The organism is Rheinheimera hassiensis, assembly GCF_022436675.1.
Classification (GTDB): domain Bacteria; phylum Pseudomonadota; class Gammaproteobacteria; order Enterobacterales; family Alteromonadaceae; genus Alishewanella; species Alishewanella hassiensis.
The window spans coordinates 114,260-171,730 of record NZ_JAKUJZ010000008.1 but is presented as its reverse complement, the minus strand read 5'-3'; the positions used below and the strand labels follow the sequence as shown (position 1 = coordinate 171,730).

Below are 57,471 nucleotides of genomic sequence, written 5' to 3'. Positions count from 1 at the left end.
TTTCTCGACAGGAGTTTAGCCAAAATGGTAGCGTGTCAGCTGGCTATGAAATGTAATTGATTGCAATCAAATTGAAGCTAAGTGTGAAGTTTTATAACTCGCAGGTAAGATAATGCCTGCAGGCTAACCGCGATAATGTTCAGCACTGCACCGCGTTATTTTTTACGTTGCTGCCTGCTTCTGCCAGATGTGAAAAGCAGGCTTATTAGGATTTGTAATACGATGCTGGATTCTAAAGAATTATCGGCCGAAACCTGGCTGGACCGTCTTGATCGGTCTGCCTACGCATTGCCATTGTTATTTGTGCTGTCGATGATGGAAACGCTGATTATACCGATACCGATAGAGGCGATTTTAATTCCGTGGATGCTTAGCCAGTCGCGGCGGCGTTGGACCATTGCCTCTGTGGCACTGGCTGGCAACATCACAGCTGCCGCGCTGGGATATTGGCTGGGTGCGCTGGCGATGGAGCAATGGGGTGACACCTTGATCAGCCTGTTTGGCGGGGCACAGGCTTATGACAGCTTTGCTGAGGAAATACACAATAATGGTTTTGTGTCAGTGTTGGCGGTAGGCGTAACGCCTACGCCACTACAAATAGCGATGCTGGCAGCCGGCGCTACGGGTTATTCATTCTTGTTGTTTTTAATTGCGGTGACGTTGTCGCGGTCGGTGCGTTATTTCGGTCTGGTAATACTGGTAAAAGTCGCCGGTGAATCGGCACTAAAGCTGTGGAAGCGTTATTCGCGTCAGATTGGTGCGGCTTTGCTGGTGCTCGCTGTTGTCTGGCTGTGGTTTCTGTTCAGTTGAGCGAGCAGGGTAGTTATGTTGATACGGCATTGTCCTGTTCAAATAAGGTGAGATACAGGCGTAAGTCCAGCTCCAACTGGTGATAATCGGGCTGCATATGCTGACACAGCTTGTAAAAAGCTTTGTTGTGGTCTTTTTCGCGTAAGTGCGCCAGTTCGTGCACCACCACCATTTGTAGTAGCGGTAGGGGGAGCTGCTTTAATAGTGCGGCTATTCTGATCTCATTTTTGCTTTTTAATTTGCCACCCTGCACCCGGCTAATTTGGGTATGAGTACCCAGGGCGTTGTTAATAATATGAATTTTGGGGTCGAATATCACTTTGCTAACCGGCTCGCTGCTGCGTAGCCATTGCCGTTTTAGCTCCTGCGTAAATTCATACAAGGCTTTGTCGGTTTGCACGCTGTGGCTTTGGTTGGGGTATCGGCGCTGTAAGGCGCTGCCTAGCTGGTCTTCAGCTAGCAACTGGCGTACTTGCTGTTGTAATGTGTCGGGATAGTGGCGCAGGTAAATCAGATCTTGCATTGTTAAAGCTCAGTTATGGCATGTTGGGTATTGGCTGCACTTCAGTTGTGCTGCTAATCAGATATTGAAAGTTGCCAGACAGATAAAATAGCATTTTGTGGTGGCATGACCAATGCGTGGCTAAAGAACTCATCAGTCTCAGCCGCTTTAAATTATGGCGTTGCATATATATAACCACAATCAGGCTCTCTGTTCAGCTTTGTTTTTAGCAGAAGTGACAGTATGATGAAAAACCTGTAAAAGGTACGTTTTGATATATTTGTTGCGAACACAGGCTTAATGAATATTCTGCAAAGAAATAATGTGCAAACTGTTGGCGATCCGGTGGCGCCGGTGCTGTTGTATGGCCATGGTTTTGGCTGCGACCAGACCATGTGGAATCAGATAACTCCTGCGTTTCAAAACAGCCATTTTCAACTGCTGTTTGACTATGTCGGCAGCGGCCAGTCAGATATCAGTGCCTATGATGTCGGGCGCTACGCTACTTTGCAGGGCTATGCGCAGGACATTATTGAAATTTGCGCAGCGTTGGGCTTAACCAACAATGTTGTTTTTGTTGGCCATTCGGTTAGTTGTAGTATTGGTATTCTGGCGGCTATAGCCCGGCCGGGACTGTTTTCTAATATGATTTTGCTTGGCCCATCACCGTGTTTTCGCAACTCCCCGCCGCATTATTTCGGTGGCTTTGAGCCATCCGATTTGCACGAGCTACTGGATTTAATGCAGCAAAACTATCTGGGCTGGGCCAACTATCTGGCGCCTGTAGTCGCTGGCGAAGCGGGCATTATTAGCGGACAGCTGTCAGACAGCTTTTGCTCTACCGATCCGCTGGTGATGAAACAGTTTGCCAAAGCCACGTTTTTTGCTGACAACCGCGACGATTTCGCCAAAGTGGCAACACCGTGTTTAGTGTTGCAGCATAAACAGGATGCGCTGGCTTCGGTTGCAGTAGGCGAGTTTGTGCACCTTCAGCTAAAAAACAGTGAGTTGGTAGTATTGGATGTGGCGGGCCATGTTGCTCATATGAGCCACCCACAGCTGGTTATTGATGCCATGTCGCAATATCTGGCTGCGCAGGATGGAGGTAGTTATTACAGATGATATAAATTTTCTGCCTTGTCCGCTGGTAATTACAGACGAGGTGGGAATTGTGCTGCAGGTAAATAGCGCATTTACCAACGAATTTGGCGACTGTGCTACTAATGCCAATATCAGTGAGATCTTCCCAAAAGCGTCACAGATTTTTTTGCAAACCCATGTTTGGCCACTATTACACCGCCAGGGCTGTGTGAAAGAAATTTATCTTAAAGTACGCGCCCGCACAGAGCCTCGGCTGCCTGTATTACTTAATTGCAGCCGTGGCGAGTTTCGCCAGCAGCAGTGTTATCGCTGGGTTATTTTTCCTGCACGTGAACGCTCCCGCTTTGAACGGGAACTGCTGAAAACCCAAAACGACACCATGATATATGCCCAGAGGTTACAAAAAGCCAATGCCAGGCTGCAAGCTGTACTAAATTCAGCCACTGAGTTAGCTATTATGGTATTAAGCCCGGATGGCACCGTGCGTTTTAATAACTCTTCTGCAGAAACTTTACTGCGTTATAAGGCCGGGAGCCTTGCCGGGCAAAACATTATGACGCTGTTTGGGCAAACCGATACTGCCAGTGAAGCACTACACCGTTTGCGGGCGATATTTACAGCAAAAGGTAGAGCGGGCTTTGGCAAAGCTGAAATCCTGCAGTTAGATACCAGCATGACCGACAAGAATGGCAATAACGTCGAAGTGGCGGTTAGCATAAGCCCCGTTTGCCAAAAAAGTACGACGAATGTGGATGAACTGTTGTTGGTTGCAACCGATAGACGCCAGCGTAAACAGCTGCAGTGTAACTAAGCTATTTAGCGTTATAGCATCAGCGCTAAGGCAGTTTGTATTTGTTCATCGCTTAGATTTTGCTGCTGCATAGCTTTATTCAGGCTTTGTTGGGCGCTGCCAAGGGCGCTGTTCAGCATGCCTAGCTCAGTTTGCAATAGCTTTAGTTTTTCCCGCTGTTGTTCTGATTGCAGCCCATCTTGTGTTGCTTTATCTATTTCGGCCTGCTTATCGGCAATTTGCTGCTTAAGATCGCGGATAGTTTTTAATATTTGCTTAATAATATCCGGCAGATTGCTGTCATCAATATCTTTATTTTGCTCTGCTTGTTTTGCTTTAGTTTTGCCCAGCTCTGACAAGCTGACATAAGCACCCTGCATAGTATTGTTATTGGTAGCAGAGGTGGTTGCACCGGCTGCCGTTTGTTTTGGCTGGTTGAGTTTTAAGCTAACAGGCTGGGGTTGCAGAGTATTAATTTGCATAAAAGGCAGGCGGCTTAAAGTATCGGTGGCCATGTATCGGCTGCTGCCCGGAAAACTTTAGTGCCACGTAACAGAAAAGCGGTTTTTAGTAGCCTTCAGCGCCTTCTTCATAACAAATGCGCAGGCCGTTTTCCATGGTACAGCGTACTTTAGGCTTGTTTTGCTCAGGGGTCAGTACATCTTTAATTTTTTTTACAATGGCAATATCTGCTTCAAGGCCAATTTGGCTAAGAGTGCTAATGCGTTCTTTACTTGAGCCTTGCTCCATTACTGGACGGTGTTTCTCAGCTTTGTTTTCGGCTGCCCCATCTGCAATCATACCGAGCACAGTGCAGCCGTTAAGAGTTAATAGCAAAATAACTGTGGCCAGGTGTTTCATCAGGCACATATAAAACTCTTATTGGGGCATTATTTAGTGGATGCAGGATTTTTACATGTTCAGCTATTAAAATAAACATATATGAGATTTATTTCCGCTGTTTAACCCGCTTTTGTACAACCCCTGAAGTTGAGCAGGTAACTTCAGGGGTTGTAGATGCTATACCAATGAATATGGCTGGCCGTCTTTGCAGGTAAACTGCTTATTACCTTTATGGGCGCAGCTAACCTGGCGGCCGGTTACCATGCTAAACCAGACGCAATCCGGCTCTGAGGTTTGTAGCTGAATATCATCAATGCTGGCTTTATCCTGACAGCCATTAATGCCGCTGCGGTTTAAAATAAGCTCAACGTGGCGGCCATTGTTGTTCAGCACAATAGAGCAGGGCGCTTCACGGTGGCCGCTTAACGCAACAAACTGCGCCGGGCTTTGCAAACCGCTGGTACTTCCGTCGGCAAAAAATGCCAACAGCTGCTGGTAGTACACTACGTAACTGCATACGTCTTTGTGCGAACCTTGCTGCAGCGGAAAGGTTTTGTCTAAAAAGCCTTTTGAGTAATCCATTACCTGTTTGACATGGCGCTGGTTCAGCTCGTTAATCACGCTAAGCTCGGTCGCCATCCAGGCGGTATGGCTCTGTGATGGAGTGCTGTGGTGTTGGGCCAGTGTTGTCATGATGTCATCCTCGTCTCTTGTAATCAGTTTAATTAACCGATGTTCAGGTGCTGCCATCCCTGCGCTGTCAGCATCTGAACATCTACTTTACTGATCATCCGCGTTAAACGTCAGACCAGTTGCTATCGGTTAAAAACTAGTCTAGGCTAAAAATCAGCATAATTTCACAATAGAAATTTTACAGTGTGAATTTTACAAAATGAAAATAAACAAAAGCCTGCTCAGAAAGTCGCATTTCCTCGGAACCAAGATAAGAAACCTGAGGAAACGCAACAACTTAACTATGGAAGATTTATCCACCCGCTGTATCCGTGTCGATCCGGAGCAGGCGCCGTCGGTGTCTTATCTGTCAATGATTGAACGCGGTAAGCGCGTACCCGGCATTGAAATGCTGGAGGTGATTGCTGAAGTATTTCAAAAAGACATCGACTGGTTTCTCGATGGTGAAGATGCTGGCGAGGACTTAACACCGCAAAAAGGCAGTAAAGGCGGCATCAGCGGTATGGCGCTGGAACCGGGCTTTCTGTTTTCCAACGATATTTTGCAAATTGCCATTCCGGAGATGTTGTCGCAAACCGGCACTAGCGGTAAGCAGTTTGCCCAGTTATTAATTCGTGCACATCAGGAGCACAACCAAAATCACTTTCCTGAACTGGAGCGGGCAGCGGAGGGTGTCGGGCAAAAACGCATGCCGTTGAGTGTCGAAGACTTACTGGCAATTATTAAACAGCTGGGCTTAAACATTAAGTGGTTTAAAGAGGCACCAAAAGAGCTGTTGGACGAGCTGGGGGTATTGTCAAAAAACGTATCCACGTCGTTTTTTACCCCGCCCAATACCTTGCATTTAAACAGCTTACTGCAGCAGTTTCCTACGCGGTTAAAGTACGAACTGGCGGTGCATATCGGCCATGCGGTGCTGCACAATAAAGACGGCGTAAAAAGCAGCATGATGGTGGGTGGGGCGCGTGATGATGACTTGTCGGATTCCACTGCCGTGCAACCGCAGGATATTTTGCATGCCTGGCGTGATTTTGAATCTAGCTTTTTTGCCGGAGCTTTGCTGTGCCCCAAGTTGCCGTTTCGCCAGTTGCTGGACCGCCACGGTTATGAGATCAGCACGCATCAGCAAGCAGGGGTATCGGCGTCTGTGGCTATGCGCCGTATGACGGCGGTATCACCCTATACGCACTGGCATTATTTTGATGCTTATACGCCGGGTAAACTCAAAGCCGTGTATCGCGGCAATGGTATACCGCTGCCGTGGGGCAATATGCGTCAGGTTGAAGACCCTTGCCAGCATTGGGCAGTGTTTCGGATGTTTGATGTTGAAGGCGTAGCCAGCAGCGCGCAGTTGTCGTTGCTGGATGTTAACGGCGCGCCGCGTATTTACTGCTGCGAGTCAACCAAAGTCAGCGATTTGGCCGGTAATACCCATGTATTGTGTGCCGGTATTGATTTAAACCCGGCGTTGCTGGCGCAAGGCGTTGATGCTGATAGCATGGCTGCAGAGTTAAAGCAGCTGTGCGTTGGCAGCAGCGGCGGCGCTAAAGTGCCTAGAGTTATTCAAACCGCGCTGACCAGTGTGGCGAATATTCTGAATATTAACTGGGTGGCCCGCAGCTTACAAAAACCGGTGCAGCTGATTTGCGCCCGCGGTAATAGCTGCCCGCGCAGTCCGGGCTGTTATCAGTGTGAACGTGCCGACGAATAATTTCAGTGAGAATCGGTTTGCCCTAAGCCAACCGTTGCAGGCCAGGATGGCCGAATCGAGCCCCCAGGGATGGGTTTACGGCGTGTTGGCGTGGGCAAACCGGTTCGACCTGCGAAGAGAGCAGGGTTCAGCGGTTATTTTCTCCCAATAACTGCAAATTCTCATCCAATAGGCCTACCAGCAATGCCTTGCCGCTGGCATCTACCCGGAACTGACCATACGGTGCCTGTTCATACTGTGCGCCTGTACCTTCAGCAAAAAAGAATGCATTAGGGCCAACACTAATAATACCGTCGCGCCAGCGCAGCAATACTGCAACCAGCTGTGGGTCTTGCGGCAGGTTGTTACTCAGGCTGTGTAAACTGGCGCGTTGTTCGGCATCGACATTTAGCCAGGCGTATTTATAGTGCGTAGCATCTTCGGGTAATTCGCGATCAATCGCATAAGCCAGCGCCATATAATCGCCCTGCATAATTGACCGTGGGTCCAGCGGTGCCAAAGCGATGTTAACCACCCGGCCGGTTTTTAATGTTTGCTCAAACTGCCAGATAGCAAAACCTGCTGCGGCAAGAATAAGTAGCAAAGCCGCCGCAATAGCACGGCGTTGTAAGGTGATGCTCATACAAGTCTCCGCTGATAGCGCTGTAACAATAACCAGGCTGCCAGTAGCGTTATACCGCTAAGGGCTAAGATGCCGGATTTATGTAACAAATTAAGCTGTAAACTGTAGTAAAACTGGCTGATGGCCAGCAACATGCTAAGCAGACATAACGCGTACCAGTTTCTGCTGCAGCCATAAAAACAGGCCAGCATTAACGCTGTGCTAACCAGTAAACCGGATGCCGGGTACAGCAAAATACACAGCAAAACGGTTATTGTAAGCAGTGCCAGACGGCTGGGCACTGTTGCCAGCCGGCTTAGCCAGAATACGGTTGAAATTAATAATACACTGCCAAGTGCGCTATACAGGGCACGGGCCATATCCAGCCTGTTATCCAGCCAGTAACCGGCGTCCAGCCACAATAAAGACTGGCCGAATAACGTTAGCGCCAGCGCTGCCAGAGTTATAACTTCCAGCAGGCTTTTAATGGTAGTAGCCCGGGCAAAGCCGGCCCATTTTAGCCGGCTGCACCATAACAGTGCGGCCGCCATAGCCAGCAGGCTGCTGACAACTGCAAGCAACGGGGCGGAACTTACCAGCGATAACAGGCACAACAACGCTATGCTGAGGCTGGCCCGCTGATGCAACTGGTTTAGCGGGCTTAGCAGTAGCAAGATGCTGATAACCGCACAGGCATAGCGCGCGGTTTCATCGTTTAAGCCTGGCACATCGTAGATAACGTATACCAGTAACCCCTGGCCGGCCAGCGCAATGGCTACCGCCATTTGCTGTAAAAACTCTTGCTTGCGGCTTGTCAGCCAGATAGCTGCAGCCAGCAACATAACGGCGGCAGCAATGCGCACCGGGTTATTATCGGCCAGTGCCAGTAACGGGCCTAAAAAAGAGCCGATAATCAAAATAGACGCTATCCAGGCGGCTATGCCAAGCAGAATCTGCAGCCACCAGGGACTGGCCGCTGCGTGCAGTTGCTGCGCTTTGGTGGTATCAATAATACCGGCGTGCTGCAGTTGGGTACTGAGTTTCGTATGGTTGCTCATGTTGTTTTCCCTACTGCTGTTTGTTGGAGCTTTTTCAGCCAGATAACAGCAGCGACGCTACTGCCAATAACAAACAGCGCTAACAAATTCATGGCAAAAAAGTCATCAGCACTTTCCAGCAAGCTTGCCAGCATTGCGGTTGCCACGGTAATTGCGCTAAAGGCCAGTAAAGCCAGGATCAACACATCACGGCGCTGGCGCCAGTACCACAGTGTCAGCACGGCAGTTAGTGGCAGATACACCAGCAGGTTAAGCTGGTATCCGTTGTCCCACGCCGCAAGACCTGCACCAAGCGTTAATGGGGCTACTAATATCAGCGCCGAAAGCCGGACCAGTGTTTGATTAGCTTTAACCCCCAGCCGTGGCAGCGCAAACTCGGCAAATAGCATAATTACCAGATTTGCCAGCGCCAGTCTGAGTATCATTGGAGCGCCTGCCAGCAGCCAGAGAAGCTCGGATTGGGTCATTAAATAACGGCCAAGCGCGAGTTCCAGCACCACAAACCAGAGTAAATAACAGGCCCGGCTTTTAGATAGCAGCACCAGCGGCGTAATAAGCGCAGCCCAACTGGCAAATAGCTGCCAGATATCTGCACCTGTTTGGTAAGTCTGGCCAATCAGTGCCAGTAAGGCACCTGTCAGTATGGCAGCACTGAGTAACGCCGCACGCTGCACCAGGCTGGCAGGGGCGCTGCGTTTAGCAATAACGCCGGATAGTACCAGCGCACCGGCGGCCAGCGCAAACTTAGTAAAGTAATGCATAAACGGCCAGTTATGCGCGAGGAAGAAAATTACGGCAGCGCCCAGCAGTACCACAGTGCCGAATAGTAAAATAAGATTAGCCTGCGCTAACCAAAGGCCCGTAGCAGGTTGCAGTGGGGTCTGGCTGCCCGCTTGCTGCAGCTGCTCGGCACTTAGCTGGCGTTGTTCACGCCATTGCAGCAGTTGGTTGGCATGTTGCAGGTTGTCCATGCTTTTGGTCTCTCGAATGGTTTATTGGCTAGCATCATAGCGTTTTTATAACTTGTTACAACTTCGTAGCAGCGTTGGTTTGGCATCAGTTATACAACGGAGTAGTATAAAGCTGCGTAATTATAAGTAACCCCATCAGGATAACAACAATGAAGAAACTTACTTTAGCTGCCGCCTCTGTGGCGCTGGCGCTTGGCCTTACGGCGTGTAACAAACAGGACACCACTCAAACTCAAATCCCGGCTGCGGCGGCTGTTGAAGCTAAAGCACCGCTGGTATCGGGTATTGATCAGCAGTATTTTGACCCTGCGGTAAAATTCAGTGAAGACTTCTTCCTGGCCATTAACGGCAAATGGCTGGCTGAAACACCTATCCCGGCGGATAAAGCGTCTTATGGCTCCTTCCATATTTTGAACGACAACTCGCAGCAGGCAGTAAAAGCCATTATTGATGAAGTGTCGGCCCGTGCAGATTTAAAAGCCGGCTCAGACGAGCAAAAACTGGGCAGTTTTTACAACAGTTTTATGGATGAAGCCACGATTGAAAAGCTGGGTTTAAGCCCACTGCAGCCACAACTGGATGCCATTAAAGCGCTAACAGACAAAAGCCAGTTAGCGGCGCTTTTTGCCAGCCTGCAACGTGATGGTGTAGCCATTCCGTTTGGCTGGTATGTTAATAACGATGCAAAAAATTCTTCCGAGTATGCGGTATATCTGGGCCAGGGTGGTTTAGGCTTACCTGACCGTGATTACTATTTTAAAGATGATGAAGCCTCATTAAATATTATTAACCAGTATAAAGCGTACTTAACGGATATGTTTACTCTGGCAGGCCACACTGATGCTGCTGCGGCTGCCGAGCGTGTTTACGCGCTGGAAAAAGCGCTGGCAGAGCACCACTGGACCCGGCTGGAAAGCCGTAATGCCGATAAAACCTATAACAAAATGTCTGCCACTGACCTTAACAGCAGTATGGGTAGCTTTGACTGGGCGGCATTTGCCAGTGGGGCTAAGTTAAGCGCGGTAACAGATATTATTGTTAGCCAGCCGTCTTACTTCGAAGGTTTTAGCAAGGTGCTGGCAGACACTGATCTACAAAGCTGGCAGGATTATTTAAGCATCAAAGCTATTAATGGCTATGCCGATAGTTTAAGCAGCAACTTTGCCGAGCGTAAATTTGCCTTTTTCGGCACTACCTTAAGTGGTATTGAGCAACAACAACCTCGCTGGAAGCGCGCGGTAGATGCCTCGGATCAGGTGTTGGGTGAGCTGACCGGCAAGCTGTATGTCGAGCGCCACTTTAAACCAGAAGCCAAAGCGCGGATGGAAGAGCTGGTTGCTAACCTGATTAAAGCTTACGAAATCTCCATTAAAGAACTAGAATGGATGACCGAAGAAACCAAAGTGGCTGCGCTGGAAAAGCTCAGCACCTTTACGCCAAAAATTGGTTACCCGGATAAATGGAAAGATTACTCAGCGCTGGAAATTAAAGCAGATGATTTAGTCGGCAACTTTATGCGTGCCAGCCACTGGGCCTATGATGACATGCTTAACAAGCTGGGTAAGCCAATCGATAAAGGCGAGTGGTTTATGACGCCGCAAACGGTAAATGCTTACTACAACCCGGTAAACAATGAAATTGTGTTCCCTGCCGCTATTTTGCAACCGCCATTTTTTAATATGGAAGCTGACGACGCAGTGAACTACGGTGGTATTGGCGGCGTTATCGGCCATGAAATTGGTCACGGTTTTGATGACCAGGGCGCAAAGTATGATGGTAACGGTAACTTACGTAACTGGTGGACAGAGCAAGACAAAGGCCAGTTCCAGGCGCGTGGAGCTAAGTTAATTGGCCAGTACAACCGCTTTGAGCCATTACCGGGCGTTACGGTAAACGGCGCTGTGGCACTGGGTGAAAACATCGGTGACTTAGGTGGTATGACAGTCGCGTTAAAAGCCTACCATTTGTCACTGGAAGGTAAAGACGCTCCGGTTATGGATGGCTTTACCGGCGATCAGCGCTTCTTTATCAGTTGGGCGCAGGTTTGGCGTACTAAGTTTCGTGAAGAAGCCTTGCGCCGTCAGTTAAGCACCGGGCCGCACTCACCGGCGCATTACCGTGTTATTGGTGTGCTGCCGAATATTCCGCAGTTTTATACGGCGTTTGATATTAAAGAAGGCGATAAGATGTATTTACCGCCGGAGCAGCGCGTTAAGATCTGGTAACCGTAAATCCATTGGGTAATAAAAATCTGCTACACTGCACAGGCTGAGTAGGTAACTGCTCAGCCTTTTTTGTGTATTTGTAAGCTGTTCAAATTCGTTCCTGACGAATTTGTCGCCGGCTCAGACACTCTGTGGCGCCCGGCTCGGGATTCCAACCTCTATTATAAGCAATGAGGTCTGACCACTATAATAAAGAATATATAACATCCGGTTTTATATTCACAGAATTTATACCCACTATAAGTAGGGTGGTTAACGGCCTGATGTCAATCTGGCCCGAATTTTCATATAATTACGCCCATTCATTTCAGTGAAATGACGCCGCAGTAGCAAGACTGCCGGCAACGACCAAGAGGATCATACTGTGCTACAACAATATCGCGAACATGTGGCCGAGCGCGCAGCGCAAGGTATCCCGCCAAAACCGCTCAATGCAGAGCAGGTAGCCGCCTTAGTTGAACTGTTAAAGAACCCGCCAAAAGGTGAAGAAGACACCTTAGTTGATTTACTGGTAAACCGTGTACCACCAGGTGTAGACGAAGCCGCTTATGTTAAAGCCGGCTTTTTAGCTGCGCTGGCCAAAGGCGAAGCGTCAAGCAGCCTGATCAGTGCCGAATACGCCACTGAGCTTCTGGGTACCATGATGGGCGGCTACAATATTCAGCCGTTAATCAGCCTGCTGGACAACGACAAGCTGGCGCCTATGGCTGCCAAAGCGCTGTCGCACACTTTGCTGATTTTCGATGCTTTCCATGATGTGACTGAAAAAGCCGATGCCGGCAATGCGCATGCTAAACAAGTAGTGCAAAGCTGGGCTGATGCGCAGTGGTTTGAAGCCAAGCCAGCCCTGGCAGAAAAAATTACTGTTACCGTATTTAAAGTGTCTGGCGAAACCAACACTGATGACTTGTCACCGGCACCGGATGCCTGGTCACGGCCGGATATCCCACTGCATGCCTTAGCCATGCTGAAAAATGCCCGTGAAGGCATTAACCCGGATCAGCCAGGCACGGTTGGCCCAATCAAGCAGTTAGACGAGCTGAACACAAAAGGCTTCCCGCTGGCCTATGTTGGCGATGTAGTAGGTACCGGTTCATCACGTAAATCAGCAACTAACTCAGTGCTGTGGTTTATGGGTGACGACATCCCTTACGTGCCAAATAAGCGCGGTGGTGGTTTTGTACTGGGTGGCAAAATTGCGCCAATCTTCTTCAACACTATGGAAGACTCAGGCGCGCTGCCGATTGAAGTTGATGTTTCCAAGCTGGAAATGGGCGATGTGATCGACATTCTGCCGTTCGAAGGCAAAGTGGTTCGCCACGGCACTGACGAAGTGCTGGCAGAATTTAGCCTGGCAACCGATGTATTAATTGACGAAGTACGTGCCGGTGGCCGTATTCCATTGATTATCGGCCGTGGTTTAACCGACCGTGCGCGTGAATTTTTAGGCCATGGCCCTTCGGAAAAATTCCGTCGTCCACAAGCTAAAGTAGATTCTGGCAAAGGCTTTACGCTGGCGCAGAAAATGGTGGGTAAAGCTTGCGGCGTGAAAGGCGTACGCCCGGGCACTTACTGTGAACCAAAAATGACCACAGTAGGCTCGCAAGATACGACCGGCCCGATGACGCGCGACGAGTTAAAAGACTTAGCCTGTTTGGGCTTCTCGGCTGACTTAACTATGCAGTCGTTCTGTCACACTGCCGCTTATCCGAAGCCGGTAGACGTTGATACGCACCACACACTGCCGGACTTTATTATGAACCGTGGCGGCGTAGCGCTGCGCCCTGGCGATGGTATTATCCACAGCTGGTTAAACCGCATGTTACTGCCTGATACCGTTGGTACCGGTGGTGACTCGCACACCCGTTTCCCGATTGGTATTTCGTTCCCGGCCGGTTCTGGTTTGGTGGCGTTTGCTGCCGCTACCGGTGTTATGCCACTGGATATGCCGGAGTCGGTATTAGTGCGCTTTAAAGGTGAGATGCAGCCTGGTATTACGCTGCGCGACTTAGTGCATGCTATTCCGTACGTTGCTATCCAAAAAGGTTTGTTAACTGTTGATAAGAAAGGCAAGAAGAACATCTTCTCCGGCCGTATTTTGGAAATCGAAGGTTTACCAAACTTAACGGTAGAACAAGCGTTTGAGTTATCTGATGCCTCTGCCGAGCGTTCAGCTGCCGGTTGTAGTATCAAGCTTTCAGATGCCTCTATTGCTGAATACTTAGAATCAAACATTGTTATGCTCAAATGGATGATCTCTGAAGGTTACGGCGATGTACGTACTATCGAGCGTCGTATTAACGCGATGCAAGCCTGGCTGAAAGATCCGCAGCTGATGTCGGCTGATGCCGATGCTGAATACAGCGAAATTATCGAAATTGACCTGGCGGACATTAAAGAGCCGGTACTGTGTGCACCAAACGATCCGGACGATGCGCGCTTACTGTCTGATGTAGCTGGCGATAAAATTGATGAAGTGTTTATCGGTTCTTGTATGACCAACATCGGCCATTTCCGCGCAGCGGGTAAGTTACTGGATAAATACAAAGGCCAGCTGCCAACCCGCCTGTGGATTGCCCCGCCAACCAAGATGGACCAGGCGCAGTTAACTGAAGAAGGTTATTACAGCATTTTCGGTAAAGTAGGTGCCCGCACTGAGATGCCAGGCTGTTCACTGTGTATGGGTAACCAGGCACGCGTAGCCGAGAACTCAACAGTAGTGTCTACCTCTACGCGTAACTTCCCTAACCGTTTAGGTCAGGGGGCCGATGTGTACTTAGCGTCTGCAGAGCTGGCAGCGGTAGCCTCTATTATCGGTCGCTTGCCAACGGTAGCCGAGTATATGGAATACGCTAAGCAAATCGACGCGACAGCGGCCGATACCTACCGTTACCTGAACTTCCATAAGATGCCGCAGTACACCAAAAAAGCGGATAACGTGATTATTCAGCAAGCGGTGTAATAAGCGCTGTAATGCTAAAGGCCTGCTACCGCAGGCCTTTTTTCTGCTCGCTAATATACGGCGAGCGGCTACAATTTTAGCAGCGACCGGCTGAAAGATTATTTGCGCGGGCGGAATTGCAACGCCCACCGGGCTCGCCACAGTAACTCGCGCCCGCTGCACGTTCGCTCAGACACCCTGTGTCGCCCCATTGGGGATGCAAACCCGCCAGGGAGAAGCTGCGCAAATAACCATCAGCCATTTCCTTTGTACGGACGAGATGTATGGAATACGATTTTATTTACGATCGCAATACACTGCAGTTCAGCATCAGGCTGGCGGCGGAGCATGAGGTGTTGGGCCGTTTTTTGCTGGACGAATTTGGCCAGCAGGCTGAGGCCTATACGCCATTACTGCAGCAACTAAGCGGGCTTAAACCGCACCAGAGCATGCAGTATCAGGGCAAAGAGTTTTTGCTTGAGGTAGAAAACGGCGAAGTGACCTTAAGCCACAACACGCTGTTTTATACCGGCACTGAGCAGTTGCCGCAGCGCCAGCAAGATAAGCTGGCCGATGACGATTTACAGCTGGACGAGCAGGGTATGAGCACGCAATGCGGGCTGGAAGATTTACTAAAACTGCTGCGCGAATGGCAGCAGTTTCTGGCTGATTAGCCGTTACAACCAGCGGTCTTGGCGTTTGGATCGTGGTTTAAATACCGATGAAAATGCTTGCATCCGGGCTTTTAACAAACTCTCTCTGCCGCTATCACCGCGGCAGTAAATCAGGTCTCCGGGGCCGACATATTTGCTCCAACAGCGATAAAAAATACTGGCATGCTCCTTAGTAACCGCCAGACGCACCGGTACGGCATGATAATCGTCCCGTGTCATACCGAGAAAGTTTCCGCTGCGGATCACCAGATACCTGGGATTGTCGATAGGACCTAGAATCTCATTCAGGCAATCGGCAAACAGTGATGACTCATAAAAGGTGCTGCCTTGCAGGGCAAGAAAGACATTGCCATCGTCCAGCTCGACCGTATGAACATTTAACCGCCTGAACGGTGTGCTGATATGCCCGGTTTGACATAATGCTTCGGTCAGTGCCATACCAATTTGTTTTAAACTGCCGTCGATTGGTAAATGCCGCAGCATAATTTTGATTGTACGCACAGTAGTGGGCAGCAAGTAAAGTATGCCAGCCACTAAACACAAAGCGAACACCAGTAACATTACCGATAAACCAGCCCTGGCGATGGAGAAGGAAACAATAGTGCCTAAACTCAGCAACAAGGTGAGTTGAGCCAGCAGATATTTAAAGGTCTTTGCCGTATGGTACCAGCGAATACCCGGCACTTTTTCAGTGCTTACACCAGGAACAACGTGCGCCTGATGATCCAGTGTCAGTGCTTGCTGCCAGCGCTGCTGCAGTGTCGTAATTTGTTGCAATCTGTTGCGCATAGTGTTGTTGCTGACACGGATAAGATCAGATTGCCGGTTACTGCTGACAAGCTTGTCCAGTTCACTGGCGTTGAGTCTGGCAAAGCCACTTTCTATGGTGTTTTTGCGCTCTGACAAACCGACAAAGGTGTCAAAGCGGCGAGCCAGATCTTGTAAGTCCTGTAAGCCAAAAAATGAGCGGGTATCTACGGCCAGTAAATGCCAGATACTGCTGGCTTTATCTGGTGTTTTACGGTCCAGCCGGATCGCCCGACCGCGCATTTGGTTTGTCAGCATAAAAGAGCCAACGGCAGTGGCCAGGATCAGCGAATTAACCACCGGAGCATCCCAACCTTCGCCTAATAGCGCTCTGGTACCCACTAATAGCTGAATTTGACCACTGTTTAATAAGCGGGTAAATAAACTGGTCTGTTCGTTCAATGGCCCGCTGAGCCTGCTGTACCCCGGGGCTGCAGAGAACGGGCTGACGCTGAGTTTCATCAGGCTCAGCTCATCGCTGAGTTCTGTTGCTAAAACCGTTGGTAGCAGGCTAAGTCTGCCGGTAAGTAACCCCTTGGCTGCAGTGGTGTCAGGTGCCTGAAGCAGGGCATTAAATACCGGCCAGGCACCCAGAGGCAGGGCTCCACTTTCAGCGCCGGTCGACAGCTGCTCGTCGCGGATATAGTCAGTCAGGATCACCTGGCGCAGGCTATTTTTCCGTATTTGATACTCCAGCTGATGAATATGTACACAGGCTTCAATTTTCACTGGATTCAGTGCCAGAGCCCGGCTCAGCTGTGGATTACTGCTTAAAAGTAACTGGCGTTTTTGCAGCAGTTGGCTGGCAGTAAGCTGGCGCTGTAACTGGGCAACATAGAGTTGCTGTGGCTTATCTGCAGCAAAGTCGTCTGAAAACAGCACTGCATTAAGCAGAATTTGCCAGTTTATTCGGTTTAGTGTCGGGATATCCTGCGGTTGAAAGTCCAGTATTTGCAATAAGCCGATTGGTAAATGGTGTTGGCGGGCAGCTAAAAAAGCCAATAATGCCAACGCAAGCTCTGGCGCATGCAAAATATCCCGTGCAGTAATAGTGCTGGAGAGCCACTTATGTTGCTGTATCAACTGATTAAACTCAGGCTGGTTAAACAAGCTATCGCACAGCGCAACCACCTTATCGTCATAAGCAGCAAACTGCTGTTGTTCACTCTCACTGATAGCTTCAGTCCAGACATAATCCTGGTGCGGGCACAGGGTCCCGGCCTTAACCAGTTCTGGTACGGAAATCTCTTCGTCTACCGGGCCACACAACTGTTCATAGCGTTGCCAGTTATGGCTTTGTGCATCATAAGGAGGTGTGGCAGTAAGTGATACCAACACTAACTCAGGCATGGCAGTACACAAGATGTCTAAAACGCGCCACCACTCGTTAGTCAAGTGGTGTGCCTCGTCCAGAATAAGAACGCCAATGCGGTGTTGTTGCAGCGCCGAGATCAAACATTGAATTTCATTGTTATCAAGTACTTCAGGGGTAGTTTCAGTTGCCTCATCGTCAGATATTTGTTCAGTTGGATCTTCTGACACCTGACCTGCTAATTGCCAGTGTAGTGCCTGATACGTCACTGACGTTAATACCCCTGGCGCTCTGATATCAGTGCTTACCCAGCTAAGCTGGTATTGTCTGTGTTGTGCAGAAAAGTCAGTCAGGCGCAATAGCCACTGGTCACGGATAACACGGGTGGGCGACAAAACCAGCGTGTTTTGCTGCAACAGACGAAATACTTCGAGCCCCAAACTGGTTTTACCTGCTCCGGGGGCGGCAACAATATGCAAACGCTTATCGGCTAAGTGATGGTGAACGGCGTCGAGCACACGTTGCTGATAAGGCCGCCAGGGGTAGCGAAATAACAGTTGGCTGAAAGGCAAAGTGATGCATCCTGCAAAATATCGGGCTGCAGATAGTACATAGTTCAGTTACGAAATTGCAACCTGATATCCGTCCTGTAGCTGCACTTGCACGGGGAATGAGTGCATCATTTTGGTGCGTTTTTTTTCATCAGCAATTGCAGCTTTACATCAAGTCATTGATATTTATGTTTTTTAAAAAGTTGGCACAAGGCTTCCTTAGTAAATAATGAATCGCTAAGACGACCACTTAAAGGGAACATAATATGAAGCTTGTATGTGCCATCATCAAGCCGTTCAAACTGGACGATGTACGCGAAGCTATTGCTGACATTGGGGTAGAAGGTTTAACGGTAACAGAAGTAAAAGGTTTCGGCCGCCAGAAAGGGCACACCGAGTTATATCGTGGTGCTGAGTATCAGGTCGACTTCCTGCCTAAGGTCAAGCTGGAAATTGCCACGCTGGACGATCAGGTTGATCGTTTGATTGAGGCGATCCAGAAAGCCGCTTACACCGGCCGTATCGGCGACGGCAAAATTTTTGTTTATGACCTGGAGCAGGCAGTGCGTATTCGGACCGGCGAGTCTGACGCTGAAGCCATATAAGGAGCTGTTATCATGCAAGAGCAAATTTATCACTTACAGTATGCAATGGACACCTTTTACTTCCTGATCTGTGGGGTATTGGTGATGTGGATGGCGGCGGGCTTCTCTATGCTGGAAGCTGGCCTGGTACGGGCAAAAAATACCACCGAAATTCTGACTAAGAACGTGGCGTTGTATTCTATCGCCTGCATCATGTATCTGGTGTGCGGTTACGCCTTTATGTATGGCGGCGAGTTTTTCTTGAGCGGTATCGGCGGCGTTGACGTTGATGCTACCTTAACCAGTTTTGCTGAACGTGAAGATGGCTTCACCGGCGGTGCTGTGTACTCTACTGCATCTGATTTCTTCTTTCAGGTGGTGTTTGTAGCTACTGCTATGTCTATCGTCTCCGGCGCTGTGGCCGAGCGCATGAAATTATGGGCTTTCCTGGCATTTGCCGTAGTTATGACTGGTTTTATTTATCCGGTGCACGGTTCATGGACCTGGGGCGCAGAGGGCATGTTTGGTATTAATCTGGATGACCAATTTGGTTTTTCTGACTTTGCCGGTTCAGGCATCGTACACATGGCCGGTGCGGCCGCTGCGCTGGCAGGTGTATTGCTGCTGGGCGCGCGTAAAGGCAAGTACAGCAAAGATGGCAAAGTAAATGCCATTCCGGGTGCCAATATGCCAATGGCTACCTTGGGTACCCTGATTTTGTGGATGGGTTGGTTCGGTTTTAACGGTGGCTCGGTATTAAAGCTGGGCGATATCAGCAACGCTAATGCGGTAGCTGTAGTATTTCTTAACACCAATGCTGCTGCAGCGGCAGGCGCAATAGCTGCGCTGGCACTGTCGGTAGTGTTGTTCCGTAAAGCAGATTTAACCATGGCATTAAACGGCGCTCTGGCGGGTTTAGTGGCTATTACTGCTGAGCCATCCACACCAACTGCACTGCAGGCAACGTTATTCGGTGCTATTGGTGGCGTATTGGTTGTAGCGTCTATTATCGGTCTGGATAAGCTGAAAATTGATGATCCGGTAGGTGCGATTTCTGTACACGGTGTCGCAGGTTTATTTGGCCTGTTACTGGTGCCATTAACCAAAGACGGGACCAGCTTTGTTGGCCAGTTAATTGGCGCCGCAGCTATCTTCGCCTGGGTATTTATTGCCAGTCTGATAGTTTGGTATGTATTGAAACTGGTTATAGGCATCCGCGTAAGCGAAGAAGCCGAGTATGAAGGCGTTGATGCGTCAGAGTGTGGTATTGAAGCCTACCCTGAATTCGTCGCGTCGGTAAAGTAAGCAGCCTGGGAAGAGTTGGTGGAACTTCCCGGGAGCAAGTGAGCGATACGCTACCAACAGGTAGCGCTACCGCGAACTGAACGTCACCACCAAACTACGTCTATCCTTGTCCTTTGTCTTTTTATCTGACACCCCGTGCTTTATAGCGCGGGGTTTTTTATTGGCATAAATTACAGCTAATAAAAAAGCACCGCCAGCGGTGCTTTGGGTAACACAATAAAAATTAACGCAGCTTTTTGCGCCGGCCGGCAAAAGCTAATAAAGCAAAGGCAAACAATGACAAGCTGGCAGGAGCAGAAACCTGGGTAGTATCTGAGGTTTTAGTGGTTAAGCCACTGAATTTCAGGTTGTCATTACCCGCTGTTAAACCACCACCAAAATACTGGTTGTAAGCACCAATCAGCCAATAACTGGCGCTGGTACCGGCTGTTGTTTTAGCCTGATTGGCGCCGCTGTCCAGAGCATAATACTGGTTCAGTGGTGAAGAACCAACATTAGAAAAACTGGAAGATGACAGTGCATAACCGGATACCTGATTCCAGCGTGTCATGGCAGAGCCACCTTCAAACGGGTTGCTGTCAAAGGCTGCAATAGAAATATCAGAGTCGGTCATGTAGTTAGAAATGCTGATGCCAGACAGCTCAACATCCTGATCAAAAGACAACAGCACAAAGTCATAGCGCCCGACGTTATCTGTCCAGTGCGCTTCGCCGTTGGCATTATATACCAGCGTACCCCATTGACTTAGCCACAGTTCGCTTTGAAAAATGTTTTCATCGTTGTAGGCCGACCAGCCGGTCATTGTCACCGACATAGTGTTGTCGTTGTCACTCAGGTTGACGCTATTGGCAACTATATTACGGTTCAGGCTGCTGACACCGCCGCTGCCAACAAAATCCCATGTTTGGGTAGCTGCATAACTGGTACTGCTAAGTACAAGCAAACTGGCAACAAGTAACTTTTCCATAGTGATAGCCTTAATCCAATGAGCTGATGCCGCCCGGACGCTGTTTTATCCATTCTGCCGGGCATCCGTTTAATGGCTGCTTTAATGCAAAAAAAATACCAAAGTACGGAACTGTTTGTAAATTATAAAATTTTTCTGTATTTAGTGCTGGGTTAGCCACAGCGCTGTAAATCTTTCTGACACAAAAATCGCGCACTAAGGCTGATTTTAGAGACTTTTATCGTTAATTGCAGCAATTGGTTTTTTTAATTAGTGCTAAAGCTAAATTAATTGAAGCTCCGTTTTCCCGATAGTAAGGTGCATTTTAACCGGCGCAGTTATAGCCGCAGCTGATTAGCTTGCGGTATATTAAGCTGCTGATGGCTGACAATAATCAGCAAGCTATTACGCTGACGCTGCAGCAAGTTTTGCAACACCTGTTGCGTGGTTGCGGGGTCCAGCCCGGCAAAAGGTTCGTCTAGCAGTAATAGCGGCCGCTGCGTTAGCAACAAGCGCGCCAGGGAAATGCGCCGGGCCTGGCCGCCAGACACCGCGGCACCGTATTCACCCATCACCGTATCCAGTTGCTGCGGCTGGCTTTTTACCCAGTCGCTTAGTGCCACATCATCTAATACCTGCCATAGCTGTTGCTCGGTTGCATCTGGCGCACCTAAGCGTAGGTTTTGCGCCAGAGTTAAATCAAATAAGTCCGGTTGTTGTGGCAAATAGCCCACAGTATTACTCAGTTGCCATTCGGCGTATGGCAGGCCGTTCAGGTTGATATCACCACTAAACGCCAGTTGATTAGCCAGCGCCTGCAATAAAGTCGTTTTACCGCTGCCGGAGGCGCCACTGACAAGTAGTACATCACCACTTTGCAGGTTAAAGCTGACCTGTGAAGGGCCAAGTAAAGCACCATTCTGGCGTGCCGACAACTGCCATACATTCAGGCTCAGCGGTGCGGCAGGTTCAGGTTTGCCAAGCTGTTTTGGTGCGCTGACATCAGTTAACTGATTCAGCCGGTCTCGGGCCGCCACGCTCAGCCCTAGCGCAATAAAGCTCTGGCATAGCGGCAGCAATACTTCATGCAAGGCCCACAGTGCCAGCATGGCGGCCAGCAGCAGCGGCACGGTTAGCCTGTTGTCTGCCACCAGTATGCTGCCTTGCCACAACAGTGCCAGCAGGCTTAATGCCAGCAAGCTTTGCTGCACCAAAGCGGTACGGCTGATTAATTGCTGCTGGCACAGCTGTAGATGGATATAAGCCTGATCCAGGGCGCTAAATTGGTTGATTTTATCTGCCCAGCGTTGCCACAACAGTAACGACGTCAGCATTGATAGCGGCTCCAGCAACAGCTTACGCCGCTGTGTAGCGGTGCAGGTATCCTGTTGTGCCAGCGCTTGGCCTCGGCGCACCGTAAGCAGCGGCAACGCCAGCGCCAGCAGCAGGCAAGGGGCGGCATAGATCACCAGAGTAGGCGCCAGCAAAGACCAAAACAATAGCACCAGCACGGTTAAACTGCAGGCCCAGAGCCAGGGCGCAATAACTTTTAATGGGAACTGATCGAGTAAATCGATATCACCGACCAGACGTTGCAGCGTATCTGCTGAATGGCGGTGGCTGTGCGGCTGCTTTGCCAGCGCGTTAAAGCTGTGTACGCGTAAATCCTTTAGCAGGCCAAGAGCGGCATAGTGTGAGGTTAAGCGCTCGGCGTAGCGCCCGGCCGTGCGGCCAATGGCACAGAGGCGGATAATCGCCGCCGGGCGGAAGTAATCAAAACCATAGGCCCCCACGCTGGCCAGCCCTGCCAATGCGGCGGCACTAATAAACCAGCCGGATAGTGCCAGCAGGGTTGCTGCGGCCAGTAAAGTGACCAACCCCAGCAATAGTGCCAGCAGCCAGGCGTTACGCCGGCTGTGCAGCAAACGGCGTAAACGTATAGTAGGCTCAGGCGTGGACATACTCTCATGGGTGGGCATAGCGTGCTCCGCCAACAGGGTTAACCGCCGGGTTGGGCAGCCGGATCACGTCATCCAGCCAGTCCAGGCCATGTAGCTGGTGGCTAACGATAATCAGTGTTTTACCCTGGCTGAGTGTGCCAATCAGCTGGTGTAAACGATAAGCGGTAGCGCCATCTAAGTGCGCGGTGGGCTCGTCCAGCAACCATACTTTAGCATCGCGCAACAACAACTGCGCCAGTGCCAGCCGTTGCAGCTGGCCGCCGGATAAACCCCGACCACGCTCGCCCAGTACAGTGTTAAGGCCAAGCGGTAATTGCTGTATTAATGGCCACAGCTCTACCTGTTGCAGCGCATTAATGAGCTGTTGCTCTGTAGCGTCGGGTACGGCGAGGCGCAGGTTATCTGCAATGCTGGCTGCAGCAATACTGCTGTACTGCGCCATATAGCCCAGTTGCTGTTGCCAGTGGTGGCGTTCAAGCTGCGCCAGGCTGAGCTGATTGATCAGAATATTGCCCTGATATGGCACAAAACCCAGCAGAGCATATAACAGGCTGGATTTACCGCAGCCACTTGGCCCCTGCAGGGCAATGCGCCCGCCACTTTTTATGCTAAAGCTAACGGGTGCCAGCCGCTGGCGCTGCTCTGCAGTTAAAATATGTAGTTGTTGCAGCTCGATATCTGGTGCGCCACTTAGTGTTAGCTGTTGTGTGCCCGGGTGTTGCCAGGCCTGACGCTGTAAAATGGGGCTTAGCTCGTCAATTGCGGCTTCGGCCTGTGCTTTGGCGTGGTAATCGCTGCCAAGCTGGCGCAGAGGGGCATAAAACTCCGGTGCCAGCAGCAAAATAAACAAAGCGCCCTGATAAGGCACCGGTATAACCTCTTTGGCCCAGGGCAAAATCCCCAGCAGCCCCAGGCCTAAATACAGTGCCAGTAAGGCGATGGCCAGTGCAGAGAAAAACTCCAGCACTGCGCCGGATAAAAACGCTAATTTCAGTACGCCCATGCTGCTGTCGCGGTAACGCCCGGCGGCAGTGGCAACAGATTGCGCAGCGCGTTCAGTAGCCTGTAGCTGTTGCAGCGTAGGCATACCTCGCACTAAATCAAGAAAACGGCCACTCATGCGGCTAAGTTGTTGCAACTGGCGCTGGCTGGCACCGGCGGCGGCATTGCCGAGCAAGATCATAAACAGTGGCACCAGCGGGGCGGTAACTAATAAAATAACTGCCGCCAGCGGGCTGTAAATAAAGGTGGCACCCACCAGCAGCAATGGCGTGATCAGCACCAGATAACGTTGTACATAATAGCGGCTGATAAAACCATCCAGCGCATCAACCTGCTCCAGCAGTTTGCTGCTTAAGCTACCATCGTTACCGTACTGGTTTTTAGCCGGGCCGGCGTCAGCCAGTTTTGCCAGCAGCTGCACACGTAAGCTGCTACGGATATGCTGGCTGGCCTTTAAGCTAAGTTGTTCACGGTAATATTGCAGTGCAGGCCGCCCCAGCAGGCACAGCGCCAGCCAGGGCAGGGTGTTAAGCAGTTGGTCGCTGTTAACTGCCAGGCCTTGCTGGCTGATAACAAGCCAGCTGGCAAACAGGCTGGCCAGTAAATAACATTGCAAGATAAACAGCAGGCTGGCGCTTACGGCTAACAGCAGGGCGCTATTAAGCCGTTTACGCTGGCTTTGCAGCAGTGTTGCCAACTGCTGCGCCGGTTTGGTTGGGCTAGTCAGCTTGGGCATCCTCGCCTTCGTAGCCTTTAAATTCCAGCCACATGGCATTGATAATGCCAAATGAGCAGGCCATTAATACGCCTAAGATCCAGGCAAAATACCACATAATTTGCTCCTTTTTCTTCGCTGAAGATCAGTACAGTGAATGACTATTGTCACGGATATGCTGCTCGTTTAAGCGCCCGCGCATGACAAAGTAACTCCAGGCGGTATATGCCAGGATCAGCGGTACAAAGATGCAGGCCACTACAAACATAATCATCAGCGTGGTTTCACTGGCGGTGGCGTCCCACATGGTCAGGCTGTGTGCCGGCGTGGTGCTGGATGGCATAACAAACGGGAACATACTGATACCTGCCGTTAGCACCACCATGGCAATAGCCAAAGATGAGCTGATAAAAGCGGTAATATGGCGCTGCGTTTTACTGGCCAGCGCGCAGATTAAAAAGCCCGCCACGCCAAGCGCCGGTGCCAGCCACAGCAGTGGCCATTTAGCATAGTTACTAAACCAGGCTCCGGCACTTATCAGTACCGTTTTGTCGGTAGTACGGTTGGCACCGTTAGTATCAATAATACTGGTAACGCTATAGCCATCTACTGCAAGAAACAGCCAGACACCGGCCAGCACAAAGATAACCGCACATATAAGGGCGAGTACTACCGACAGTTTTTCGCTGCGTGTTTTAAGTTCGGCTTCGGTCTTCAGCTGCAGGTAAGTGGCGCCGTGGTTTACTATCATTAGCAAACTTAACACGCCGGCCAGCAAGGCGAAGGGATTAAGCAAGGCCCAAAAGCTGCCGGTGTAGTGCAGGCGCAAAATGTCGTCAAAGTAAAAGGGTACGCCTTGTAGCAGGTTGCCAAACGCTACGCCAAAAATCAGCGCCGGTATGGCCGAGCCTGCAGTAAGCGCCCAGTCCCAGCGGCTACGCCATTGCTCATTGTCAATTTTAGCGCGGTATTCAAAGCCAATCGGCCGTAAAAACAGCGCAAACAGCGTTAACATTAAGGCGATATAAAAGCCACTGAACGAGGCGGCATATACCGTAGGCCAGGCTGCGAATAAGGCACCGCCAGCAGTAATCAACCATACCTGATTACCATCCCAGTGCGGCGCTATGGTGTTGATCATAACGCGGCGCTCGTCATTGCTTTTGCCCAGCACTTTTAGCAAGGCGGCGACACCCATATCAAAACCGTCGGTTACTACAAAACCAATCAGCAGTACGCCAATCAGCAACCACCAGATAAACCTTAGTGCTTCGTAATCCATGTTATGCCTCCTTCACGGTAGCTGGGCTTTCTAAATCGTACTTACCGGTATGCAGGCTGGAGGGCCCAAGCCTGGCGTATTTAGTCATCAGCCACATTTCGATAATCACGAAGATGGTGTATAGCACTACAATGGCGCCAAGGCTGAACCAGATATCGCTGACACTAAGCTGCGACACCGCTAAATGGGTTGGCAGTATTTCACCTATGGCCCAGGGCTGGCGGCCATACTCAGCAACAAACCAGCCTGCTTCACAGGCTATCCAGGGCAGCGGCAGGCTGAAAAGGGCAAATTTAAGCAGCCAGCGTGGTTTATCTACCGTGCGTTTGGCGCTGTGCCAGAAGGCCGCAGCAAACAGCACCAGCATTGCTACGCCGCACGCTACCATAATGCGGAAACTCCAAAATAGCGGCCACACTTTAGGCACAGAGTCTTCTACCGCCTGAGCAATATGTTCGGCTGTGGCATTGGCAACATCGTCGGTGTAAGCCGTTAACAGCATGCCATAGCCTAAATCGGCGCTAACTTCATTAAAGCGATTAATAGTAGCGGCAGATTTGTCACCGGCGCGATATTGCGTCATCAGCACATAAGCTTCCTGGCCGCGGATAATACGCTCAAGGTGTTTTTCTTTCAGTTCGCTGATGCCGGCTACTTCTTCTGTTACCGAACGGGTAGCAATAAGGCCAAGTACGGCCGGAATTTTCAGCGCGTAGTCGGTGGTTTGTGTTTGCTCGTTCGGCACGCCAAACACGGTAAAGGCAGCGGGTGCCGGGTGGGTATGCCATTCTGCCTCAACGGCTGCCAGTTTTACTTTTTGCACATCGCCAATTTCATAGCCTGATTCATCTCCCAGCACTATTACCGACAGCGCACTGGCCAGGCCAAAGGCTGAAGCAATAGCAAAGCTGCGCCGGGCAAACGGTAAATCACGGCCTTTGAGCAGATACCAACTGGAAATGGCCAGTACAAATACCGCACCGGTAACATAACCGGCCGATACGGTGTGAACAAACTTAACCTGAGCTACCGGGTTAAAAATAACCTCGCTAAAGCTGGTTAGCTCCATCCGCATCGTGTCGATATTAAATACTGAGCCTACCGGATGTTGCATCCAGCCGTTGGCGACTAAGATCCACAACGCCGACAAATTGCTGGCTAATGCCATTAGCCAGGTTACTGCTAAATGTTTTTCTTTGCTTAACCTGTCCCAGCCAAAGAAAAATAAGCCGATTAGGGTAGATTCAAGAAAAAATGCCATCAGTGCTTCAATTGCCAGCGGTGCGCCGAAAATGTCGCCAACATAATGTGAATAATAAGACCAGTTGGTACCAAACTGGAACTCCATGGCGATGCCGGTGGTAACGCCAAGCGCAAAGTTAATGCCAAATAACTTACCCCAGAATTTGGTCATATCACGGTAAATGGTTTTACCGGTCATAACATAAACCGATTCCATAATGGCCAGTAAAAATGCCATACCAAGAGTAAGAGGAACAAACAGGAAGTGGATCATTGCCGTAAAGGCAAACTGAAGTCGTGACAGGTCTACAATATCCATCTGCATACTCCGCGTGCGCAGGTTAATGTTAGGCAGTACCTATAAGGTAGTACAGCCCAAACACTATACAAGCGAAGGCAGCCAGCGCTTATGCGCTGGATCAAGCTTTTGTGACTCTATATTAGAATATTTTAATGTGTTAGCGTTTACGGGCTAAAAAGGTGTCTACTGCTTTGTTGGATGCCGCCAGTTTTTTGCGGCCTTGCGGGCAGGTTTGGGTTAGCAGAATAAACAGTGTGTCGATCACCAGCTCCTGGGCATTACGCGCCAGAATAGATGACAGCCGCGCAGAGCTTTCATCTGCTACTGTGTACAAATTCAGCCCGGCTAGCCGGGCAATGCTATTGGCACCATAAGCGGTAATACTGATAATTTGCACGCTGTTGCTGGCCGCTTGCTCGGTAATTTTCACGCTATCGGGCGTTTCACCCGATTCACTCAGCACCACCAGCACATCGTCGGCGGTGTAGTTAGCAATATTGGCCAGTTGCACATGGGTGTCGGTTTCAGCCAGCGCCGCCATACCGAGCTTTTGCAGCTTGTAAGAAAAATCTTTTGCCACTAAGGCTGAACCGCCTTTGCCACACAGCAGCACCCGTTTGGCATTGCGCAACATCAATGCAGCCTGTTCATAGCAAGTTTGTGAGTTAATAGTATGGGTTTTATTCAACACATTAATTTTGCTGGCCAGCAGTTTCTGGCTCATGGTGCTGAAGGTGTCGTCCAGTGAAATCTCGCCGTGTAGTTTGTCTGCACTGGCTGGCAGCACCTGATGATGCAGGCTGTCGGTTATAGCAAATTTAAAATCCGGGTAGCCTTTGTAACCCAGTTTCTGGGTAAAGCGCACCACACTTGCCTGGCTGATGCCCACGGCTTTTGCCAGCATTTGTGATGGCATATCACGGATATGATCCGGGTTGGCCAGAATATATTCTGCCAGTTGTTGCTCAGCCCGCGGAAATTTGTCGCGCAGGGCATGAATTTTGTCGAGTACAGACATCCGGTATTCCTGTTTGCAGCCTGATTGGCTCAGTATAGTAAAACGGTTTTAACCAGCAGCTTATTATGACGGGAGGGAATTGAAAAGCCCGGCCTGCAATACAGGCCGGGAAACACCGGGTCCGGGATTAGAACGCGGGCTTGTAACGCAGTGAAATACCCACAGTGCGACCTAAAACTGAGTAGTCACTTACTGTGTTGAAGTGGTTGGCGCCAGATACCGGTAATGGCGGCTCTTTATCCAGCAGGTTATCAATACCAGCTGTTACGCTAAGCTCATCAGTTGCCTGCCATGATGCAGATAAGTCGATATAGTTTTGCGCACCAATGCTGATACTGCGGTTGGAGGCACTTTCTACTTCGCCAATACGACGCCAGCCCAGCTGAACGCCCAAAGTGTCGAGGTTCCAATCCAGTGTCATACGGTGTTTGTAGTCTGCCTGCAGCACGCTGGCAAAATCGCCAGAGCAAGCGCTGCCAAAGGTGCCTTTACAGTCAATCGCTGGCAGGGTGGCGTTGTCCTGCCGGGTTTGCTTGGTAATAATGGTGCCCTGATACGCCAGCTTCATACTGCCGCCCATAATAGCTGGGGCGTCGAAGCGGTAATTAACCGCCAGGTCAAAGCCGTCTTGCTTCACGGCTGCGAGGTTAAAGTCGTTTACAATGGCCGTGCTGATCAGGCCGGTTTGCGGGTCGCGTCGTACTGCGTCACACAAGGGGTTACCAGCAACAGGGTTGTCGATATAACAGTTTTTAAGCGCGGCAGCCGGTTGGATCTGGCTTACTGCATCAGTAATTTCAATGGTGTAGTAATCCAGAGTGACATCAAACCCTTTCAGGTAAGACGGCGTATACACCAGGCCCAGCGTAGAAGACACGGCTTGCTCTGGTTTAATGTCCGGGTTACCACCAAAGGTGTAACTGGCGGTAGAGGCATCAAACGGTGTGCCTACCGGCGCGGCACCGTAACGGGCGCATTGCTCGGCATTACCGGTGCCCAGTAAACATGGGTCTCCATCGAAACGGCCGGCAAAGCGTGGTACAAACTGCTCGCTGGTTTGATCAAACAACGCCAGTGACAAGGCGGTGATCGGGCTGGCAAATTCGCCTAAGTTAGGCGCACGAAACGCAGTTTGGCGGCTGGCACGAATACGCACATCGCTGTTTATGGCCCAGTTAATGCCAAGCTTCCAGGTGTTTTCGGCGTCGGTGTTAGAGTATTCAGAAATACGGTAAGCTGCTTCAATGTCCAGTTGCTCGGCAAAAGGCTTGTCAAACAGTACTGGTACCAGCACTTCAGCATACGCTTCTTTGCTGTCGAAACTGGCGTCCATGTCAAATACACCGGCTGAGGAAAAGCTGGTGCCGTTACGAAACGCATCGCCCGGAATTTGTTTGCCGGTTTCTTTACGGTATTCATAACCCAGCGCATAACTCACTGCACCGGCCGGTAATTCAAATAATGGCGCTGAATCGCCCGATACTGTAGCCGCTAATACACTTTGGGTACGTTCGCGATTAGCAAACAGCAGTGGTGCGCTAAACGAGCTTAAATCCAGTTGCGGATCAAAAATATCTACCGTGTTGGCCAAAGCACCGAAACGGCTGACACCGCTATTGTTGTTGCGGTAGGCATTGTTATAAATGCTTGAGGTTTCGTCGGTAAGGCCATACTGGGCGTAAACGTCGTAACTTAAGCTATCGGTTAATATGCCTTTTAAGCCCAGTTGGAACTGGCTGGATTCGCGCACGGCTTCAGTGTTCTGAACACCCAGGCCAAGATTGCGCTCTACGTTAACCAGCGCATTGCCGTTTGCGTCAAAGCTGATTAGATCGCGCGCCGCCGCAGGAATATAAGGGTTATTTGCTGTTAAGGTAACCCGTTCGTTAACTGAAATGGGGGTTTGGCCAGCAGAGCCTGCGCCGGTCACTTTTACTTTGGCGTACATGCCACGGCCGTACAGTTCAACGTAGTCGTTAAATTCAGTATTGAAGAACAAACCGGCAGATAAACGATCCATTGGCTGGGTAAGGTAGCGCTGATCAGTAATATTTACTGTGTTACGCCCTGTCGTCACGCCGCCGTTATCGTCAATACCAAAGCTGTTGCCGCTGGCAACATCGGTATAAAAACCGCCGCTATTAATAATGCTGCCGCTGTTTTGCATCGCCCAGTCACGTTCACCGGCCAGCAACGCTTTGCGCTCAGAGTAGCCGACATAACCGGTAATATGGCCACGGCCATTGGCAATATCGCCACCAAATACGGCTTCAGTATTCATTTTTTCACCGCCACCATCGGCAGTTTCATAACTGGCCGACAGCTCAACGCCATCAAACTTGTCGTCCATAATAAAATTCACTACGCCAGCTACTGCATCGGCGCCGTATACGGCAGCTGCACCACCGGTTAATACATCTACCCGCTTAATTAAACCGGCCGGAATAATATTGACATCTACCGAGTTACGAAAGCTGAAAGGCATGGCACGGGTACCGTTAATCAGCACCAGAGTACGGTTTTGGCCCAGGCTACGTAAGTCGATAGTTGATGAGCCTAAAGAGTCACCCACGGTGGCGCCGGTAGCATTGGCACCTGCTGCCGCTTGCGGCAGTTTAGCGGTAATGTCTTCAACGTTAACGGCGCGGTCCAGCTGAATTTGTACTTCATCTACCGAGGCGACCGGGCTTGATGCAACAAGTTCAGTGCGGGCGATGCGCGAACCGGTGATGGTGATCACTTCGGTTTTTTCTACCGCTGCTTCATCCGTTTGTTGTGCCAGAGTGATTTGGCTGAATAATGCCAGGTTTACTGCTAATGCCAGTTTCGAGGCCTGGCGCAGTGTGTGACCGGCGGTTTTGCTGCTAAGGTAAGACGCCATCTGTGTATACTCCCAGTTGCTGTAGCTAGAATATCGGGTTTAGATTTATGAATTTTTTATACATTAGTAACTAGCTTTCGATGAATATATACCCCAATGCGAAATTTTATGCAATTTTATTTAGTGTTAATCTTAGTGTTGTCGGATAAATTATTCATGCTACAGTTTGCAACAATAGTTTTGGTTAGCCTCAACAGGAAAGCACATGCACACACATATTCAGAACTTGTTTAATATTGCCGCCAAACCCAGCCGTAAGGTTATTGGCTTGATGAGCGGCACCTCGCTCGACGGCCTGGATGTGGCACTGTGCGAACTGAGCGGCGATGGCCTTAATACCCGTATTAATTTGCTGCAGTTCACCACGGTAGATTACGATGCCGACTACAAGCAGCGGGTAAAGGCAGTGTTTTCCAAACGTGAAGTAGACCTGCAGGCAGTAACACTGCTAAACCCGTGGATTGGCCTGGAACACGGCCGCATGATTAACCAGTGCCTGGCGCAGTGGCAACTTACCGCTGCTGATGTTGACGTAATAGCCAGCCACGGCCAGACCATTTTTCACTGCCCCAAGCGCCAGCATAATCTGGCTGATTACGGTAATGCCACGCTGCAAATTGGCGATGGTGACCATTTAGCCATGGCCACCGGTATTATTACGCTGAGTGATTTTCGGCAAAAACATATTGCTGCCGGCGGCGAGGGTGCACCCTTAGCGGTTTATGGCGATTATTTATTGTTTAGCAGCAATAGCGAAAACCGAATTATGCTGAATATCGGCGGCATAGCTAACTTTACCTGGCTGCCACAAACACTGGACGCCGAAGCGGTATTTAGCAGCGACATCGGCCCTGGCAATACAATGATGGATGCGTTTATTCAACAGCATTATCCGGGTAAGTACTTTGATGAAAACTCCTTACTGGCCAAAGCCGGAAAGGTAAGTGAGCCTTTACTGGGGGCGTTAAAGCAAGACCCGTTTTTCGCGCTGGGCTTTCCCAAAACCACCGGGCCGGAGGTGTTTAACCTGGCCTATCTTGCTAAGGCGCAGCAGGTAAGCGGCACAGAGCAGTTAAGCCATGCCGATATTATGGCGACACTAAACTGTTTTAGCGCCGACATGATTATCAGCGCCATTCAGCAAACCACAGCAAAACTGGAGCGGTTTGTTATTTACGCCAGCGGCGGCGGTATTCATAACCCGTTATTAATGGCCCAAATTCAGGCTGCACTGCCGGGCGTAAGTATTAAAACCACCCATGACTTAGGCATAAACCCCGACGCGAAAGAAGCGGTATTATTTGCCGTACTAGCGAATGAATGTTTAGTCGGCGGTAAGCAAAAATTCAGCAACGCCCGCGAGGGAATACCGGGCGTTACTATGGGGAAGGTGAGTTTTGCTGATTAGGGCCCATTAAGGGCCCATGCTAGACCGGCATAGGTTAATACTGACGGTTACGACGGTTGTCGCGCACCAGCCACCAGATCAGGTAGCCAACAATAATAACCGGCAATAGCGTAACCACTAATGAGATACCTACGCCGAGAATAGCGCCGAAAACGCCGATAACAATGGCAAAAATGGTCGCAACCGCCGCCAGTAAAGTAGGTAAGCAGTAAATACCTACAACAACTAATAAGATAATAACCAGTGTTCTGTTCATAGTGTTGATCCTTTTAATGTTAAACATACGGTGTTTTATCATTAAGCAATCAAGTGTTATGCCAGTATTTTTATCATTATAAATTAGGTGGTTAGGTATATTTTGCTGAGGTGCTGCAAACCTGCAGCCAATGTTTTAGTCGTTTTCACCAATAATTAGTAAGAATGCAAAGGCTTACCTTAAGTACAAAGGAGTAATCATTCAATGAATCGCCATTTAGTCGAACTGCAAATAGAAAAAGCTGATAGAGCCATCGTTGCTGAAGATTTTGAAACGCTAATGGATATTTATACTGACAATGCAGTTTTGGTAGTGATGCCCGGCGTTAATGCGGTTGGTAAAGCTCAAATTCTGGAAGCATTTAAGAAAATCGCCGTCTATTTTAAGAACGGCTTGCAAGTGAAGCAAAATGGTCTGGAAATTCTGGAATCAGGTAACACGGCGCTGGTATTGGCAAAAACTATTGTATCCGGTCCAAATTATCCTGAGACAGAGCGTAAAGCTACGTATGTATTTGAGAAGTCGCCAAATGGTGAATGGTTGTGTTCGATAGATAACTCCTACGGTCACGACATAATTGGTGCAAATGCCTAAGCAAAGGTAGACCACCTGCTTTTCTGGGAGCTAAGTGAACTATATTCGGTAATTTTTAGTCATTTTTGCTGTTGTTCGCAGTAGCAGAGTATAGGATTTAGCATGAAGTATTTAATAGCATTGTCCATGTTTGTATCTTCTTACACTTCAATCTCTAAAATCTATAAAGCTGAGCAGCTGTTAGTAAAGCAGTGCCTGGAAGATATTACCATTACCCCGGTTTTTTCTTTTCCTGTTAAGTATTTGTTAAATAAAGGAAATATTCCAATCTTCAGCCTTGCCATCGCTGTAAAAATTCGGCGAAATCGATATAGCCATTATTATAATTCAGTGTAAAAATGAAGCCATGCCCATGCCCATGCCCACTGCAACAAAAACTAAGAACAGCGCCATTACTTTGTTAATGGCATTCAGATAGCGCGCCTGATTGATATGGTTGCCAAGCAGGCGGCCAAATACAAAGTAAGACCATGGTGCGCCAAAGGCGAATACCGCCAGCCCCAGACACCAGAGCAGCAACGTTATGCCAGATATACCGGCTGCCGGAAATTGTACCGTAGCCACCGGCAGTGCTACGGTGATCCCTTTCGGATTAAGCAGTTGTATTAGCAAGCCATCGCGAAACGTCAGTCTGCGAGCCTGAACTGCGGGTTGCTCACCGGCTTGTGAGCGGAAAATTTTGTATGCCAACCAGAGAATATAAAGACTGCCGATTGCCGAGGCGCCTTTGAGCAATGAATCATTCATCACCTGCTCGCCGATAAGTGCCACTGAGAAAAACAGCACAAACATGGCAACTGCGACGCCAGCGAAGAAGCCGAAGAGACTACTTTGTTTCTGAATACCATTATTAAGGCCAATAGCATTCACCGGCCCAGGCGTGTACATCACGCCAAAGGCATAAAGAATTATGTCTGTCATGGATTGCTCGTAGAGTAGTTAGATATTGAAAATCAGTTGTCGCTGATATTGGTGCGGCGTAATGCCAAAAACTCGTTTGAATTTGCGATTTAAATGGCTGACATCTGCGAAGCCTAAATTGACGGCAACAGTGCAAGCTTTGTCTCCCACTTCAAGCGCCTGCTTAGCGCGGTTGATACGACAATTCAGCACGTACTGATGTGGAGTCATACCGAACTGCTGATTAAACAGACGGATGAAGTGATATTTGGACATATTGGCCGTTTTACATATCTCATCCACAGTCAGTTTTTGCTGCAGATTACTGAGAATGTACTCTTTAGCACGCAGCAGCAGCGTATCTTTACGGCCATGATATTGGCCACAGTTAAATGTGCCTCCGCCGAGGCGGATAACCGACTGTGCAATACTGAGTAGTGCCGCTTCTTCTTCCAACGCCGACAGTGTTGGATCACGCATCACCTGGCTTAGCTGCAGCACCTGATTACGCAATTGCTCGTCGTGAAACAACGAATGTGTAAGCCGTGTCTGGTTTTTTGAAATTTGCCCGAGCGATTGCATCATATTTAGCAGCGTTGTTTCGGGAATGTAGACCATCTCGTATTCCAGTTCGGAATGTGCGCCGGCACAGCCATCGTGTACCTGCTCCGGATTAAAGAAAATGACATTACCCGCGTTACTTCTATGAAAAGCCCCGTCGCTGAAAAAATCCTGACGGCCTTTGCGCGTTACACCAATACTGTATTCTTCATGCGCATGTTTGTCGTAGCTAAACTCTTTCATCCGGGCAGAGAAAGCGCTCAAACCATCGATATGTGGGCTGGGAAGGTATTGAAACTGCTCTTGCATGATGATGTCATTCGTTTGCTGTAAGGGGTAAATCGAGTATAAAAAGCCAGCCTGCGAAAGGATAGAACAAAATTGCTGACTTTAATTTCACATCGGATTTATTGATAGCAGGGCTTTATCCGGTTTAAAAAGCTTGGAAGGGGGCAAGCAACGGTCTTGCCCCTGGATGTTAGCATGCCCACCACTCTATGAGTTCAGTACGGAGCTGCGGGGCCGGTCTGAATCTTGCCTTACCCTGAGGATTCAAAATTCAGCAATATTCGCCGGCGTCTGGTGGAAGTAACAATAGCCTTCCGGAAAAGTTTACCCGTACCTAGTTGCCGATATCGGCGAGTCGTTGAGTTTCACAAATAGTCGTGGATACCGTGTCTGATAATTTGATACAAGTTACTTTTTTACCATTTGGTGACGTAAATATAAATTTTATACTTTTAGATATTTGTTTTTAATTTTAATACATTTATTTTTTATAATTTTTTCATCTTGTTCGTATTGCTTTTGTGTGGTTAATATACGTGGTCACTTTGGTGATATATGAAAATTATACTTTAAAAAAATAGAGGGACTAAAAATGCAGAAACAAAATCAACCTAAGCTGTTTGCGTTTAAATTAGCTGAGAAGGCAAAAAATACAAAGAATGACGCTGCCAAATGGCAGGCTCGTGATGGTGTAGCGACAGCGGGTTGCTCTGCCCCAGACTATCGTGCCGATGGGCGTCTAAGCAGAGACACAGGTATGTGGTGCTAAGCTTTCATTATGCCCTTCGTTTGTTGAAGGGCTTTTCCTATTGAGGGCTTTTTTGCGATGCCTGTAGTATTAGTCGTCTCCCATTCTGAAGATATACACGTTGATTTAGTCTTACCCCTGATAGCTCATGACAATATTCAGGTATTCAGACTCAACTCGGACTGTTTTCCCCGCGATTATCAGTTTTGGTATGGTTATACATCAACAGGTATTGAGGGTGAACTCACACATTTACCTTCTGGTTTAGCTATAAGGCTGAAAGATATTGCCGTTGTGTGGTTGCGCAAACCTGCTGAATTTAGCTTTATTGATGCTAATTTAGCTGAGCAGGAACGTGCGTTTGCTGTTGAGGAGACTGAGCATGCGTTATTGGGCGGGCTATATAGTCTTCATTGTTTCTGGATCAGCCATCCATTGCAGTTAAGAGGTGCAATGTGGAAAGTTGAGCAGTTACAAAGAGCGATTTCTTTTGGTTTTTCTATTCCTGCGTCGCTGATTACTAATTTGCCTGCTAAGGTTGCCCAGCTTGCTGCTAGTAGCCCCGATGGCATTATTTTCAAAGCTTTATCATCATCTTGGTTAGGTGCGGATAAAGTTGAGCCGGATAAACAACTCAGTACTGGCTTGGCTACTACCTTATTAACTGAACAAGATTTATCTGATTTATCCGCAGTGTCAAACCTTCCTTGCCACTTCCAGCACTATGTAAAAAAAGACTATGAGTTAAGGGTTACCGTTATAGGTGAACAGTTGTTTGCTGCGCAGATCGATTCTCAGCAAGATAAGCGCACCGAGGTTGATTGCAGAGATATGAGTGCAGCGATAAGTTACAGCAAATATCAGTTGCCTGTTGACTGGGCACAGCGCATTTTAGGTTTTGTACAAAGTTATGGCCTTTCTTACAGCGCACTGGATTTTATTGTGACCACTGACCAGAAACTGATTTTCCTGGAAAACAATCCGAATGGTCAATTTTTATACATTGAGCAATTGGTGCCAGAGCTAAAGCTCTGCCAAGCGATGGCTGATTTATTAATAGAGAAGGCTTTATGTCAAAACTAAATGCAGATGGTGTTCGTTCTGCAATATCTCAAATAGAGCAACGACGGAATAGCCGGGTATTGGTGCTGGCGGCTACTCATTTGGATTTGGATCTGCTACCGCAATTATATAATGAGTTGCAGCGCTTAGGGCGAGTTAAACGACTTGACTTGGTATTGCAATCCAGAGGCGGCGAAATAAACGCTGTAAGGCGTATCGCAATGCTGTTACGAAGCTATTGTGACGAATTACATGTGCTGGTACCGTATTTTTGTCAGTCAGCCGCTACATTGTTAGCACTGGCTGCAGACCAAATTGTTGCTGGTGAATTGGCAATGTTTTCGCCTGTGGATCCTCACCTGCATGGCTCAGGTATGGGGGAGGCTGAAACAGCAGTGTCAAGTTTAGATATATGTAAATTCAAAGAGATGGCTGCAGATTGGTTTGGCATGAATTCTGAACAAAGCCAGGCTGCATTGTTGACGACTCTGTGTGAACAGCTGTTTCCGCCAACACTAACCGCTTTTTATAGAGTCAGCACTGAAGTTCAGGTTATTGGGGAGCAGTTGTTACAATGGCAGTTGCCTGAGCATTCCAGTGAAAAGCGTGCGGCTATGATCCGAAACTTGCTAACTGGATATCACTCGCATCACTTTGCATTATCGGGAACCGAGTTGCAGAATCTTGGATTTAAAGTTAAACGTGAAGCAGAAATTGAGCCTTTGCTGTGGAGCATTTCCTTGTCATTACAGGAGGCTATAGGCGAAAAGACAGGTTTTAATAATGACGCCCGGCTTGAAGCTGTCTTGCTCAGTAGCAGTAAGTCATATCTGAGAACCCAACAGCCAGAGAACATCAGGCCTGTTTGGATACAGGAGTAATAAAGATGGAATTGCTTTTGAGTATTTGCCGCTATAGCACCGCTTTGCTGTTTTTACTGGCTGCCATATCCAAGATCCTCAAGTTTAAGAGCTTTCGCCGTAATTTGTCTGAGTCTTTTAATATACCCAATTCACTCAGTACTCTCTGTGCGCTGGTGATTGCAGTGATAGAGCTTAGCCTCGCGCTCTGGCTATTGACGTTATCGGGTTCGGCCAAATTTGCAATGTTGCTGGCGCTGCTCCTGATGGTTGTTTTCAGTATGGTTTTGGCGGCAATTTATTGGCTGAAAGGGCCGCTTAGGTGTAATTGTTTTGGTGAGCAGCACAGAACATTCTCTGTCGCGGATCTTGCACGTAACCTGTTAATTATGTGTGGAATAAGTCTGTACTTGATTGCACCGGAGGTTCAGTTTCAACCGGTGATGTTTATGCCGTTGCTTGCTGTTGCTTTGGCTCTGACGCTGGTTTTAATTCACTTGCATGAAACAATCGAGCTTCTATCAGTAAGGAGTGAGTATGACTGATATTCAGATGCTTAGCGGATTGGTTTGCATACTGGCTTTGTTGTTGGCGCTGAATTTAAAGCTGACATTTACACTGTATAAAAAGGTTAAGCAATTGCCGGGCTTTGTTCACCTGCCGGATGCTCTGGCTGAAGGTACAATATTGCCACAGTTATCCGGAAAAAACGTGCTAAATGCGAAACTAGAGTTGGTTTGGCGGCAAGGTTCCGCTACCGCAGTATTAATGTTTGCAAGCCGTTGTCCAAAATGCAAAGCGAAGCTGGCTGAAATACCTCCGTTGCTGTCATTGATCGATGGTAATGGAGTGGAGATTAAACTGGTCACTAATGAATCAGTCAGGCATTTTCGCCGGTTTTTGGCAGATGACAAGCTGGTAGAGCATAGTATAAAAGTTAGCCAGCCTGATTATTTGCAACTGAATCCTCAGCAAATGTCACCAGCCTATCTTTTTATTGACCATCAGGGACAAGTTGAAGCTTCAGGGTTGATTGGAGATGAAAACTGGACACTTTTTTGTGATCAGCTACAGATGTTTGCTAACGTTCAGCAGAGTGTTGCGTGACGACATCAGCAAAAGAAAACAAAGTACAACGCCAGATGTTCAGACTGCTGTGGTTGTTTCGCTGGCGGCTTGCGTGCGGTCTTGCGTTGATGCTGTTAACTGTTGTTTTTCAGCTGGCCTTGCCTAAAGGTCTGGCCTACTTTATTGACCATCTAAGTACACCTGATATTGCAGTGCTGAATGATCTCGCGGCTCTGATGCTTGTTGTGGTTGTTTTTCAGGCAATAGCAATGGCAGGCCGCTACTACGTGTTTGAGTCCACTGGGTATTTGGTGGTGCATCATGTTCGCGAGCAGTTGTACCGAAGCATCTTAAATAAACCTGTGGCTTTTTTTGATAAACATCATGTCGGGGAATTAAACAGTAGGTTAAGTTCAGACGTTGAGACATTACATGACACCCTAACAATGGGGTTAGCGCTCTTTTTACGTGCTGGTTTGTTGTTTATGGGCGCTTTAGTCATGATGCTGAGTATCTCCTTTTCCCTTGCCGCAACACTCATCATGTTAATACCGGTTAGTTTGTTTATGGCACGTTGGATTGGTAGGCAATTTCGGGTGCGCTCTATCCAGAAACAGAATGCTTTAGCCGCTTGCGGTAAAACAGCGCAGGAATATCTGAGCCATATCCGATTGGTGAAAGCGTTTAATCAGCAGCCTTATGCCAGTCAGCGCTACGTCGGTGTGAATCAGCAATCTTTACGAATCTCGCTGTCGAACACCGCCCTTTTTGCAAAATTTCAGTCGGGTTCGCTGTTGCTGACATTTGGCGCATTACTACTTACTTTATGGCTGGGGGCCGGCCAAATCAGTTCCGGAAAAATATCTACCGGCGATTTAACCAGCTTTGTTTTGTACGCCGGCATGTTGAGTATGTCCGCCTCAACTTTAAGTGACTTTTGGGGCGAATGGATGAGGACCGTGGGGGCGACCAGCGAAATTTTTGGCTTACTTGAGGAGGCCATTATTTCGCAGAGTACCGGGCAGGAAGTTGTGCTGGATGGCGCCATACAGTTCAGAAATGTTAGTTTTAGTTACCCTGAAAGACCTCTGCACTATGCGCTGAAGCAGCTAAGTTTTAATGTTCAGCCCGGAGAAAAAATTGCATTAGTCGGGCCATCCGGAGCTGGAAAGTCTACGGTGGTAGCGCTACTTCTGGGGTTCTACCAACCAAACCAGGGGCAGATTTTGTTAGGTAGTGAGCAAGTAACTGACTTGGAGTCATTAGCCGTACGTCAGCAAATTGCAGTAGTAGAGCAAGAACCTTCATTATTTAGTGGTAGCATATATGAGAACATCGCATTTGCAGTTTCTGAGCGGGAAGTCCGCGAGGATGAGGTGCAGCGCGCGGCGAAACTAGCTTGCGCCGATGAGTTTATCTGCAGCTTTCCTTCAGGTTATCAAACACAAGTTGGTGAGCATGGGATGCAATTATCTGGTGGACAGAAGCAACGCATTGCTATAGCCAGAGCAATACTCAGAGATCCTAAAATTCTTATTCTTGATGAAGCAACCAGCGCACTCGATGCCGCTAGCGAGCATTTAGTGCAGCGAGCGCTGGATTATCTGATGCAAAATCGAACGACACTTATTATTGCTCATCGTTTTTCTACAATTACCAGGGCAGACCGGATACTGGTGCTGGAGCAGGGAAGTTTGGTGCAAGAGGGTAAGCCGCAACATTTATCTACGCAACAGGAGGGAGCTTTTTACCAATTAATGCGTTTGCAATTAATGCAAAATATCGGTAGCCGCGCTGATGATGCTAACGTTAAAGCTGACATTAAGTTACGCCTGTAAGCAGAGAACGGGCGTAACAATAAGTAAAATCAGTTTTTCGGCTTAGCGCCGGCACCAGCTGAATCTTTTCTTCTTAGTACTCCCACCAGCAGTCTTGCCACCAGTCTAAGAATTCAGCGAAGTCGATATAACCGTTATTGTTGGTGTCGATAAGCTTAAAACCCTCTTCAACATGGCTGACTTTGGTTTTAGGGGCCAGCGCCGTAAGCAGTTCGATAAACTCGGTTAGCTCAATCCGGCCGTTGCCGTCACGGTCAAAAAAATTGAAGTTGCTTTTAATTTCTGCAATTTGCTCTGCAGACAAAGTCTCTCTATTCACTGGTATTGCCTTGTTTGTTAATAAAATATCGCTTTAGTGTACTGTGCGGCGAAATGCCTGTCTATGTTACAAGCCGACTGTTGTTACGCGGCAAGTGCTCCTGCTACTCAACAGTGCTGCTGCCTGCTGTCATTTTCTCCACCAGATAATCGACAAAGACGCGGATCCTGGCGGGGATATTTTTGCCGCCGATAAACACTGCGTGAATGGCCTCACGGTCTTGCGGGTTATAATCTTCCAGCAGTGCAACCAGTTGGCCGTTTGCCAGCGACTGCTGTACGTGGAAGCGGCCAACCCGGGTAATACCAATACCCTGCTGCGCCAGTTCCACCAGGGTTTCACCATTGTTGGCGATAATATTGCCGCTGACGGCCAGCATAAAATCGTGGCCATTTTCTCTGAAGGGCCAGCCGGGTTCTAAGCGGCGGAAACTGAAATCCAGGCAGTTGTGCCGGGCTAGATCGGCCGGCGTTTGCGGTACCCCGGCTTTGGCCAGATATTCCGGCGAGGCCAGCACCACGCGACCGGTGTCGCCGAGACGGCGGGCATTCAGGCCGCTATCGGGTAGCTGACCGAAGCGGATAGCCACATCGACCTGGCTGGAGGCGACATCTCTGATCTGATCAGAGACGTCAATCTCCAGTGTAATATCGGGATAGCGCTGCAAAAACTCTTTTAGCAGCGGCACTATCGTCAGCCGGCTGTGCGCGGTGGCAGTGGTTACTTTGATATTGCCGCTGGGGCTGCCGCGGTTGGCAATGGTCAGCTCGGTATCGTCCAAATCCTTCAGAATACGCCGGGCAGCTAATGCATAAGATTCACCTTCGCTGGTTAAACGCAGGCTGCGGGTGCTGCGTACTATAAGCCGCACGCCGAGGCGTTTTTCCAACCGGGTCATCATGCGGCTGACCGCAGACGGTGTTAGCGCCAGTTCACGCGCTGCCGCACTTAAACTGCCGGTACAGGCGACGGATAAAAAGGTAGCCATTTCGGCGGCTCTGTCAGTTTTTATGATGCTCATTTGTTACCTGCTTATTCTTGATCCGCTCATTTGTGAATTCAGGGCAAAGCTGAATGTATTTCCGGTCGGTTTTTCTGCGCTTTAATGTTGCGTATATTCTGCGCCATCACAAATTAACGAGACTTGATATGAAAATCAATATTCCTTTGCTCGCGCTGGCGCTGGGTGCCTTTGGTATTGGTGTAACAGAGTTTTCTCCTATGGGCATGCTACCGATTATTGCCGGCGATCTGGGGGTATCTATTCCGACAGCAGGTATGCTGATCAGTGCGTACGCTTTTGGTGTGCTGCTTGGCGCACCACTGATGACGCTGGTGTTTGCCAATATGGCCAGGCGTAACCTGCTGCTGTTATCGATGGCTATTTTTACGCTGGGTAATCTGATCTCTGCGCTGGCAGACAGCTATAACGTGCTGTTACTCGGGCGGATTATTACCTCATTTAACCATGGCGCCTTTTTTGGCGTCGGGGCTATAGTAGCGATGAACGTGGTGCCGCCGGAAAAGCGTGCCGGTGCAGTGGCGGCGATGTTTTCCGGCCTGACCATTGCTACCATCGGCGGTGTGCCGCTGGCTGCTTATATTGGTGAAGTAATTGGCTGGCGTCCGGCGTTTTTCGGCATGGCGGTTATCGGGCTTGTTACGATGGCGGCGCTGCGGTTGTCGTTACCGGCGATGGTGAATAAACAAAAAGCCAATGTCCGCAATGAGCTTAGGGTGCTGGGCAAAAAGCCGGTACTGGTGGCGCTGCTGTTAACTGTGGTCAGCTCCAGCGCTATGTTCACAGTATTTACTTACATAGTGCCCATTTTGCAGGACGAAACCCAAGCCTCTACCATGTTTGTCACTGCGATGCTGGTGCTATATGGCATCGGCCTGGCGGTGGGTAATGTGCTTGGTGGCCGTTTTGCCGACCGCTCAATGGATTTAACGCTGATTGCGTCGTTAGTTGCGGTGATGCTGTTGCTGGTGACGCTGGCGCTGGTGATATCGTCGCCGCTGCTGGTGGCGCCGCTGATCTTGCTGTGGGGTATTGCCAGTTTTGCCCTTGTGCCACCGCTGCAGGCGATGGTGGTGCAGGAAGCCGCAGAAGCGCCAAGCCTGGCGTCGGCGATGAATATAGGCGCGTTTAACCTGGGTAATGCGTTAGGTGCTATGTTGGGTGCGCTGATGCTTAGCGCCGGCTTTGGCCTGAACGCTGTGCCGCTGGCCGGTGCGGTTACTGCTGCGGTGGGGTTGGCCATGGTGTTGTGGTTTCGCCGCAACCGCTCAGCAAACGCCAACACAGCAACGGCGAACGCCTGAGGTAAAGCCCGGTGTTGTATTTGACACCGGGCCTGATCTTACAGCGACCCCAGAAAAGCCAGCAGGGCCTCGCGCTCTTCGGTGGCTAAATTAACAAAGCGGTTTTTAATCACTTCAGCTTCGCCGCCGTGCCACAAAATGGCTTCGGTTAACGTACGTGCGCGGCTGTCGTGTAAATAGCCCACCGGTGTGCCGGCCGCGACGTATTTGGTGTAGCCAATGCCCCACAGTGCCGGTGTGCGCCACATATTGCCGCCGGCTAAGCCTTCGGCAAAGTTATCGGCCAGCTCTTCACCCATATCATGCAACAGCATATCGGTGTAAGGCCGGATAGTTTGGTTGCGTACTTCGTCAAAGGCTGAACGGGCGCTGGTTTGCACTTCGCTGACATGGCAGGCGTTACAGCGGATGGCTTTAAATACCTGCTCACCCTGCGCAATTTTTGCCGGTTCAACATCCAGATACGCCATGGGCGATACGCCTTTAGGGTAACCGCTGACCAGGCTGCGTTGTGCCGGTACGGCTAACAGGTGCAGATATTCTGTCATTAACTGCAGCGCTTCATCCGGCAAGCCGGGTTCTGTGCCGCTGGCCGCATCGCAGTGTGCGGCCCCCGCCAGACAATCGCGGTTCGGGTAAATGGACGAGGTTACCGACATATCCAGTAAGGCGGCGTTAGCTACCTGGTGGCGCAGGCTGACTTTACCGGCTTTCCAACCGTAGCGGCCTAAACGCACGCCGCCGGTTTCCGGGTCATAGGCATAGTTGGCTGTTCCCAGTACGCCATCGGCATCGGGTGAGGTGCGCACCCTGGCTAAAATGGTTTCATCGTCAATGGCTTCGAGCAGCCCCATACCAATTAATGGCTGAGCTGAGCGCACTGAATAAACTTCAGGTGTTGGGCCTTCAAAGGCAATTTCCGGTTTACGCAGTTCAACCACAGTGCCATCGGCAAGTTGTACATTTTTGCTGGTAAAACCGGCAACCACAGCGGCATTGCCCCAGTTTTGCACTGCGCCGGTGGTAGCAGATCGCGCATTCATTTGCACAGCCTGGCCGTAAATCGGGTGCGGCAAATAGTTACCATTGGTGTCGGTACCGGTAGCGCCAACGCGGATCGCCATGGTATCCAGCCGCTGGTTTATTACTGTTGGGGCTACGCTACGGCCATTGCTGATATGGCAGTTAAAGCAGGATGACTGGTTAAAGCGCGGGCCCTGCAGGTAGCGGCCAGCGTCATTGCGATCATTACCATCTTCGTTATGCTCGCCGCTCCATAAGTTAGTGTGTAGCCAGCGCCGTCCTTCCATAAAGCGCTGAATATTTTGCATACCAATATTGTTATGTGGCTGCTGAAAAATAAAGCTGGCATTGTCGGCGTAATCGTATGACACCGATCCCAGCCCGCCTTGCAGAGTGCTGTCTGGTAAAGGTTCATTCATTAACCGAGGTTGCACGCCATACCAGGGGCGTAAGCCCTGGCCCATGACGTAGGTCAGCTCGTTAGTGTAATAACGAAAGGCGCCGTTATCGCCAATTGCATCCATGGCTTCACGGGTGGAAAAGAACGAGCCGGTAAACTCAATAACGTCGCCTTTTTTCAGTACCCGTGCTGCCACGTTATTGCCGTTTGGCACCAGTACGCCATCGGCATTCGTCGACAGGGCACGGTGGCCGGGGTAAGTATCAAACACCACGCTGCAGCCATCGTTAGCGCCGATAACGCCGTTATAGCCACTGTTAGGGTTTAATAGCACAGCATTAGCTGGTTTTTGCACGACAGGACAGGGTGCACCGTCACTCAGATAAGTAGAGTCATCGAGTAAATCGCCGGGGCTCATCCAGCCAAAACCGGTAACGTTGGGTTCGTCAAAACGGCGGACAAAAGAGTGACCGCCGCCTTTTTGCGCTTGCTGGTAATATTGGTTGACGATAATCCTTGGCGCGGTAACACCGGCAACGTTGCTGTTATCAATAAACTCGACGCCCCAGGTACGGTTTTTAAAGTAGTTAGCAATAAAGTTTAAATGTGCGCCAGGGCCTTTATCGGCAGGGTTGCCCTGGGCGTCGATTGTTTCATTCAAGCCAAAACCTATTTCGTTCCATTCCTCACCGCGTTCGCGGGCGTGGCGGGAGCGGCCTACCATACCAAAACGTGTTACCAGGGTGCCATCCGCCAGGGTAAAGCGCACGCTCTCAACCGGTTCAGCCGGGGCTGGCAGTGGTTGGCGGCCGCTACCACTTAGCGGGTAGGGCACATAGGAGGTGTCCAGCAGCGGCATGGAGTTGTCGCTGCCCGGCGCTTTAAATTCAACCTCAAACAAAGAATAGCCATACTGGGTGTGGCGCTTAATGCCTTGCAGCCGCACATAGCGGGCATCGATATTCAGGTTAAAAAACTCTTCAGTGCCACCTTGGGCTCCGGCGATATAGCGCAGTTGATACCAGTTTTCGGCATCATCAGAAATATAAATGGCGTATTCTTCAGCATAGGCGTTTTCCCAATACAGCTTGATATAACCAATGGCGGTTTTGGCACCAAAATCAAACTGTAACCAGGCGCTGTCAGCGTCGGCAACATCATCGCCCCAGGCGCTTTCCCAGCGGCTGGTTAAATCGCCATCAATGGCTTTATCTGCAGTATTATTGCCATTTTCATCGCCAGATGAGCTGGCAGATGGCGCAATTACTGCTGGCGCAGCGGCGCTTTTATCATAAGCTGCCGATAGCCTGAGCTCAGTCGGTGGCGGTGGTAACGACGGGCCGCCTGGTTTGGGCAGTGGCTTAACGTCGGCGCTTGGCGCGGTTTCAAGAGCAGGTTCTGGCAGCTCCCCTGCTGGCGGCGTTTCCTCTGGCGGTGGAGTTTCCTCTGGTGGTGTTGGGGCGGGGGGAGTTACCACCGGAGGTGTTGCTACCGGCGGTATAGTATCCGCATTGTCACTGCCACCACCGCAGCCCGACACCGCCAATGCCAGTGCAGACATAAGCAAACAGGCCAGCACAGGGTGCCTGTTGGCGGTCGGCTTAACAAAAGACCAAAGGCCCATACCAATTACTCCACAATAAATATAAAAATCAGGGTGTTTTTAAGTTTAGCGACTACAAAGCTGTTAATCATGAGTTAGTAGCATAATGTTTTGTGTAATTAATTGTTTATTACACTGCTGGTGTGACCTGATGGTTTGATTTGAGTGCTTCGCTGTATTGCTCTGCTGTTATTTTTATTTTATCTGTACTGCTTATTTTGCACTGTACTGTGTATATTTTCTGCCGTGTGCACGCGCTACTGTCGCTACTTAACGTAAGCAAACAGGAGCAAGCTGCATGGAGTTATTCTGGACCTTAGTATTTTTTGCCTTTGCCACCAGTATTACACCCGGGCCGAATAACATTATGATTATGTCGTCCGGCGTTAATTACGGCGTGCAAAAAAGCCTGGCGCATTTGGCCGGTATTCAACTGGGGTTTTTACTGATGTTGCTGGCGGTAGGTCTGGGTGCCGGGCTGATCTTGCAGCAACAGCCGCTGTTGCACCAACTGATAAAGTTAGTTGGCTCGATATATTTGCTGTATTTGGCATGGAAAATTGCCAGCGCAGAGCCAAAGCAAATAGAAACGGGCAACAGTAAGCCACTGAGTTTTATGCAGGCACTGCTGTTTCAGTGGGTAAATGCCAAAGCCTGGGTGATGATTACCGGCGCTATTGCCGCTTTTACCAGCTTGCAGGGCGTATATTGGCAGCAACTGGCGCTGATTGCGCTGGTATTTTTGCTGGTGGGTTTGCCCTGCACTATTAGTTGGTTGATGTTTGGTGCCGGTTTAAAGCGCTTACTGACAGCACCAGAGCAACGGCGCTGGTTTAACCGGGCAATGGGCATGCTGCTGGCATTGTCGGTATTACCGCCATTGTGGCAGGCGCTACAGATGTTTTAGCTTAAACCAAAGGAGGGTGTGTGAGTTTTCGTTATCAACAATTGGCTGCTGAGCTGCAACAGCAAATAGAGCTGGGCCAGTATGGCTGTGGCGAGCGTCTGCCGGGTGTGCGCGAACTTGCCAGGCGCCGCTCGCTGAGTATTTCCACTGTGGTAGCGAGCTACCGCCGGTTGGAGGCTGATGGTTATTTGCAAGCCAATAACCGCAGTGGTTATTTTGTTAAAGCGCGTCATCAGCCGCCACCGCTTAGCAGTGCGTTGCTGCAACAGGCGGCTGTGCCCAGCCTTGTCTGCAGCCAGCAAATAGCGTTGTCGCTGTCTAAGGCTGCAGCCGATCCAGCCTATATGCGCTTAGGGGCCGCGGTACCTGCTGCGGTTTATCTGCCACAGCACGCGCTACAAAAAGCGTTGCAGCAGGTAATAAAAACCGAACCAGCACGCTTAATGCGCTATGAAGCCAGCCGCGGTGCGCCTGAATTACGCCGTGAAATAGCCCGGCGTATGGCATTACATGGCGCTGTGGTATCGCAGGACGATGTCATTATTACCAATGGCTGCCAGGAAGCGCTGATGCTGAGCTTAACCGCGGTAACCCAGCCGGGTGATGTGGTGGTGATAGAATCGCCGGCGTTTTATGGTTTGCTGCAAGCCCTGGAAGCGGCAGGTTTAAAAGCGCTGGCGCTGCCCACTAATGCACAAACCGGCATGGCGCCAGATGTGTTGGAGCAAGCACTTGAGCAATGGCCGGTAAAGGCCTGTGTGTTGATTGCTAATTACAGTAATCCGCTGGGCAGCCTGATACCTGACGCCAATAAAAATCGCATACTGCAGTTGCTGGCACAGCGTGATATACCGCTGATAGAAGATGACACCTACGGCGATTTAGGCTTTGCCGGGCCAAGGCCGGGCAGTTGTTTAGCGCTGGCGCCACAGCAGGATATTTTTTACTGCAGCACTTTTTCCAAAACGCTGTCGCCGGATTTACGCCTGGGCTGGGTAATAGCACCAAAACACACTGCAAAACTGGAATACCTGAAGTTTATTAGTAATATAAGTACCGCTGCATTGCCACAATTAGCGGTGGCAAAGCTGTTGCAAAGTGGCCAGTATGAACGGCATCTACGTCAGGTACGGCCACAGTACGAAGCTGCGGTGCAGCGCGTTAGCAGCAGTATTGGCCGGTTATTTCCACCCGGCACCCGCGTTAGCCAGCCGCAGGGTGGTTTTGTGCTCTGGGTAGAACTGCCACCAGCAGTAGATGGTTACACGCTGGCACAGCAGGCATTGGCAGAACATATCAGCATAGCGCCGGGGGTTATATTCTCACCTACCGCTGTGGCTGGTAGCGCGCACTACCGTAACTTTATCCGCCTAAACTGCGCTATAGAGCAGGATGCCCGGCTGGAGCGGGCACTGCAAACGCTGGGGCAGTTGTGTCAGCAGCAATTAAACCGGTAACGGCTTCTTGTGCCGGTTAATGCCCGCCGCCGAGTGATTTAATTGCCTGGATCATCGATACCATCACTTTTTGTGCATCGCCGTATACCATTTGAGTATTGTCGGCGTAAAACAGTGCGTTTTCCACACCAGAGTAACCTTTACCCTGGCCTCGTTTTACTACGTACACCTGCTTTGCCATATCGACATTCAGCACCGGCATGCCGTAAATCGGCGAGCTTTTATTGGTACGTGCCGCCGGGTTTACTGTGTCGTTGGCGCCAATGACTATGGCAACATCGGCTTCTTTAAACTCGCCGTTAATATCTTCCATATCAAAGATAATATCGTATGGCACTCCTGCTTCTGCCAACAACACGTTCATATGGCCCGGCATACGGCCAGCTACCGGGTGAATGGCAAACTTTACCTCAACCCCGGCATCCTGCAGCAATTTTACCAACTCGTACAGCTTATGCTGTGCTTGCGCCACCGCTAAACCATAGCCCGGCGCAATAATCACCTTGCTGGCGTAACGCATATTAATACCGGCGTCGCTGGCATCAATCGGTTTTTGACTGCCGGCAATATCCCCTTCAGCTTCATCGCTTGTGGCGCCAAAGTTAGAAAACAGCACATTGGCCACCGAGCGGTTCATTGCTTTAGCCATCAGCAGTGTTAGCAACGATCCGGCTGAACCGACCACCATACCGGCAATCATTAGCGCTGGGTTATTCAGCACATAGCCTTCAAAGCCAACGGCTAAACCGGTAAAGGCGTTGTACAGCGAAATGACCACCGGCATATCAGCGCCGCCAATCGGCATTGTCATCATTACGCCGTAAATCAGCGCCAGGGCAAAGAACACGGCAAACACCGGCCAGGCAACGATGCCGCCGTGCCAGATAATATAAGCGCCAATGGCCAGCAACACTAACAATAGGCTGCCGTTTACCAGCTGCAAGGCAGAAAAACGCAGGGTTTTATTAATACGGCCATCCAGTTTGGCCCAGGCGATAAGCGAGCCGGATAGCGCGATGGCGCCAATTAAGCCGCCCAGCACCGCCAAGCTGAGTGACACTGTGCCGTGGGTTTTGTAGCCAATCAGCTCTATGGCGGCAATCGCCGCTGCTGCACCGCCGCCCATGCCGTTATACAGCGCGACCATTTGTGGCATTTCGGTCATCGCGACTTTTTTGCCGCTACGCCACGCCCAGCCAAGGCCTAATACCAGCGCAATCAGTGCCAGCGTCAGATTAGTGCTAAGGTGTGGTTTGGCGGCCTCGTTAACATCCAGCGTGTATAAAAAGCTGGCCAGCACAGCCAGCACCATACCAACACCGGCAACGACAATACCAGAGCGGGCCGTGAGCGGTGAAGACATACGTTTTAAGCCGTAGATAAACAAAAAGGCGGCGATAAAATAACTACTGTCGATGAGCAAAGCTGCGTTCATGCCTTACTCCTTATTAGTTTTGCTGGAAGGTTTAAACATCTGTAGCATGCGTTCGGTTACCACATAACCACCGGCGGCATTGCCCGCGCCGAGCAGCACGCCGACAAAGCCGATGATCTGCTCGGGTAACGAGCTGGCGTTTAACAGCGCCCACAAGGCGCCAACCACAACAATGCCGTGAATAAAGTTAGAACCGGACATTAACGGCGTATGCAAAATGGCCGGTACGCGGCCGATAATTTCAAAGCCGGTAAAAGCGGCCAGCATAAAAATATACAGCGCCACAAAGCCGGTTAAGATGGTGGTGGTGTAATCCATGGTTATCCCCAAAAATAGTGGTAGGTTATTGCTGTTCCAGCGCGGTTTTAACCGCTGCCGGTTTGATCTCGCCCTGGAGCGTCAGCACAGTTTTTGCCTGCACTTCGTCATCCCAATCCAGTTTAATTTCGCCATCTACAATAAATAACTGTAATAAGTTCAGTAGGTTTTTGGCGTAAAGCTCTGAGGCATGTTCGGCCAGCATCGACGGCACATTTAACGGTGCGGCTATAGTGATTTGGCCCTGTGTAATGGTTTCACCGGGCACACTGTATTCACAGTTACCGCCGCCTTCAGCGGCTAAATCAATGATCACGGCGCCCAGTTTCATGCCATCTACCTGAGTTTTACTAATCAGCTTCGGCGAAGGCCGCCCGGGTATGGCAGCCGTGGTAATAACAATATCGGCCTGCTGAATATGCCGGGTAACGACACTGGCAATTTTGTCTTTCTCTTCTGGTGTCAGCTCACGGGCATAGCCGCCTTCGCCTCGGGCATCAACGCCGGTATCAACAAATTTGGCACCTAAGGATTCTGCCTGCTCTTTGGTTTCGGGCCGTACGTCATAGCCTTCAGTTATCGCACCTAAACGCCGTGCTGTGGCTAAGGCCTGTAAACCGGCAACACCCAGGCCCATAACTAAACAGCGTGCCGGGCGGATTGAGCCAACGGCGGTGGTCATCATAGGCAGAATGCGGGCAAGCTTAGTGGCACCAAGCAGCGCGGCATAATAACCGGCTAACGCTGCTTGCGATGACAGCGCATCCATGGCCTGAGCCCGGCTGATGCGCGGTACCTGCTCCATAGCAAAGCAGGTTATGTGTTTATCACGCAGTAAGCGGGTAAGGTCGGGTTCTTTGTGTGGATAAACAAAGCTAAGCAAAATGCAGCCGCGCGGCAGCAGGTTAATTTGCTCAGCTGTAGGGGGTTGTACTGCCAGTACTATATTAGCTGTTGTCAGCAGTTCTGGTTCTGTATTAACAAAACGCACTGCAGTATAGGCGCTGTCGGGTAATTTGCTGCTAAGGCCTGCGCCGCTGAGCAGGCAGATGTCGCAGCCAAGCTTACTGAGTTTATCGGCCACGGCGGGCACCATGGCAACACGTTTTTCGTCTGGCCGGCTTTCCTTCAGCACGGCAACCTGTATTGGCATAACTTGGACTCCTTAAACTAACTGTCTGAGGAGTATAGTCTTTATAAAAAACTTTGCGTTGGCTTACGCTTGCTGGCTTTGCTGCAGAGCCTGATTTAATGTCGCCAGAATATCGCTGCTTTTACGCAGCACACGCAGTTGCTGAAATAAGTCGGCCGCTTGCGGGTATTGCAGCTTTAAATAGCTGAACCATTGTTTGATACGGTTCGCATAGTACTGGCCTTTGTCACCGCTGATCTCAAATTCAGAGTAGCGCATTAGCAGTTCCAGCACTTGCGGCCAGGGCATAGCGGCTGCACCGGTACGGATGCTTTGAGCCAGGTTTGGCATAGCCAGCGCGCCGCGGCCGAGCATAATGTCGCTGCAATCGGCTTGCTGCTGGCATAAGGCGGCATCGGCAGCGTTCCAAATCTCACCATTGGCTACCAGCGGAATAGTTATCTGCTGTTTAATTCTGGCGATCCATGGCCAGTAAGCCGGTGGCCGGTAGCCGTCGCTTTTAGTACGGGCGTGCACGGTAAGCATACTGGCACCGGCATCAGCGATAGCCGCTGCATTGGCCAGCGTTAGGCTGGTGTCATCATAACCAAGGCGGATTTTTGCGCTAACTGGAAATTCAACCGGTACTGCATCGCGCACGGCTTTTACTATACTGTACAGCTGCTCGGTTTCTTTTAGCAGCACAGCCCCGCCGCGGCTTTTATTGACTGTTTTGGCCGGGCAGCCAAAGTTTAGATCAACGCCTGGCGAGCCCAGCTCTACCGCGCGCACGGCATTTTCGGCCAGCCAGTTTGGGTCTTGCCCCAATAATTGCACCCGCACCGGGGTACCGGCAAAAGTTTTGCCGCCGTTTTGCAGCTCAGGGCAAAAACGGGTAAATACCCGTACCGGCAGTTTCTGGTCTACGATGCGGATAAATTCGGTGATGCATAAGTCATAGCCGCCAATACGCGTCAGCATATCGCGCATAAGATGATCGACTACGCCTTCCATCGGCGCCAGAATAATCTTCATCAGCTTTGGGCCGGGTCGGCCGTTTTGTGGCGGCGGCAACGTTCAGAGCAATAGGTTACCTGCTCCCAGTTACGTTGCCATTTTTTACGCCAGCTAAACATCAGGCCGCATACCGGACAACGTTTTTCCGGCAAATGCAGTTTGTGGTGTGGCATATCAGACAGAGTAAACGGTATTGATGTGCTGGCGATGCAGCAGTTCAGCCAGTTCGGCCAATTGCAGCGGCTCTAAATCTAAAGCTTCGAGAATGGCGCCTTTGTGCAGCTCCCATTCCGGGTCCAGCGTAATATTAAACAGCTGGCGGCTTTGACCACTAAAATGCTCTGCCAGTTTTAGCAAGGCAAACAGCTGTTTTTCCAGTTCACTGTCGGTTTCCAGCATCAGTGCCGGGCTGTGGTGATAGGCAATAACATTACACAGCTCTGGCGTTAAGCCCCATGACTGTGCCACCAGGTAGCCCAATACCTCATGGCAGGTATGAAAATATTGTTCTTCAATCTCGCTGTAGCCGCGGCCCTGTTGCAGGCCTTGTTGCAGCAGTTGTTCGTAGTTACTTACCTGTTGCTGAATAAGTGCAATACCGGCGTTATGAAACAGGCCCAGGCTGTAGCAATCGTCCTGAATGTCCTGGCTGAAATTAAAATTCCTGGCCAGTGTCATGGCGATATTGCCGGTTTGTAAAGCGCTGGACCACAGTTTAAGGCTAAATTTGTCATGCCGCCCTTCAGACAGCGTAAAACGCACCAGTACACTGCGCACCAGTTTTAATACCCGGTTAACGCCGAGAAATTTACAGGCATGTTCTACAGAGGTAATTTTGTGCCGCAGGCCAAAAAAGGCTGAGTTCACTACTTTTAACGTAAAGCCGGCAATACCAATATCGAGGTTTATCAGTGCAGCAATGCGTTTAATGCTGGGCTCCGGCAGATCCAGCTGTTGTTGAATATGCTGCAGGATCTCCGGCTGTGGTGGTATGGTAAAGCCATCTAGCGCTTGTTCAATTGCTGACATATCAATGGCATGCGCCATAACACCTTCTCCGGTAACAAACTGCCAACTCAGCGGCTAATAGTAAAAGCCGCTGGGGTGAAATGCAAAACAGTTTTACGGTATTTATTGCCGCTACTATGTCCACTATGAGTCGAGATAGGGGCGGCCAGACATCAACTGCTGTGCCAGTTGCTGTTCGTTTTGTTGTTCATTCAATTGCAGATCGTTAAATTGCACATCGAACTGGATCAGCTCTTCATCGCCAAGGTGCTGGGCCACTAAGCGATCTGGCACCTGACCAACCTGCCGGTAGGCGTTAATGGCAACCTGGGCCGCTTGTTCCATCAATAATAAGAAGTGGCCTAATGGGAACTGCTGGAAAATGTCGGCATCCAGATGGGCCCAGCCGAGTAAATCACCACTGATAGCACCATCGGCATGATCGGTAAACATCATCGATACGGCCGGGCAGGACGGGTTTTCACCGGCCTGATATTGTTCAGCGTCTTCGCTGTTAAATACCAGCACATAACCAAAACTCGGGCTGCCTTCAGCGTCCATCTCGTCGAATGACGTATCGTACATCAGAAACAATCGATTATCGGTCATGACGTTATCCTGCTGAAAAAATGGCCGCTAATTTTACCTGAAATTAAGCAGATGCTAAAGGGCGAACTGTAATGATAAGTGCAATAGCGGTGAATATTGGCCATTAAGTGGTTTATGGCTCTGGCTGATAGGGTATTTCCAGTAATAATGCTAAGGCCAGCAGTAATGCCTGCTCTTGCGTTACCAGCAGTTCATCGGCACGCACACCGGCTTCAATAGCCAGCCACAGCTGCTGTTTTTGTTGTGGTGCCAGTGCCAGCAAGTGCGGCAACTGCGCGCTGAGGTTGGCAAAACTGAAATCAGGCCGGGTGTTGTCGGCAGTAAAAGGCAATGCGACCACAGCAGCCTGCCAGGCTTGTTGTTGCTTGGCATCGTCACCGGCAACCTGGCTCACTAAAGCCAGTAGTGCGCTAACTGCAGGCTTTAGTTGGGGCAGGGTTTTACCCGAGTACTTGCGGTTTATCTGAGCCGGATCAAACTGCACTGCCACACTGTGCTCTACAAATTCGCGCGCCAGCCAGCTGCCGATATCCGGAGTGCCGGCAGCCTGCATAAGTGCTTGTAATAATTGTTCAAACTGGCGAAACTTGCTTTCGGATAAGGTTTTAAGTGCCGGGATCAGCCGCTGCAATAGCTGCACTTGTTGCAGGGCATCCAGGTTTGCCACGCTGTCACACAGTTGATCGGTTTGCTGCAATAAACTGGCAGATCCCAGCTCTTTAATCAGTTGCAGTTGTTTTTGCCGGATATCGTGATCCTGCTGCAGTAGCAAGCAACACACCAGCGCTGTGGCGGGCTCTGTCTGGCGGCTGCTGTGTAGCAGCAATAAAGGCAACGCCTGTTGTAAGCGCTCAGCATTAGTGGGCTTAGCCTCATTGGTGCCGGCGGTAGCATCAACTGCCGTTTGTGCGGACCGTGCAGTGGGGAATTTGCCATTCCAATGGGGTTCCAGCCGTTTTATCCGCGTGGCCAGGGGCGGGTGAGTAGCAAAAATAGCCGCCCAGCGGCTGATAGCTTCACCAAAAAATAAATGGCTGTTTTCATCGGCATTCTGGTTTTTAATTTTACTTGAACTGCTATGGCTGCCAATGGCTTTTAACGCACCGGCGATCCCGCGTGGGTTGCGGGTAAACTGCACAGCAGAGGCATCTGCCAGAAATTCGCGCTGGCGGCTTACTGCCGCTTTAATCAGGTTACCAAAGAAAGAGCCTAAATAGCCTATTACCACTAAGCCCAGTGCCAGCAGCACTATGCCGCCACCGTTGTTTTTACTGTTGCCGGAAGAGCGGCTGCTGGCGCGTATGGCACCGGCTCTACCGCTGCCACGCAGCATATAATAGCCAATATGCCCAAGAAACAGGATGCCGTTTAAAATAGCAATCAGGCGGATATTCATCCGCATATCACCATTTAATATGTGGCTGAACTCATGCGCTATTACGCCTTGTAGTTCGTCGCGGTTTAATTGTTCCAGGCAACCCTGGGTAACACCAATCACGGCATCGGCCGGGCTGTAACCTGCGGCAAAGGCGTTAATGCTCTGTTCTGGCAGCAGATATACCGGCGGCACAGGGGTATTAGCGGCCAGAGCCATCTCTTCTACCACGTTAAGCAAACGCCGTTGTAGTGGGTCCTGACTGTCGGGTAACAACCGTATGCCACCGAGCGACTCGGCTACTACCTTTCCGCCGGCTCGTAGCTGCTGCCATTTAAACAGCACGGCTATGGTTACGGCAACCAGCACAGCGACACTCACCCAGCCAACCAGATGCCAGGGCAGGGTTTGCCAGTGTAAGGATGATGATAAAAAAGACGGGTCGATAAAGCCTAAACTAACCAGGGCGATAATATTGGTTAGCAGTAATAACAGCAGCACAGCCAGCGTAAATAACACCACTAAAATGCGGGTATTACGCCGGGCTAAATCCTGCTGGGCAAAAAAGTTACTGCTCATATTTTGCTGCGCTACAGTTTAAAAGCTGACTTTAGGTGCAGCCTGAATGGCGGCACTGTCGGCAAACTCCAGCAGCTTGGCATCGGCGGCATGGCCAAAAGCCGGGGCCAGCAGCACCGGTGGAAAGCTTTGTTTGTAGCTGTTGTAGTCGGTTACTGCATCATTAAAAGCCTGGCGGGCAAAGGCTACCCGGTTTTCGGTACTGGTAAGCTCTTCAGACAACTGCATCATGTTCTGGTTGGCTTTTAAATCCGGATAGGCTTCCATTACTACATTTAACCGGCTCATAGCACTTTGCAATGCGCCTTCAGCCCCGGCTAGGGTGCTGATAGCCCCTGCATCGCCCGGGTTGTTTGCTGCAACTTTTAATCCGGCCAGTGCTGCATTACGGGCATTAATAACGGCCTCAAGCGTGTCGCGCTCGTGGGCCATGTAAGCTTTGGCTGTCTCAACCAGATTCGGGATCAGGTCGTAACGGCGTTTCAGCTGTACTTCAATTTGGGCGAAGGCGTTCTGAAAGCGGTTTTTCAGTTTTACCAGCTGATTAAAAATGCTGATAACCCAGAATACTATGGCAACTAAGATAGCCAGAATAATCAGGCTGGTCATGATGTCTCCGAGGTTACATAATTCAGGCAGCTATTGTTAACAATAATTTAATCAGTGTCCAGAGATTCTTGCTAAAGCAGCATTAAACTGCGGTAGTTGGTGCTGCGATGTGTCTGGCTGGTAATTCCTGATGGCTGCGGTATCATAGCCAGCCTGACATTGAGGGGTAAGCATGAGCGATTTTCAACATATTTCTGTGGCACAAACGGCGGAGTTACTGGCTGAAGGCAAAGTGATTATTGCCGATATCCGCGATGAGCACAGCTTTGCTGGTGGCCATATTGATGGGGCTTTTCATCTGACTAATGGCAGCTTAACTGGCTTTATGCAACAGTACGAATTTGAGCAACCTGTGGTGGTGGTGTGTTACCACGGCAATTCCAGCCAGGGGGCGGCGCAGTATTTGGCCCAACAGGGTTTTGAGCAGGTATACAGCATGGATGGCGGCTTTGAAAGCTGGCGCCAGCAGCTGCCTTTTGTGAGTGGCGACAGTGCATAAATTTGCCGAGTTAAATTCTGCCCAGGCGGCACAACTGTTTGCTGCTTACTGCGTCGCTCAGGGGCTGGAGGTAAATGCGGTTGTGCAGCAGCCAATGCTGGCTGAGCTGTATGGTGCAACAGAGCAGCTGGCCCGGATAGAGCAGGAGTTTGCCCGTTTTTTGCAGCAGCCGGCGCATCCGCGGTATCAGGCCGCGGCCTGGCAATTAAGCCAGCCAGACAGCCAAAAACTGCAGGATGATGGCCTGCCGGTGTTTAACTGGCGCGAGCTGTGGCGTCAGGCACCTTTAACGTCAGCAGTGTTGCTGTTATGCCTGTTGGTGTATCTGTGGCAGCAGTTGGACTGGCGTAGCAGCTCTGCGGCTTTGCAGCTTACCGAGCCCACCCAGCTGTGGCGCTGGTTTACACCGATGTTACTGCATTTTTCGTTGACCCATCTGGTGTTTA

At 50.0% G+C, this 57,471-nt stretch carries 52 protein-coding genes (1 of these 52 running past the window's edge); 21 read left to right on the top strand and 31 right to left on the bottom strand.

Features of this window, described 5'->3' with window-relative positions; genetic code table 11:
* Positions 1-222 precede the first annotated feature (222 nt).
* Positions 223-810 (top strand): YqaA family protein, encoded by a 588-nt coding sequence (locus tag MJX74_RS17950; RefSeq protein ID WP_240224391.1) that lies wholly within the window; start codon positions 223-225, stop codon positions 808-810.
* A 13-nt stretch (positions 811-823) separates the two neighbouring features.
* On the opposite strand, the gene MJX74_RS17945 is transcribed toward MJX74_RS17950, so the two are convergent.
* On the bottom strand, positions 824-1,333 hold the full coding sequence (locus MJX74_RS17945) for a M48 metallopeptidase family protein (protein ID WP_240224390.1): 510 nt from the start codon (positions 1,331-1,333) through the stop codon (positions 824-826).
* Positions 1,334-1,612: 279 nt separating this feature from the next.
* On the opposite strand from MJX74_RS17945, the gene MJX74_RS17940 reads away from it, so the two are divergent.
* Together MJX74_RS17940 and MJX74_RS17935 are read left to right on the top strand one after the other, a co-directional pair.
* Complete coding sequence (locus tag MJX74_RS17940) at positions 1,613-2,434, top strand: alpha/beta fold hydrolase (RefSeq protein ID WP_240224389.1); 822 nt, start codon at positions 1,613-1,615, stop codon at positions 2,432-2,434.
* Positions 2,435-2,483: 49 nt separating this feature from the next.
* Positions 2,484-3,224 carry a PAS domain-containing protein gene (locus MJX74_RS17935; RefSeq protein WP_240224388.1) on the top strand — a complete coding sequence of 247 codons (741 nt, stop codon included), beginning with the start codon at positions 2,484-2,486 and terminating at the stop codon, positions 3,222-3,224.
* Positions 3,225-3,235: 11 nt separating this feature from the next.
* On the opposite strand, the gene MJX74_RS17930 is transcribed toward MJX74_RS17935, so the two are convergent.
* The 3 genes from MJX74_RS17930 to MJX74_RS17920 form a co-directional block, all read right to left on the bottom strand.
* Complete coding sequence (locus MJX74_RS17930) at positions 3,236-3,718, bottom strand: Atg14 domain-containing protein (protein WP_240224387.1); 483 nt, start codon at positions 3,716-3,718, stop codon at positions 3,236-3,238.
* 52 nt (positions 3,719-3,770) lie between these two features.
* Positions 3,771-4,004, bottom strand: coding sequence for a hypothetical protein (locus MJX74_RS17925; RefSeq protein WP_156420280.1), 234 nt, complete (start codon positions 4,002-4,004; stop codon positions 3,771-3,773).
* A gap of 219 nt (positions 4,005-4,223) precedes the next feature.
* Complete coding sequence (locus MJX74_RS17920; protein WP_240224386.1) at positions 4,224-4,739, bottom strand: aldolase/citrate lyase/malate synthase family protein; 516 nt, start codon at positions 4,737-4,739, stop codon at positions 4,224-4,226.
* A gap of 199 nt (positions 4,740-4,938) precedes the next feature.
* Between MJX74_RS17920 and MJX74_RS17915 the strand changes: the two genes are divergently transcribed.
* On the top strand, positions 4,939-6,450 hold the full coding sequence (locus MJX74_RS17915) for a DUF3612 domain-containing protein (protein WP_275692839.1): 1,512 nt from the start codon (positions 4,939-4,941) through the stop codon (positions 6,448-6,450).
* A 127-nt stretch (positions 6,451-6,577) separates the two neighbouring features.
* Here the strand turns inward: MJX74_RS17915 and MJX74_RS17910 are convergent, their stop codons facing one another.
* Genes MJX74_RS17910 through MJX74_RS17900 form a run of 3 tightly spaced genes read right to left on the bottom strand, consistent with a single transcriptional unit; the run spans position 6,578 to position 9,080 of the window.
* On the bottom strand, positions 6,578-7,072 hold the full coding sequence (locus MJX74_RS17910; protein WP_240224384.1) for a GDYXXLXY domain-containing protein: 495 nt from the start codon (positions 7,070-7,072) through the stop codon (positions 6,578-6,580).
* Positions 7,069-8,109, bottom strand: coding sequence for a DUF4401 domain-containing protein (locus MJX74_RS17905; protein WP_240224383.1), 1,041 nt, complete (start codon positions 8,107-8,109; stop codon positions 7,069-7,071). Before MJX74_RS17905 ends, MJX74_RS17910 begins: the two co-directional genes overlap by 4 nt.
* The gene (locus tag MJX74_RS17900; protein WP_240224382.1) at positions 8,106-9,080 is read right to left on the bottom strand and encodes a DUF2157 domain-containing protein; all 975 of its coding nucleotides are present in this window, start codon (positions 9,078-9,080) and stop codon (positions 8,106-8,108) included. Before MJX74_RS17900 ends, MJX74_RS17905 begins: the two co-directional genes overlap by 4 nt.
* 149 nt (positions 9,081-9,229) lie before the next feature.
* On the opposite strand from MJX74_RS17900, the gene MJX74_RS17895 reads away from it, so the two are divergent.
* The 3 genes from MJX74_RS17895 (at position 9,230) to MJX74_RS17885 (ending at position 14,920) form a co-directional block, all read left to right on the top strand.
* Positions 9,230-11,305, top strand: a complete 2,076-nt coding sequence (locus MJX74_RS17895) for a M13 family metallopeptidase (RefSeq protein WP_240224381.1) — start codon at positions 9,230-9,232, stop codon at positions 11,303-11,305.
* 364 nt (positions 11,306-11,669) lie between these two features.
* The gene (gene acnB, locus MJX74_RS17890) at positions 11,670-14,267 is read left to right on the top strand and encodes a bifunctional aconitate hydratase 2/2-methylisocitrate dehydratase (protein WP_240224380.1); all 2,598 of its coding nucleotides are present in this window, start codon (positions 11,670-11,672) and stop codon (positions 14,265-14,267) included.
* A gap of 263 nt (positions 14,268-14,530) precedes the next feature.
* The gene (locus tag MJX74_RS17885) at positions 14,531-14,920 is read left to right on the top strand and encodes a YacL family protein (RefSeq protein ID WP_240224379.1); all 390 of its coding nucleotides are present in this window, start codon (positions 14,531-14,533) and stop codon (positions 14,918-14,920) included.
* Positions 14,921-14,923: 3 nt separating this feature from the next.
* Here the strand turns inward: MJX74_RS17885 and MJX74_RS17880 are convergent, their stop codons facing one another.
* Entirely contained in the window at positions 14,924-17,611 is a 2,688-nt protein-coding gene (locus MJX74_RS17880; protein WP_240224378.1) for a DEAD/DEAH box helicase family protein, read from the bottom strand.
* Between the two features lie 245 nt (positions 17,612-17,856).
* Here MJX74_RS17880 and glnK point away from each other — a divergent pair, with 245 nt between their 5' ends.
* On the top strand, positions 17,857-18,195 hold the full coding sequence (gene glnK / locus MJX74_RS17875; RefSeq protein WP_027672351.1) for a P-II family nitrogen regulator: 339 nt from the start codon (positions 17,857-17,859) through the stop codon (positions 18,193-18,195).
* A gap of 12 nt (positions 18,196-18,207) precedes the next feature.
* Positions 18,208-19,479 (top strand): ammonium transporter, encoded by a 1,272-nt coding sequence (locus MJX74_RS17870; RefSeq protein ID WP_068233183.1) that lies wholly within the window; start codon positions 18,208-18,210, stop codon positions 19,477-19,479.
* A gap of 223 nt (positions 19,480-19,702) precedes the next feature.
* Here the strand turns inward: MJX74_RS17870 and xdp1 are convergent, their stop codons facing one another.
* The 8 genes from xdp1 to MJX74_RS17830 form a co-directional block, all read right to left on the bottom strand.
* A complete protein-coding gene (xdp1, locus tag MJX74_RS17865) occupies positions 19,703-20,446 on the bottom strand; it encodes an exosortase-dependent surface protein XDP1 (RefSeq protein ID WP_240224377.1) in 744 nt (247 codons plus the stop codon).
* Positions 20,447-20,763: 317 nt separating this feature from the next.
* Entirely contained in the window at positions 20,764-22,404 is a 1,641-nt protein-coding gene (locus MJX74_RS17860; RefSeq protein WP_240224376.1) for an amino acid ABC transporter ATP-binding/permease protein, read from the bottom strand.
* Complete coding sequence (gene cydD / locus MJX74_RS17855; RefSeq protein ID WP_240224375.1) at positions 22,391-24,124, bottom strand: thiol reductant ABC exporter subunit CydD; 1,734 nt, start codon at positions 24,122-24,124, stop codon at positions 22,391-22,393. Before cydD ends, MJX74_RS17860 begins: the two co-directional genes overlap by 14 nt.
* Complete coding sequence (gene cydX, locus MJX74_RS17850; RefSeq protein WP_068233175.1) at positions 24,108-24,221, bottom strand: cytochrome bd-I oxidase subunit CydX; 114 nt, start codon at positions 24,219-24,221, stop codon at positions 24,108-24,110. Before cydX ends, cydD begins: the two co-directional genes overlap by 17 nt.
* Before the next feature lie 27 nt (positions 24,222-24,248).
* Positions 24,249-25,385: a cytochrome d ubiquinol oxidase subunit II gene (gene cydB / locus MJX74_RS17845; RefSeq protein ID WP_240224374.1), complete on the bottom strand. Its 1,137-nt coding sequence runs from the start codon at positions 25,383-25,385 to the stop codon at positions 24,249-24,251.
* 1 nt (position 25,386) lies between these two features.
* Positions 25,387-26,946 (bottom strand): cytochrome ubiquinol oxidase subunit I, encoded by a 1,560-nt coding sequence (locus MJX74_RS17840; RefSeq protein ID WP_240224373.1) that lies wholly within the window; start codon positions 26,944-26,946, stop codon positions 25,387-25,389.
* 139 nt (positions 26,947-27,085) lie between these two features.
* Positions 27,086-27,946, bottom strand: coding sequence for a MurR/RpiR family transcriptional regulator (locus MJX74_RS17835; RefSeq protein WP_240224372.1), 861 nt, complete (start codon positions 27,944-27,946; stop codon positions 27,086-27,088).
* A gap of 127 nt (positions 27,947-28,073) precedes the next feature.
* Positions 28,074-30,827 (bottom strand): TonB-dependent receptor domain-containing protein, encoded by a 2,754-nt coding sequence (locus MJX74_RS17830; protein ID WP_240224371.1) that lies wholly within the window; start codon positions 30,825-30,827, stop codon positions 28,074-28,076.
* Positions 30,828-31,032: 205 nt separating this feature from the next.
* Between MJX74_RS17830 and MJX74_RS17825 the strand changes: the two genes are divergently transcribed.
* Positions 31,033-32,235, top strand: coding sequence for an anhydro-N-acetylmuramic acid kinase (locus tag MJX74_RS17825; protein ID WP_240224370.1), 1,203 nt, complete (start codon positions 31,033-31,035; stop codon positions 32,233-32,235).
* A 34-nt stretch (positions 32,236-32,269) separates the two neighbouring features.
* Here MJX74_RS17825 and MJX74_RS17820 read toward each other — a convergent pair whose 3' ends face one another.
* Positions 32,270-32,491 carry a hypothetical protein gene (locus MJX74_RS17820; RefSeq protein WP_240224369.1) on the bottom strand — a complete coding sequence of 74 codons (222 nt, stop codon included), beginning with the start codon at positions 32,489-32,491 and terminating at the stop codon, positions 32,270-32,272.
* Between the two features lie 204 nt (positions 32,492-32,695).
* Between MJX74_RS17820 and MJX74_RS17815 the strand changes: the two genes are divergently transcribed.
* Positions 32,696-33,085 carry a YybH family protein gene (locus MJX74_RS17815; RefSeq protein WP_240224368.1) on the top strand — a complete coding sequence of 130 codons (390 nt, stop codon included), beginning with the start codon at positions 32,696-32,698 and terminating at the stop codon, positions 33,083-33,085.
* Between the two features lie 327 nt (positions 33,086-33,412).
* Here the strand turns inward: MJX74_RS17815 and MJX74_RS17810 are convergent, their stop codons facing one another.
* Both MJX74_RS17810 and MJX74_RS17805 read right to left on the bottom strand, forming a co-directional pair.
* The gene (locus MJX74_RS17810) at positions 33,413-34,006 is read right to left on the bottom strand and encodes a LysE family translocator (RefSeq protein WP_240224367.1); all 594 of its coding nucleotides are present in this window, start codon (positions 34,004-34,006) and stop codon (positions 33,413-33,415) included.
* Between the two features lie 18 nt (positions 34,007-34,024).
* Positions 34,025-34,855 carry an AraC family transcriptional regulator gene (locus MJX74_RS17805; RefSeq protein ID WP_240224366.1) on the bottom strand — a complete coding sequence of 277 codons (831 nt, stop codon included), beginning with the start codon at positions 34,853-34,855 and terminating at the stop codon, positions 34,025-34,027.
* A gap of 805 nt (positions 34,856-35,660) precedes the next feature.
* Between MJX74_RS17805 and MJX74_RS17800 the strand changes: the two genes are divergently transcribed.
* From MJX74_RS17800 to MJX74_RS17780, 5 genes are read left to right on the top strand one after another with little or no spacing between them, the layout of a single operon-like run.
* Positions 35,661-36,665 carry an MvdC/MvdD family ATP grasp protein gene (locus MJX74_RS17800; RefSeq protein WP_240224365.1) on the top strand — a complete coding sequence of 335 codons (1,005 nt, stop codon included), beginning with the start codon at positions 35,661-35,663 and terminating at the stop codon, positions 36,663-36,665.
* Positions 36,653-37,525: an SDH family Clp fold serine proteinase gene (locus tag MJX74_RS17795; RefSeq protein ID WP_240224364.1), complete on the top strand. Its 873-nt coding sequence runs from the start codon at positions 36,653-36,655 to the stop codon at positions 37,523-37,525. The genes MJX74_RS17800 and MJX74_RS17795 overlap by 13 nt, the downstream gene beginning before the upstream one ends.
* Positions 37,526-37,530: 5 nt before the next feature.
* Positions 37,531-38,049 (top strand): MauE/DoxX family redox-associated membrane protein, encoded by a 519-nt coding sequence (locus MJX74_RS17790; protein ID WP_240224363.1) that lies wholly within the window; start codon positions 37,531-37,533, stop codon positions 38,047-38,049.
* Positions 38,042-38,611: a hypothetical protein gene (locus MJX74_RS17785; protein WP_240224362.1), complete on the top strand. Its 570-nt coding sequence runs from the start codon at positions 38,042-38,044 to the stop codon at positions 38,609-38,611. The genes MJX74_RS17790 and MJX74_RS17785 overlap by 8 nt, the downstream gene beginning before the upstream one ends.
* Positions 38,608-40,410, top strand: a complete 1,803-nt coding sequence (locus MJX74_RS17780) for an ABC transporter ATP-binding protein (RefSeq protein WP_240224361.1) — start codon at positions 38,608-38,610, stop codon at positions 40,408-40,410. Before MJX74_RS17785 ends, MJX74_RS17780 begins: the two co-directional genes overlap by 4 nt.
* Positions 40,411-40,483: 73 nt before the next feature.
* Here MJX74_RS17780 and MJX74_RS17775 read toward each other — a convergent pair whose 3' ends face one another.
* Both MJX74_RS17775 and MJX74_RS17770 read right to left on the bottom strand, forming a co-directional pair.
* On the bottom strand, positions 40,484-40,729 hold the full coding sequence (locus tag MJX74_RS17775; RefSeq protein ID WP_240224360.1) for an EF-hand domain-containing protein: 246 nt from the start codon (positions 40,727-40,729) through the stop codon (positions 40,484-40,486).
* A 103-nt stretch (positions 40,730-40,832) separates the two neighbouring features.
* Positions 40,833-41,750 carry a LysR family transcriptional regulator gene (locus MJX74_RS17770; protein ID WP_240224359.1) on the bottom strand — a complete coding sequence of 306 codons (918 nt, stop codon included), beginning with the start codon at positions 41,748-41,750 and terminating at the stop codon, positions 40,833-40,835.
* Positions 41,751-41,878: 128 nt separating this feature from the next.
* On the opposite strand from MJX74_RS17770, the gene MJX74_RS17765 reads away from it, so the two are divergent.
* Positions 41,879-43,054 (top strand): MFS transporter, encoded by a 1,176-nt coding sequence (locus MJX74_RS17765; protein ID WP_240224358.1) that lies wholly within the window; start codon positions 41,879-41,881, stop codon positions 43,052-43,054.
* A 38-nt stretch (positions 43,055-43,092) separates the two neighbouring features.
* Here the strand turns inward: MJX74_RS17765 and MJX74_RS17760 are convergent, their stop codons facing one another.
* On the bottom strand, positions 43,093-46,101 hold the full coding sequence (locus tag MJX74_RS17760) for a di-heme oxidoredictase family protein (RefSeq protein WP_240224357.1): 3,009 nt from the start codon (positions 46,099-46,101) through the stop codon (positions 43,093-43,095).
* Between the two features lie 277 nt (positions 46,102-46,378).
* Here MJX74_RS17760 and MJX74_RS17755 point away from each other — a divergent pair, with 277 nt between their 5' ends.
* Both MJX74_RS17755 and MJX74_RS17750 read left to right on the top strand, forming a co-directional pair.
* Positions 46,379-46,987 carry a LysE family translocator gene (locus MJX74_RS17755; protein ID WP_240224356.1) on the top strand — a complete coding sequence of 203 codons (609 nt, stop codon included), beginning with the start codon at positions 46,379-46,381 and terminating at the stop codon, positions 46,985-46,987.
* A 20-nt stretch (positions 46,988-47,007) separates the two neighbouring features.
* Positions 47,008-48,444, top strand: a complete 1,437-nt coding sequence (locus MJX74_RS17750; protein WP_240224355.1) for an aminotransferase-like domain-containing protein — start codon at positions 47,008-47,010, stop codon at positions 48,442-48,444.
* A gap of 16 nt (positions 48,445-48,460) precedes the next feature.
* Here MJX74_RS17750 and MJX74_RS17745 read toward each other — a convergent pair whose 3' ends face one another.
* The 9 genes from MJX74_RS17745 to MJX74_RS17705 form a co-directional block, all read right to left on the bottom strand.
* Positions 48,461-49,879: an NAD(P)(+) transhydrogenase (Re/Si-specific) subunit beta gene (locus MJX74_RS17745; RefSeq protein ID WP_240224354.1), complete on the bottom strand. Its 1,419-nt coding sequence runs from the start codon at positions 49,877-49,879 to the stop codon at positions 48,461-48,463.
* 3 nt (positions 49,880-49,882) lie between these two features.
* On the bottom strand, positions 49,883-50,197 hold the full coding sequence (locus tag MJX74_RS17740; protein WP_068233127.1) for an NAD(P) transhydrogenase subunit alpha part 2: 315 nt from the start codon (positions 50,195-50,197) through the stop codon (positions 49,883-49,885).
* Between the two features lie 25 nt (positions 50,198-50,222).
* Positions 50,223-51,350, bottom strand: a complete 1,128-nt coding sequence (locus MJX74_RS17735; protein ID WP_240224353.1) for an NAD(P) transhydrogenase subunit alpha — start codon at positions 51,348-51,350, stop codon at positions 50,223-50,225.
* Positions 51,351-51,413: 63 nt separating this feature from the next.
* The gene (gene dusC, locus MJX74_RS17730; protein WP_240224352.1) at positions 51,414-52,364 is read right to left on the bottom strand and encodes a tRNA dihydrouridine(16) synthase DusC; all 951 of its coding nucleotides are present in this window, start codon (positions 52,362-52,364) and stop codon (positions 51,414-51,416) included.
* Positions 52,364-52,519, bottom strand: a complete 156-nt coding sequence (locus tag MJX74_RS17725) for a DUF2256 domain-containing protein (protein ID WP_082694741.1) — start codon at positions 52,517-52,519, stop codon at positions 52,364-52,366. The genes dusC and MJX74_RS17725 overlap by 1 nt, the downstream gene beginning before the upstream one ends.
* Before the next feature lies 1 nt (position 52,520).
* Positions 52,521-53,393, bottom strand: coding sequence for an HDOD domain-containing protein (locus MJX74_RS17720; RefSeq protein ID WP_240224351.1), 873 nt, complete (start codon positions 53,391-53,393; stop codon positions 52,521-52,523).
* A 105-nt stretch (positions 53,394-53,498) separates the two neighbouring features.
* Positions 53,499-53,963 carry a hypothetical protein gene (locus MJX74_RS17715; RefSeq protein ID WP_092792424.1) on the bottom strand — a complete coding sequence of 155 codons (465 nt, stop codon included), beginning with the start codon at positions 53,961-53,963 and terminating at the stop codon, positions 53,499-53,501.
* Positions 53,964-54,075: 112 nt separating this feature from the next.
* Positions 54,076-55,917, bottom strand: coding sequence for a M48 family metallopeptidase (locus MJX74_RS17710; protein ID WP_240224350.1), 1,842 nt, complete (start codon positions 55,915-55,917; stop codon positions 54,076-54,078).
* 18 nt (positions 55,918-55,935) lie between these two features.
* Complete coding sequence (locus tag MJX74_RS17705; RefSeq protein WP_240224349.1) at positions 55,936-56,526, bottom strand: LemA family protein; 591 nt, start codon at positions 56,524-56,526, stop codon at positions 55,936-55,938.
* Positions 56,527-56,698: 172 nt separating this feature from the next.
* Here MJX74_RS17705 and glpE point away from each other — a divergent pair, with 172 nt between their 5' ends.
* Together glpE and glpG are read left to right on the top strand one after the other, a co-directional pair.
* A complete protein-coding gene (glpE, locus tag MJX74_RS17700) occupies positions 56,699-57,025 on the top strand; it encodes a thiosulfate sulfurtransferase GlpE (RefSeq protein WP_240224348.1) in 327 nt (108 codons plus the stop codon).
* On the top strand, positions 57,009-57,471 hold the 5' portion of the coding sequence (glpG, locus tag MJX74_RS17695) for a rhomboid family intramembrane serine protease GlpG (RefSeq protein WP_240224347.1). It continues 377 nt past the right edge of the window; only the first 463 of its 840 coding nucleotides appear in the window; the start codon lies at positions 57,009-57,011; its stop codon lies off the right edge, out of view. Before glpE ends, glpG begins: the two co-directional genes overlap by 17 nt.

What these genes read in the sequence shown, in the direction of transcription:
- MJX74_RS17715 (WP_092792424.1), bottom strand. Translation starts at nt 53,963, where the DNA reads ATGACCGATAATCGATTGTTTCTGATGTACGATACGTCATTCGACGAG.
- MJX74_RS17810 (WP_240224367.1), bottom strand. Translation starts at nt 34,006, where the DNA reads ATGACAGACATAATTCTTTATGCCTTTGGCGTGATGTACACGCCTGGG.
- MJX74_RS17770 (WP_240224359.1), bottom strand. Translation starts at nt 41,750, where the DNA reads ATGAGCATCATAAAAACTGACAGAGCCGCCGAAATGGCTACCTTTTTA.
- glnK (WP_027672351.1), top strand. Translation starts at nt 17,857, where the DNA reads ATGAAGCTTGTATGTGCCATCATCAAGCCGTTCAAACTGGACGATGTA.
- MJX74_RS17805 (WP_240224366.1), bottom strand. Translation starts at nt 34,855, where the DNA reads ATGCAAGAGCAGTTTCAATACCTTCCCAGCCCACATATCGATGGTTTG.
- xdp1 (WP_240224377.1), bottom strand. Translation starts at nt 20,446, where the DNA reads ATGGAAAAGTTACTTGTTGCCAGTTTGCTTGTACTTAGCAGTACCAGT.
- MJX74_RS17870 (WP_068233183.1), top strand. Translation starts at nt 18,208, where the DNA reads ATGCAAGAGCAAATTTATCACTTACAGTATGCAATGGACACCTTTTAC.
- MJX74_RS17910 (WP_240224384.1), bottom strand. Translation starts at nt 7,072, where the DNA reads ATGAGCATCACCTTACAACGCCGTGCTATTGCGGCGGCTTTGCTACTT.
- MJX74_RS17800 (WP_240224365.1), top strand. Translation starts at nt 35,661, where the DNA reads ATGCCTGTAGTATTAGTCGTCTCCCATTCTGAAGATATACACGTTGAT.
- MJX74_RS17900 (WP_240224382.1), bottom strand. Translation starts at nt 9,080, where the DNA reads ATGGACAACCTGCAACATGCCAACCAACTGCTGCAATGGCGTGAACAA.
- glpE (WP_240224348.1), top strand. Translation starts at nt 56,699, where the DNA reads ATGAGCGATTTTCAACATATTTCTGTGGCACAAACGGCGGAGTTACTG.
- MJX74_RS17735 (WP_240224353.1), bottom strand. Translation starts at nt 51,350, where the DNA reads ATGCCAATACAGGTTGCCGTGCTGAAGGAAAGCCGGCCAGACGAAAAA.
- MJX74_RS17830 (WP_240224371.1), bottom strand. Translation starts at nt 30,827, where the DNA reads ATGGCGTCTTACCTTAGCAGCAAAACCGCCGGTCACACACTGCGCCAG.
- MJX74_RS17815 (WP_240224368.1), top strand. Translation starts at nt 32,696, where the DNA reads ATGAATCGCCATTTAGTCGAACTGCAAATAGAAAAAGCTGATAGAGCC.
- MJX74_RS17940 (WP_240224389.1), top strand. Translation starts at nt 1,613, where the DNA reads ATGAATATTCTGCAAAGAAATAATGTGCAAACTGTTGGCGATCCGGTG.
- MJX74_RS17895 (WP_240224381.1), top strand. Translation starts at nt 9,230, where the DNA reads ATGAAGAAACTTACTTTAGCTGCCGCCTCTGTGGCGCTGGCGCTTGGC.
- MJX74_RS17765 (WP_240224358.1), top strand. Translation starts at nt 41,879, where the DNA reads ATGAAAATCAATATTCCTTTGCTCGCGCTGGCGCTGGGTGCCTTTGGT.
- MJX74_RS17930 (WP_240224387.1), bottom strand. Translation starts at nt 3,718, where the DNA reads ATGGCCACCGATACTTTAAGCCGCCTGCCTTTTATGCAAATTAATACT.
- MJX74_RS17860 (WP_240224376.1), bottom strand. Translation starts at nt 22,404, where the DNA reads ATGCCCACCCATGAGAGTATGTCCACGCCTGAGCCTACTATACGTTTA.
- MJX74_RS17760 (WP_240224357.1), bottom strand. Translation starts at nt 46,101, where the DNA reads ATGGGCCTTTGGTCTTTTGTTAAGCCGACCGCCAACAGGCACCCTGTG.
- dusC (WP_240224352.1), bottom strand. Translation starts at nt 52,364, where the DNA reads ATGAAGATTATTCTGGCGCCGATGGAAGGCGTAGTCGATCATCTTATG.
- MJX74_RS17705 (WP_240224349.1), bottom strand. Translation starts at nt 56,526, where the DNA reads ATGACCAGCCTGATTATTCTGGCTATCTTAGTTGCCATAGTATTCTGG.
- MJX74_RS17925 (WP_156420280.1), bottom strand. Translation starts at nt 4,004, where the DNA reads ATGATTGCAGATGGGGCAGCCGAAAACAAAGCTGAGAAACACCGTCCA.
- MJX74_RS17840 (WP_240224373.1), bottom strand. Translation starts at nt 26,946, where the DNA reads ATGGATATTGTAGACCTGTCACGACTTCAGTTTGCCTTTACGGCAATG.
- MJX74_RS17740 (WP_068233127.1), bottom strand. Translation starts at nt 50,197, where the DNA reads ATGGATTACACCACCACCATCTTAACCGGCTTTGTGGCGCTGTATATT.
- MJX74_RS17915 (WP_275692839.1), top strand. Translation starts at nt 4,939, where the DNA reads ATGAAAATAAACAAAAGCCTGCTCAGAAAGTCGCATTTCCTCGGAACC.
- MJX74_RS17825 (WP_240224370.1), top strand. Translation starts at nt 31,033, where the DNA reads ATGCACACACATATTCAGAACTTGTTTAATATTGCCGCCAAACCCAGC.
- MJX74_RS17920 (WP_240224386.1), bottom strand. Translation starts at nt 4,739, where the DNA reads ATGACAACACTGGCCCAACACCACAGCACTCCATCACAGAGCCATACC.
- cydD (WP_240224375.1), bottom strand. Translation starts at nt 24,124, where the DNA reads ATGCCCAAGCTGACTAGCCCAACCAAACCGGCGCAGCAGTTGGCAACA.
- MJX74_RS17885 (WP_240224379.1), top strand. Translation starts at nt 14,531, where the DNA reads ATGGAATACGATTTTATTTACGATCGCAATACACTGCAGTTCAGCATC.
- MJX74_RS17755 (WP_240224356.1), top strand. Translation starts at nt 46,379, where the DNA reads ATGGAGTTATTCTGGACCTTAGTATTTTTTGCCTTTGCCACCAGTATT.
- MJX74_RS17790 (WP_240224363.1), top strand. Translation starts at nt 37,531, where the DNA reads ATGGAATTGCTTTTGAGTATTTGCCGCTATAGCACCGCTTTGCTGTTT.
- cydX (WP_068233175.1), bottom strand. Translation starts at nt 24,221, where the DNA reads ATGTGGTATTTTGCCTGGATCTTAGGCGTATTAATGGCCTGCTCATTT.
- MJX74_RS17785 (WP_240224362.1), top strand. Translation starts at nt 38,042, where the DNA reads ATGACTGATATTCAGATGCTTAGCGGATTGGTTTGCATACTGGCTTTG.
- MJX74_RS17950 (WP_240224391.1), top strand. Translation starts at nt 223, where the DNA reads ATGCTGGATTCTAAAGAATTATCGGCCGAAACCTGGCTGGACCGTCTT.
- MJX74_RS17905 (WP_240224383.1), bottom strand. Translation starts at nt 8,109, where the DNA reads ATGAGCAACCATACGAAACTCAGTACCCAACTGCAGCACGCCGGTATT.
- MJX74_RS17725 (WP_082694741.1), bottom strand. Translation starts at nt 52,519, where the DNA reads ATGCCACACCACAAACTGCATTTGCCGGAAAAACGTTGTCCGGTATGC.
- MJX74_RS17835 (WP_240224372.1), bottom strand. Translation starts at nt 27,946, where the DNA reads ATGTCTGTACTCGACAAAATTCATGCCCTGCGCGACAAATTTCCGCGG.
- cydB (WP_240224374.1), bottom strand. Translation starts at nt 25,385, where the DNA reads ATGGATTACGAAGCACTAAGGTTTATCTGGTGGTTGCTGATTGGCGTA.
- MJX74_RS17710 (WP_240224350.1), bottom strand. Translation starts at nt 55,917, where the DNA reads ATGAGCAGTAACTTTTTTGCCCAGCAGGATTTAGCCCGGCGTAATACC.
- MJX74_RS17820 (WP_240224369.1), bottom strand. Translation starts at nt 32,491, where the DNA reads ATGAACAGAACACTGGTTATTATCTTATTAGTTGTTGTAGGTATTTAC.
- MJX74_RS17795 (WP_240224364.1), top strand. Translation starts at nt 36,653, where the DNA reads ATGTCAAAACTAAATGCAGATGGTGTTCGTTCTGCAATATCTCAAATA.
- MJX74_RS17720 (WP_240224351.1), bottom strand. Translation starts at nt 53,393, where the DNA reads ATGGCGCATGCCATTGATATGTCAGCAATTGAACAAGCGCTAGATGGC.
- MJX74_RS17945 (WP_240224390.1), bottom strand. Translation starts at nt 1,333, where the DNA reads ATGCAAGATCTGATTTACCTGCGCCACTATCCCGACACATTACAACAG.
- MJX74_RS17745 (WP_240224354.1), bottom strand. Translation starts at nt 49,879, where the DNA reads ATGAACGCAGCTTTGCTCATCGACAGTAGTTATTTTATCGCCGCCTTT.